Source organism: Methylophilus sp. (assembly GCF_008015755.1).
GTDB lineage: Bacteria > Pseudomonadota > Gammaproteobacteria > Burkholderiales > Methylophilaceae > Methylophilus.
In genome coordinates this window covers 1-49216 of sequence record NZ_SSGF01000035.1, presented here as the reverse complement: position 1 = coordinate 49216, position 49216 = coordinate 1, and the positions used below count along the sequence as shown (strand labels likewise).

The 49216-nt window shown below is 52.4% G+C and carries 44 protein-coding genes; 19 read left to right on the top strand and 25 right to left on the bottom strand.

What is annotated here, in order from left to right; genetic code table 11:
• Positions 1-324 precede the first annotated feature (324 nt).
• Together E6Q52_RS12475 and E6Q52_RS12470 are read right to left on the bottom strand one after the other, a co-directional pair.
• Complete coding sequence (locus E6Q52_RS12475) at positions 325-1335, bottom strand: FAD-binding oxidoreductase (protein WP_292822518.1); 1011 nt, start codon at positions 1333-1335, stop codon at positions 325-327.
• 76 nt (positions 1336-1411) lie between these two features.
• Positions 1412-3388, bottom strand: a complete 1977-nt coding sequence (locus E6Q52_RS12470) for a cation:proton antiporter (RefSeq protein ID WP_292822516.1) — start codon at positions 3386-3388, stop codon at positions 1412-1414.
• Between the two features lie 231 nt (positions 3389-3619).
• Between E6Q52_RS12470 and E6Q52_RS12465 the strand changes: the two genes are divergently transcribed.
• From E6Q52_RS12465 to E6Q52_RS12445, 5 genes are read left to right on the top strand one after another with little or no spacing between them, the layout of a single operon-like run.
• Positions 3620-4621: a KpsF/GutQ family sugar-phosphate isomerase gene (locus E6Q52_RS12465; RefSeq protein ID WP_292822514.1), complete on the top strand. Its 1002-nt coding sequence runs from the start codon at positions 3620-3622 to the stop codon at positions 4619-4621.
• A 24-nt stretch (positions 4622-4645) separates the two neighbouring features.
• Entirely contained in the window at positions 4646-5278 is a 633-nt protein-coding gene (gene lptC, locus E6Q52_RS12460; protein WP_292822512.1) for an LPS export ABC transporter periplasmic protein LptC, read from the top strand.
• 15 nt (positions 5279-5293) lie between these two features.
• A complete protein-coding gene (gene lptA, locus E6Q52_RS12455; RefSeq protein WP_292822510.1) occupies positions 5294-5950 on the top strand; it encodes a lipopolysaccharide transport periplasmic protein LptA in 657 nt (218 codons plus the stop codon).
• Between the two features lie 11 nt (positions 5951-5961).
• Positions 5962-6708 (top strand): LPS export ABC transporter ATP-binding protein, encoded by a 747-nt coding sequence (gene lptB / locus E6Q52_RS12450; protein ID WP_292822508.1) that lies wholly within the window; start codon positions 5962-5964, stop codon positions 6706-6708.
• A 6-nt stretch (positions 6709-6714) separates the two neighbouring features.
• A complete protein-coding gene (locus E6Q52_RS12445) occupies positions 6715-8262 on the top strand; it encodes an RNA polymerase factor sigma-54 (protein ID WP_292822506.1) in 1548 nt (515 codons plus the stop codon).
• 44 nt (positions 8263-8306) lie between these two features.
• On the opposite strand, the gene tyrS is transcribed toward E6Q52_RS12445, so the two are convergent.
• Positions 8307-9539: a tyrosine--tRNA ligase gene (gene tyrS / locus E6Q52_RS12440; RefSeq protein WP_292822504.1), complete on the bottom strand. Its 1233-nt coding sequence runs from the start codon at positions 9537-9539 to the stop codon at positions 8307-8309.
• Between the two features lie 119 nt (positions 9540-9658).
• Here tyrS and E6Q52_RS12435 point away from each other — a divergent pair, with 119 nt between their 5' ends.
• Entirely contained in the window at positions 9659-10786 is a 1128-nt protein-coding gene (locus E6Q52_RS12435) for an anhydro-N-acetylmuramic acid kinase (protein WP_292822524.1), read from the top strand.
• 164 nt (positions 10787-10950) lie between these two features.
• Entirely contained in the window at positions 10951-12240 is a 1290-nt protein-coding gene (gene gltA / locus E6Q52_RS12430; RefSeq protein WP_292822502.1) for a citrate synthase, read from the top strand.
• 68 nt (positions 12241-12308) lie between these two features.
• On the opposite strand, the gene erpA is transcribed toward gltA, so the two are convergent.
• From erpA to rplM, 6 genes are all read right to left on the bottom strand, one after another.
• On the bottom strand, positions 12309-12665 hold the full coding sequence (gene erpA / locus E6Q52_RS12425) for an iron-sulfur cluster insertion protein ErpA (protein ID WP_292822500.1): 357 nt from the start codon (positions 12663-12665) through the stop codon (positions 12309-12311).
• 52 nt (positions 12666-12717) lie between these two features.
• Positions 12718-13110 carry a polymer-forming cytoskeletal protein gene (locus E6Q52_RS12420; protein WP_292822498.1) on the bottom strand — a complete coding sequence of 131 codons (393 nt, stop codon included), beginning with the start codon at positions 13108-13110 and terminating at the stop codon, positions 12718-12720.
• A 68-nt stretch (positions 13111-13178) separates the two neighbouring features.
• Positions 13179-13541: a hypothetical protein gene (locus E6Q52_RS12415; RefSeq protein WP_292822496.1), complete on the bottom strand. Its 363-nt coding sequence runs from the start codon at positions 13539-13541 to the stop codon at positions 13179-13181.
• Complete coding sequence (gene argC / locus E6Q52_RS12410) at positions 13541-14587, bottom strand: N-acetyl-gamma-glutamyl-phosphate reductase (protein ID WP_292822494.1); 1047 nt, start codon at positions 14585-14587, stop codon at positions 13541-13543. The genes E6Q52_RS12415 and argC overlap by 1 nt, the downstream gene beginning before the upstream one ends.
• Before the next feature lie 118 nt (positions 14588-14705).
• The gene (gene rpsI, locus E6Q52_RS12405) at positions 14706-15098 is read right to left on the bottom strand and encodes a 30S ribosomal protein S9 (protein ID WP_194741207.1); all 393 of its coding nucleotides are present in this window, start codon (positions 15096-15098) and stop codon (positions 14706-14708) included.
• Positions 15099-15120: 22 nt separating this feature from the next.
• The gene (rplM, locus tag E6Q52_RS12400) at positions 15121-15549 is read right to left on the bottom strand and encodes a 50S ribosomal protein L13 (protein WP_091471473.1); all 429 of its coding nucleotides are present in this window, start codon (positions 15547-15549) and stop codon (positions 15121-15123) included.
• Positions 15550-15897: 348 nt separating this feature from the next.
• Between rplM and E6Q52_RS12395 the strand changes: the two genes are divergently transcribed.
• Positions 15898-17541, top strand: a complete 1644-nt coding sequence (locus tag E6Q52_RS12395) for a hypothetical protein (RefSeq protein ID WP_292822489.1) — start codon at positions 15898-15900, stop codon at positions 17539-17541.
• On the opposite strand, the gene ubiA is transcribed toward E6Q52_RS12395, so the two are convergent.
• From ubiA to thiS, 6 genes are all read right to left on the bottom strand, one after another.
• Positions 17524-18396, bottom strand: a complete 873-nt coding sequence (gene ubiA, locus E6Q52_RS12390; RefSeq protein WP_292822487.1) for a 4-hydroxybenzoate octaprenyltransferase — start codon at positions 18394-18396, stop codon at positions 17524-17526. The genes E6Q52_RS12395 and ubiA overlap by 18 nt on opposite strands.
• A 22-nt stretch (positions 18397-18418) precedes the next feature.
• Positions 18419-18973 (bottom strand): chorismate lyase, encoded by a 555-nt coding sequence (locus E6Q52_RS12385; RefSeq protein WP_292822485.1) that lies wholly within the window; start codon positions 18971-18973, stop codon positions 18419-18421.
• A 5-nt stretch (positions 18974-18978) separates the two neighbouring features.
• Complete coding sequence (locus E6Q52_RS12380) at positions 18979-20178, bottom strand: MltA domain-containing protein (RefSeq protein WP_292822522.1); 1200 nt, start codon at positions 20176-20178, stop codon at positions 18979-18981.
• A 109-nt stretch (positions 20179-20287) separates the two neighbouring features.
• Positions 20288-20671 carry a Co2+/Mg2+ efflux protein ApaG gene (gene apaG, locus E6Q52_RS12375; RefSeq protein WP_292822483.1) on the bottom strand — a complete coding sequence of 128 codons (384 nt, stop codon included), beginning with the start codon at positions 20669-20671 and terminating at the stop codon, positions 20288-20290.
• Positions 20672-20673: 2 nt separating this feature from the next.
• Complete coding sequence (locus E6Q52_RS12370) at positions 20674-21456, bottom strand: thiazole synthase (protein ID WP_292822481.1); 783 nt, start codon at positions 21454-21456, stop codon at positions 20674-20676.
• Between the two features lie 47 nt (positions 21457-21503).
• Entirely contained in the window at positions 21504-21707 is a 204-nt protein-coding gene (gene thiS / locus E6Q52_RS12365; RefSeq protein ID WP_019883728.1) for a sulfur carrier protein ThiS, read from the bottom strand.
• Between the two features lie 335 nt (positions 21708-22042).
• Between thiS and E6Q52_RS12360 the strand changes: the two genes are divergently transcribed.
• Positions 22043-22231: a hypothetical protein gene (locus tag E6Q52_RS12360; protein ID WP_292822479.1), complete on the top strand. Its 189-nt coding sequence runs from the start codon at positions 22043-22045 to the stop codon at positions 22229-22231.
• A gap of 227 nt (positions 22232-22458) precedes the next feature.
• Here E6Q52_RS12360 and gndA read toward each other — a convergent pair whose 3' ends face one another.
• On the bottom strand, positions 22459-23973 hold the full coding sequence (gndA, locus tag E6Q52_RS12355) for an NADP-dependent phosphogluconate dehydrogenase (RefSeq protein ID WP_292822477.1): 1515 nt from the start codon (positions 23971-23973) through the stop codon (positions 22459-22461).
• A 170-nt stretch (positions 23974-24143) separates the two neighbouring features.
• The gene (locus E6Q52_RS12350; protein ID WP_292822475.1) at positions 24144-24884 is read right to left on the bottom strand and encodes a dienelactone hydrolase family protein; all 741 of its coding nucleotides are present in this window, start codon (positions 24882-24884) and stop codon (positions 24144-24146) included.
• A 149-nt stretch (positions 24885-25033) separates the two neighbouring features.
• Here E6Q52_RS12350 and E6Q52_RS12345 point away from each other — a divergent pair, with 149 nt between their 5' ends.
• The 5 genes from E6Q52_RS12345 to hemE all read left to right on the top strand — a co-directional run bounded on the left by E6Q52_RS12345 (position 25034) and on the right by hemE (position 35191).
• Positions 25034-26050: a serine protease gene (locus tag E6Q52_RS12345; protein ID WP_292822473.1), complete on the top strand. Its 1017-nt coding sequence runs from the start codon at positions 25034-25036 to the stop codon at positions 26048-26050.
• A 63-nt stretch (positions 26051-26113) separates the two neighbouring features.
• Positions 26114-27394 carry a glutamate-1-semialdehyde 2,1-aminomutase gene (gene hemL, locus E6Q52_RS12340; protein WP_292822471.1) on the top strand — a complete coding sequence of 427 codons (1281 nt, stop codon included), beginning with the start codon at positions 26114-26116 and terminating at the stop codon, positions 27392-27394.
• A gap of 367 nt (positions 27395-27761) precedes the next feature.
• Entirely contained in the window at positions 27762-32432 is a 4671-nt protein-coding gene (gene gltB, locus E6Q52_RS12335) for a glutamate synthase large subunit (protein WP_292822520.1), read from the top strand.
• A gap of 87 nt (positions 32433-32519) precedes the next feature.
• A complete protein-coding gene (locus E6Q52_RS12330) occupies positions 32520-33947 on the top strand; it encodes a glutamate synthase subunit beta (protein ID WP_292822469.1) in 1428 nt (475 codons plus the stop codon).
• 179 nt (positions 33948-34126) lie between these two features.
• The gene (gene hemE / locus E6Q52_RS12325; protein WP_292822467.1) at positions 34127-35191 is read left to right on the top strand and encodes a uroporphyrinogen decarboxylase; all 1065 of its coding nucleotides are present in this window, start codon (positions 34127-34129) and stop codon (positions 35189-35191) included.
• Positions 35192-35225: 34 nt separating this feature from the next.
• Here the strand turns inward: hemE and E6Q52_RS12320 are convergent, their stop codons facing one another.
• Positions 35226-36779, bottom strand: a complete 1554-nt coding sequence (locus tag E6Q52_RS12320) for a glycosyltransferase family 39 protein (protein WP_292822465.1) — start codon at positions 36777-36779, stop codon at positions 35226-35228.
• A 304-nt stretch (positions 36780-37083) separates the two neighbouring features.
• Positions 37084-37680, bottom strand: a complete 597-nt coding sequence (locus tag E6Q52_RS12315; protein WP_292822463.1) for a cytochrome b — start codon at positions 37678-37680, stop codon at positions 37084-37086.
• A 91-nt stretch (positions 37681-37771) separates the two neighbouring features.
• Here E6Q52_RS12315 and E6Q52_RS12310 point away from each other — a divergent pair, with 91 nt between their 5' ends.
• On the top strand, positions 37772-38701 hold the full coding sequence (locus tag E6Q52_RS12310) for a quinoprotein relay system zinc metallohydrolase 2 (RefSeq protein WP_292822461.1): 930 nt from the start codon (positions 37772-37774) through the stop codon (positions 38699-38701).
• 8 nt (positions 38702-38709) lie between these two features.
• Here the strand turns inward: E6Q52_RS12310 and E6Q52_RS12305 are convergent, their stop codons facing one another.
• The 4 genes from E6Q52_RS12305 to E6Q52_RS12290 are packed head-to-tail and all read right to left on the bottom strand — an operon-like array spanning position 38710 to position 42297.
• On the bottom strand, positions 38710-39501 hold the full coding sequence (locus E6Q52_RS12305) for an SDR family oxidoreductase (protein ID WP_292822459.1): 792 nt from the start codon (positions 39499-39501) through the stop codon (positions 38710-38712).
• Positions 39502-39510: 9 nt separating this feature from the next.
• Positions 39511-40209 carry an iron-containing redox enzyme family protein gene (locus E6Q52_RS12300; protein WP_292822457.1) on the bottom strand — a complete coding sequence of 233 codons (699 nt, stop codon included), beginning with the start codon at positions 40207-40209 and terminating at the stop codon, positions 39511-39513.
• Positions 40210-41700 (bottom strand): AMP-binding protein, encoded by a 1491-nt coding sequence (locus tag E6Q52_RS12295; RefSeq protein ID WP_292822455.1) that lies wholly within the window; start codon positions 41698-41700, stop codon positions 40210-40212. It abuts the gene before it with no gap.
• 42 nt (positions 41701-41742) lie between these two features.
• Positions 41743-42297: a thermostable hemolysin gene (locus tag E6Q52_RS12290; RefSeq protein WP_292822453.1), complete on the bottom strand. Its 555-nt coding sequence runs from the start codon at positions 42295-42297 to the stop codon at positions 41743-41745.
• Positions 42298-42775: 478 nt separating this feature from the next.
• Between E6Q52_RS12290 and E6Q52_RS12285 the strand changes: the two genes are divergently transcribed.
• Positions 42776-43474: a phosphatase PAP2 family protein gene (locus tag E6Q52_RS12285; RefSeq protein ID WP_292822451.1), complete on the top strand. Its 699-nt coding sequence runs from the start codon at positions 42776-42778 to the stop codon at positions 43472-43474.
• A 14-nt stretch (positions 43475-43488) separates the two neighbouring features.
• Positions 43489-45171, top strand: a complete 1683-nt coding sequence (locus E6Q52_RS12280) for a phosphoethanolamine transferase (RefSeq protein ID WP_292822449.1) — start codon at positions 43489-43491, stop codon at positions 45169-45171.
• Here E6Q52_RS12280 and E6Q52_RS12275 read toward each other — a convergent pair.
• Both E6Q52_RS12275 and E6Q52_RS12270 read right to left on the bottom strand, forming a co-directional pair.
• The gene (locus E6Q52_RS12275) at positions 45164-45664 is read right to left on the bottom strand and encodes a hypothetical protein (RefSeq protein ID WP_292822447.1); all 501 of its coding nucleotides are present in this window, start codon (positions 45662-45664) and stop codon (positions 45164-45166) included. The two genes, E6Q52_RS12280 and E6Q52_RS12275, sit on opposite strands and share 8 nt — an antisense overlap.
• An 11-nt stretch (positions 45665-45675) precedes the next feature.
• The gene (locus tag E6Q52_RS12270) at positions 45676-46707 is read right to left on the bottom strand and encodes a hypothetical protein (protein WP_292822445.1); all 1032 of its coding nucleotides are present in this window, start codon (positions 46705-46707) and stop codon (positions 45676-45678) included.
• A 9-nt stretch (positions 46708-46716) separates the two neighbouring features.
• Here E6Q52_RS12270 and E6Q52_RS12265 point away from each other — a divergent pair, with 9 nt between their 5' ends.
• On the top strand, positions 46717-48441 hold the full coding sequence (locus E6Q52_RS12265) for a HAMP domain-containing sensor histidine kinase (RefSeq protein WP_292822443.1): 1725 nt from the start codon (positions 46717-46719) through the stop codon (positions 48439-48441).
• A gap of 2 nt (positions 48442-48443) precedes the next feature.
• Positions 48444-49216: sigma-54 dependent transcriptional regulator (locus tag E6Q52_RS12260; protein WP_292822441.1), on the top strand; the 773-nt coding region annotated here is incomplete at its 3' end.

Sequence of the window (49216 nt, the reverse complement as noted above, 5' to 3'; positions counted from 1 at the left end):
GTGGCTTGCGCAGTGTGCAAGCCACTAGGGCGAGTTTCGATGACCGCCCGGCAAGCCGAGTAGCGCAGGAAACAAGCGGAAGCTGGGGTGCACTTTCTTTTGGTTACTTATTCTTTGTGCAAGCAAAGAAAAGTAACTCGCTGTAAAAGCGAAAAGCAACCTCACAAACAACCACAACCGCGTGGGCAAAAATGCCCTCCCTACAAAGAACAATCTAAAGAACAACCTTTTACTGCTATCTCACCTTGCCTGGATTCCGGCCTACGCCGGAATGACGCAGAGGCAGTGATATAGCCGAGAAGTAAAAAGAATAACCTTCCCAACTTAATCCAGCAACGCCGCAATCCGCCGCGCGCACTCAGGCGCCATGGTCACGCCATACCTAAAATGCCCGGTATTCAGGTACAAATTCTCTATCTGCGCATGCCGCCCGATGGTGGGGATATTATGCGGCGTGCCTGGGCGCAAACCACTCCAGTGTTTGATAATCGGCTGCCCGCGCAAAGCGGGTAATATCGCCTCGGCTTTTTGCAGCATTTCCTGCCGCATGCTATCAGTCACGCCGGTATCAAAACCTACATCTTCCAAGCTACTACCAGCCAGCAGATGGCCATCGCGACGCTGCAGCATATAAAAGCCATCCCGATACACAATGTGCGGCAACAGGCCAGGCGCCATGTGGTACAGCAGCATTTGCCCGCGCATGGGTTTGATATCCAGGCTGGCGGTCGTTTGCTTGAGTAATTCAAAACTCCAGGCACCAGAGGTGACGACAAAGGCATCGGCAGATAATGTCTCGCCAGCCGTGGTTTGCCAGTGCTTAATCGGCGCGCTGCTTTCTTGCAGCGGCATGAGTTGGGTCTGCTCACGCAACGTGACGCCGTGCTTAATCAACCAGGCTTTGAGCGATTGCAGCAACCGCGGGTTACGAATCTGCACGACTTCGGGAATCAACAAATTGTCACCTTGCAACACGTATTCAAGGCCGAAACGTGCGCACCAAGCGATGGCTTGTTGCAGGTCAAACGGTGGTTGAATCAGCATGCCATGGCGGGTGCATTCCGGGTCTATGCCGGTTTCAGAAAACAGCTCGGCACTCACAGCTGGATAAGCACGCGCACCGGCGAGCGCCAGTTCATTGACCACATCCTGGTAAAACCAGGGCAATAGGGGAAACGCTATGCCAGCCCCCGCCCATGAGGATTCGCCTGAGGTTTGTGCCGCAATGATATTACGTTCAACCAGCGAGACCGTATGGCCTTGCTTTCGCAACTGCATGGCGGTAAGGCACCCGACAATACCGCCACCCACCACCACGACTGAACTGTTAGCCATAAGATTTTTTCTGAAATAGCATGAAAAGCCTGACAGGACGATGTGTAAGCTGCCAGGACACGAGGCGTGTATTGTCTTACGGTTTGCGTCCGGAAATCAAATAGACTTCCATTGCAATCAAGGCGGCATTACTGCCCAGCAATACCAGGATATCGCCTTCATTTAGCATAATGTCGTCCCTGGGCGCGATTGGCTCGGGCATATTCGGGCGACGTAACTGCTTGACCTCAACAGCAAAATCACCGAACGGAATATGGTCCAGTCGCAGGCCGTGTGCATAGAAATTCTTATACACTTCCACCGAGTGCAACTGCGGCAGTGAGGCAGTAGCCGTATCGGCATCACTGACGCCGCGGAAGTAGCCTTTGAACATTTTATAGCGCTCTTCACGGAACAAGCGGATGCGTTTCACCACCCGGTTGAGCGGAATGCCCAAAGTCACCAGCGCATGCGAGGCCAGCATCAGGCTACCTTCGAGGATTTCTGGCACCACTTCGGCGGCACCCGCGTCTCTCAGTGCATCCATTTCACTGTCATCGTGCGTACGCACAATCACCGGCAGGCTAGGGTTACGCTCCTGAATCACATGTAGCACCTTCATGGTGCCGCGTGTTTCCGCATAACTGATGATGACGGCCTTGGCTCTGGCCAGGCCAGCGGCTTCCAGCACCGAGCGCCGTCCGGCATCGCCGTAAATCACATTTTCACCGGCAGAAGCGGCCTCTTGCACGCGGCTGGCATCCATATCCAGCGCGACATACGGGATATTTTCTTCACGCAAAAAACGCCCCAGGTATTGGCCGCTACGGCCATAGCCGCAAATAATCACATGGTCGCGTAAATCCTGGCTATGTTCCTGAATGGTATCCACCACTTTGATGCTATTGCGGCTATAACTTTTGACCAGTGCACGCGCAATCCGCCCGTTTTTTTGAATAATAAACGGCGCGACCAGCATAGACAGTACGGCCACCGACAACACCAGTTGCAAGGAGTCGCCATCAATCAGGTTGGTTTGCAGGCCCAGCGCCAGCACCACAAAGCTAAACTCGCCTGCCTGACCCAGAATAATCCCGGTGCGGACGCCGACGCCCATTTCAAAGCCGTAGAACTTGGTTAACAGTGCAATGAGGCCGATCTTGAACACCAGGAACAAAATCAGCAGCAAAATGATCAGGCCGATATGCTCAACCAGCACAGAGACGTTCAGCAACATACCGACACTGATAAAGAACAGTCCCAGCAATATATCGCGGAACGGCGCAATGTCTGACTCCACCTGGTAGCGGTATTTGGTTTCTGAAATCAGCATACCGGCGACAAACGCACCCAAGGCATACGATAAACCAACAAAGTTAGTCGCCGCGGCCATCAGCAAGGTCACCATCAGCACATTAAGCACAAACAGCTCACGTGAGCGCTGTTTGGCCACCAGCTCAAACCAGAAGTTGAGGATGTTTTTGCCAAATTTGAACAGCAAAAACAGCAGGATGGAGGACTTGAACAAGGTCAACCCCAGCACATCCAGCCAGTTATCGCTGTGCGAGCCCAGTGTCTGGATCAGCACCAGAATCGGGATCACCGCCAGGTCTTGAAATAACAACACGCCGATACTCAAGCGGCCATGCCTTGAGTTTAAATCGACCCGCTCCATGAGGATTTTGGACACAATGGCGGTCGACGACATGGTGATCGCCGCACCAATAATAAAGGCCGAAGTCAGGCTGAGTCCGGCTAACTTACCGAGGACGAGGCTGGCCAACAAGGTCAGCACCACCTGGCCACCGCCCAGCCCAAACAGGGTTTTACGCATGGCATAGAGCTTAGGCAGGCTGAATTCCAGGCCGATGCTAAACATCAGGAATACGATGCCGAATTCGGCCACCTGACGACCACTCTCTTCATCTTCGAGCAAGCCCAGGGCGTGCGGGCCAAGTACGATGCCGATCATGAAGTATGCCAGCATGGCGGGCAACCCCAGGATACGGAATAACCCGACGGCAAACACCGAGCTGGTTAACAGTAGTAATAAATGGATCAGGGAATCAAACATGCAAAAATTCTAAAAGCATTAATGTCAGACCGGGCAGATGCGTGTCGGTCAGTAAACAATCTATTTATGACGAATAGTCAGTGATATATTCTAAAACACTTGTGTTTCAGGATGATGCATCCTGCCACAAAACACTGTTTTATGCAAAAAATGTGCCCGTTAATAAAAAATCCGCAAAAAAGCGGTGTTTTGCTTTCTTGCCGGGGGCGTCACTTGCTATACTAACTCGCCATGAACACAGCAAAATCAAGTGTCCACCTCGTGAAAAGTCCAGACATCGTGACACGTGCACGAGGCATTCTGCTGCACGAGGCAGATGAAATCCGTCAACTGGCAGACCGCATCGGCAGCCAGTTTGAGGCGGCTGTCAGCATGATTCTCAGTTGCCACGGCCGCGTCGTTGTCACCGGCATGGGCAAGTCTGGCCACATCGGTGGCAAAATTGCTGCCACGCTGGCCAGCACCGGCACCCCGGCGTTTTTCATGCATCCGGCAGAAGCCAGCCATGGCGACCTGGGCATGATTACGGCAGAGGATGTCGTCATTGCACTCTCCAACTCCGGCGAGAGTGATGAAATCATCAATATTTTGCCAGCCATCCGCCGTATCGGTGCCCGCATTTTAAGCATTACCGGTAGCGAAGACTCAACCTTGTCGCGCGAGTCAGACGTGCATTTGAGCGCGGCCGTGAGCCACGAAGCCTGCCCGCTGGGGCTGGCACCCACTGCCAGCACCACGGCTGCGCTAGCGTTAGGCGACGCCCTGGCCTTGTGCGTACTAGACTTACGTGAATTTACCGCCGAAGACTTTGCCCGCTCGCATCCAGGTGGTAGCCTGGGCAGACGATTACTGGTCAGAATTAAAGATGTCATGCGCACGGGCGATGCGATCCCGTCCATCAGCGAGCATGGCACCGTACAAGAAGCCATTGCACAGATTTCGAGCAAAGGCATGGGTTTTACCGCGATTGTAGACAGTGCGCAGCGACCGATCGGCGTGTTTACCGACGGTGACTTGCGTCGCCTGTTTATGCAAGGCGACACCAATACCCAACAATCGATTAAATCAGTCATGAATACGCAGCCTCGCTTATTAGGCACGCAACAAATGGCGGTGGAAGCAGTCAACCTGATGGAGCAGTATAAAATTAATGGATTTATGGCAGTGAATGAGCAACAGCAACTAGTGGGCGCATTTAATATGCATGATTTACTCAAGGCGAAAGTCGTTTAGACGTATTGCCCCCGGAACTCTCGCATGCTTAAACACCCGATTTTATTGCCGATTGCGTTAATGCTGTTTTTGGCGCTGCTGACATTCTGGATTAACCAGATCGTTCAAGAGCAGGGCATAAGCTTAAGTCGATTAAACCGTCACGACCCGGATTACATGCTATACAACTTTGTCAGCACACGTACCGATGCCACCGGCACTACCAAATACGTGCTGGCGGCCGCAGAAATGCGCCACTTTCCGGATAATGAATACACTGAATTGCAACGCCCGCGTTTCACTCAATTTGGGCAGGACAAGCCCTATACGCAAATTTATGGCCAGCATGGCAAAGTCTCCGCCAATGGTAAACTGGTTGAGTTTAACAAACAGGTCAAGGTGATCCGCCAGGGCACGCTGGCCAAGCCAGAAATGCAATTACAAACCGAGCATTTAACACTGGAGCCAGATACCGACCTGGCCTACACCGATTTGCCAGTGACGATCCGCCAGCAACCGGCAACGGTGATTACCGGTACCGGCATGCGCTTTGATAACAAGGCAGGCACCATGCAATTATTTAATCGGGTGCACGTGCATTATGTGCGCGCACCTGTCGCCGCAAAAGCGGCAAGCCCGGCAGCGCCTGCCAAAGCGGGCAGTCACAAGGGCCGTTGATTCTGGAGAAATGAGTTGAACACGCACAAGCCATTATTTTTTGCCACCTGCTTGGCCTTACTGGCACTTTTACAGTGGTCAAGCAGCGCGCTGGCTGAAGAGTCAGACCGCGACCAGCCGATAGAACTGGAAGCGGACACCGTGACAGTAAACGATGCCAAAAAAATCAGCATCTATACTGGCAATGTGATCCTCAACCAGGGCACGCTGCAAATCAAGGCAGACAAAATGATTGTGCGTGAAGATCAGGATGGCTTTCAGCACAGCACCTGCACCGGCAACCCAACCACTTTCAAGCAAAAACGCACCGGTAAAAACGAATGGATGCAAGGCAGCGGCCAGCGCATTGAGTACAACGCACGCATGGACAAAGTCCAACTCTATACCAATGCCTGGGTCAAACGCGGTGAAGATGTCGTCACCGGCGACTATATCAGCTATGACGCCAATGCAGAATATGCCGAAGTCATTGGTGGCACCAAAGCCAATCCTAACGGCACGGCGGGTAGCCGCGTCAAAGCGACGATTCAACCCAAGAACAAAACCACGCCGCCGGTGATTGATAACAAGCCAACCTCACAGCAAGGGCTGCGCATGAACCGCTCACTGCAAATCAAAGTCGAGCCCGCACCTAGCGATAGCAACAGCGAGCCCGCGAAAGCGCAACCTTAAAGACCGGCCTTATGCAGACAACTGTTTCAACAGATCATAATCACTTACGTGTCAGCCACCTGAAAAAAACCTATCAAGGCCGCACCGTCGTTAAAAACACCACCCTTGAGCTACGTAGTGGCGAAGTGATTGGCTTGCTTGGCCCCAATGGCGCAGGTAAAACCACCAGTTTTTATATGATTGTCGGGCTGGTTGCGCTCGATGACGGCAGCATCACCCTCAATGGAGCAGACGTGAGCCGCGCGCCCATGCACGAACGTGCACGCATGGGCCTGGCTTACCTGCCGCAAGAAGCGTCTATTTTTCGCAAAATGACGGTGACAGACAATATTCTGTCTATCCTGGAAACCCGTCCTTACACGGACGAAGAGCGTGAAGCAAGACTGGAATCATTGCTGGATCAATTGCATATCCAGCACATTCGCCACAGCCAGGCAGTGAGCTTGTCGGGCGGAGAGCGTCGCCGCGTAGAAATCGCACGCTGCCTGGCCACAGACCCTAAATTTATTTTGCTGGATGAACCGTTTGCCGGGATTGACCCGATTGCGGTGATTGAGATTCAAAAAATCATTCGCTACCTGAGTAGCCAGAATATTGGTATTTTAATTACAGACCACAACGTACGCGAAACGCTGGATATTTGTGACCGGGCTTATATCGTCAATGAAGGCGCCGTGTTTGCCGCTGGCACGCCCGACGAAATCATTCAGAACGAAGGCGTACGTGAAGTCTATCTGGGCAAGAATTTTAGGCTGTAACCCGCTATGAAGCAAAACCTGCAATTACGTATTTCGCAAAATCTGGCGCTCACCCCGCAGTTGCAGCAGTCTATCAGGCTGTTACAGTTGTCGACGCTGGAGCTGAGTCAGGAGCTGGAAACCATCCTGCAAGAAAATCCGCTGCTGGAAATGGCCGATGGTGAAGAAGGTGAGTTTGAAGATAACTCGCCTGTGGCCACTACTTCGACAGACACAGAGCCGGTAGATGCAAGTTCCTTCGATGTCGCCACCCAAAATGATCTCACCCCGCCTGCAGAAAGTCTGCGCGATGAACTGCGTGACGAAACAAGCGGCACGGAAGGCGAACAACCAAACCTGAATGAAGAGTTTTCACCGCCGGAATTTGAAGACGACTATGAAGAGTTTGGCAGCACCAGCAACTGGGATGAAGCAGGCCGCAACAACCTCGACGATGAAGATAGCGACTTCTCACGCCAGGACGCCAGCAACATCAGCTTGCGTGAACATCTCATCAACCAGATTCAATTAGCGCATTTATCCAAACGCGACATGGACCTGGTGAAGTTTTTGCTCGATGGCATTAATGACGATGGTTATCTTGAGCAGGATTTGCAGGAAATTGTCGACCTGTTGCCGCCAGAACTGGAAGTCGAGTTACTGGAACTGGAAACCGCGCTTAAACTGATTCAAAATCTGGATCCAATTGGTGTCGGTGCGCGCGATCTGCGCGAATGTATCGTGCTGCAATTGCAAGTGCTGCCTGCTGACACGCCTTATTTGCGCACGGCGATGGCGATTGCCAAAGAGCACCTGGCGTTGCTGGCCAATAAAGACTTTGTCAAACTGCGCAAACTGCTCAGTTGCGATGAAACCACGCTCAAAGGCGCGCAAACACTGATCCGCCAGCAAAATCCCAAGCCCGGCAGCGAGTTTGCGACCTTTAGTCACGACCACTTTATCCAGCACGATGTGGTGGTCAAGAAAATCAAAGGCATCTGGATGGCGTCGCTCAATGATGGTGTGATCCCCAAGCTGCGGATCAACCAGTTGTATGCCGACATCCTCAAGCGCAACCGCGAAAGCTCTGGCCAATACCTGCAAAGCCAGATGCAAGAAGCCAAGTGGATGATTAAAAACATCCAGCAGCGCTTTTCTACCATCTTGCGCGTGTCGCAAGCCATTGTAGATCGCCAGCGTAACTTTTTTGAACATGGCGAAATTGCCATGCGGCCATTAGTATTACGCGAGATTGCCGAAGAGCTGGATTTGCACGAAAGTACCGTTTCACGAGTGACTACGCATAAGTATATGCTCACGCCGCGCGGTGTGTTTGAGTTGAAATACTTCTTTGGCAGTTCAGTCGCCACCGATGCTGGTGGCTCCTGCTCGGCAACTGCAATTCGCGCCCTGATTAAACAAATGGTGGCCGAAGAAAATCCGAAAAAACCATTATCAGACAATCAAATCACTGACACGCTGGCGCAGCAAGGCATCGTGGTCGCGCGACGCACCATTGCCAAATACCGCGAATCACTGAGTATTCCACCAGCCAATTTACGCAAATCGCTTTAAAACAAAAAAGGCCGCAAATGCGGCCTTTTTACTTATCAACGCTTTTACTTAATGCTGACTTTGGCAAACTTGCGCTTACCCACCTGCGCGACAACCGTGACGCCTTTTGCCAGCGCCAGATTCTTATCTTCTACCTTGACGCTATCCAGCTTGACGCCGCCCTGCTGGACCGCGCGCATGGCTTCACTGCTGCTCTCCACCAGGCCTGCCTGTTTGAGCAACTGGCTGATGCCAATCGTGTCACCTTCTATGGTCACCTCCACCTCAGGCACCTCATCCGGAATGCCGCCTTTAGCGCGTGTCTGGAAGTCTTGCAGGGCTTTCTCAGCCGCAGGCTCACCATGAAAACGGGCAACGATTTCCTGTGCAAACCCAACCTTGATATTGCGCGGATTCTCGCCAGCAGCCACTTGCGCCTTCCACTGGGCAATGGTTTCCAGCGTGGCAAATGACAGCAAGTCGATATAACGCCACATCAAATCATCAGAAATCGACATGATTTTAGCAAAAATTGCCTCCGGCGCTTCGCTGATCCCGATGTAATTGCCCAAAGACTTGGACATTTTATTGACGCCGTCCAGGCCTTCAAGGAGCGGCATCATGAGCACACATTGTGGCGACTGCCCGGCCTGCTTTTGCAACTCACGCCCCATGAGCAGGTTAAACTTCTGGTCTGTGCCGCCTAACTCCAAATCAGCCTGCAACGCCACAGAGTCATAGCCTTGCAATAAAGGGTATAAAAACTCGTGAATCGCAATCGGCTGATTACCTTTAAAGCGCTTGGAGAAATCATCACGCTCCAGCATACGCGCCACCGTGTGGCTAGCCGCTAACTTGATCATGCCTGCCGCCCCGAGATCGGTTAACCAAGTTGAGTTAAACACAATTTGGGTTTTGGCCGGGTCCAGAATCTTGAACACTTGCTCAGCATAAGTATCGGCGTTGATTTTCACCTGCTCTACGGTCAAGGGCGGGCGCGTGGTACTTTTCCCTGTGGGGTCGCCAATCATGCCGGTAAAGTCGCCAATCAGAAATAAAATCTGGTGGCCCAGGTCCTGCAACTGGCGCAATTTATTAATCAGCACGGTATGGCCCAGATGCAAATCTGGTGCGGTCGGGTCAAAGCCCGCTTTCACGCGTAGCGGTTTGCCGGTTTTCAGCTTTGCAATCAGCTCTTGTTCGATCAACAGCTCATCAGCGCCACGCTTGATGATCGCCAGTGCATTCACGATGTCTGGACTAAGCGCTTCGGCTGAAGCTTGGTTTACGTCTGTCATAAAGAGTCTTTTTTGAGGTACGGTTTCAGCGCACTTCGCCATAAAAGTAAAACAGCTATTTTAACGTAATCCCGGGCATTTCTGTAAGCAAGGCATCAGCAGTGTTACACTTATACCTTATGAATTTTGCCGCTACCCCCACTCAACCCCGCCTATTTATTGGCTTGATGTCTGGTACCAGTCTGGATGGGGTGGATGCCGTAGTGGTCGCACAACAGGGTGAAGAGCTGGTGCAACAAGGCCAGTATTTTTTGCCCTACCCGGCAGAAATCAGGCAAGTCTTACTCGATTTGCATACACCCGCCGTTAACGAACTGCATACTGCGGCCGTGGTGTCTAACCGCCTGGCTGACTTGTATGCCACTGCCGTACAGGGATTGCTACAAACAGCGAATATCTCTGCAGCAGCGGTGACGGCCATTGGCTGCCATGGGCAAACCATACGCCACTGCCCCGACCTCGCCAACGGCGAGGCCTATACCCTGCAATTGGGCAACCACGCCCGCCTGGCTGAGCGCACTGGCATTAGCGTGGTAGGAGATTTCCGCAGCCGGGATATGGCAGCTGGCGGCCAGGGTGCACCCTTGGTGCCTGCGTTTCACCAGGCACTGTTTGCCGTGCCAGATCAACACCGCGTGATGATCAATATCGGTGGCATCGCCAACCTGAGCGATTTACCGCCTAACGGCCAGGTCATTGGATTTGATTCCGGCCCCGGCAACCTGCTGATGGACGCCTGGACGCTGCAACACACCGGCCAGACCTATGATGCAGGCGGCCAGTGGGCCGCTGGCGGCAGCGTGAATCAAGCCTTGCTCAACGCCATGCTGGCTGATGGCTATTTTGCGCTGCCTGCGCCCAAAAGTACCGGACGCGACCTGTTTAACCAAGCCTGGCTCGACGCCCACTCGCAAGCCCATGCTGACAGCCCACAAAATGTCGCTCGCACATTGCTGGAGCTCACCGCCGTGAGCATTGCCCAGGCATTACAGCAACACTGCCGCGGGGCGCAAGCAGTGTATGTGTGTGGCGGTGGTGCGCACAACCTGGCCTTGATCGACAGATTGCAAACCTTGTGTGGCTTGCCGGTGCAACGCACAGACGCCCTGGGCATCGGCGTGGACTGGGTAGAAGCCGTGGCTTTTGCCTGGCTGGCACAACGCTGCGTAGATCAGCGGCCGGGCAACCTGCCTGCCGTCACTGGGGCCGCAGGTCCGCGTGTGCTGGGTGCCATTTACCCGCGCTAACGTAAAAGACACTAAAGCGGTGCGAATGCACTAAGCCTTTGATTTAAACTGGTGCAGGATAACTAGCGATTTTTTAACTTTTCCTGGCTCATTTCGGCACAAGCCACCATATTCAAAAACGATTGCGTATAATTTATACAACCTAGACTTAAACAGAGTACGTTATGGCTACCAAAGCAACCATTACATTTGACAACGACAGCACGACGATAGAATTGCCCGTCTTAAAAGGCAGTTTGGGCACAGATGTCATCGACATCCGCAACCTGGGCAAACATGGTTACTTCACCTTTGACCCCGGCTTTATGTCCACCGCGGCCTGCACCTCGGGCATTACCTTTATTGATGGTGAGCAAGGTCTGCTTTATTACCGTGGCTACCCGATTGAACAACTGGCGGAAAACTGTGATTTCCTCGAAGTCTCACACCTGCTGCTCAATGGCGAGTTACCAACCCTGCAACAGCGTGAAGCGTTTGTCGGCACCATCCGCCAGCACACCATGCTGCATGACCAGATGAGCAACGTGTTTCGTGGTTTTCGTCGTGACGCCCACCCGATGGCCGTCATGATTGCGGTCGTCGGCGCCATGGCAGCCTTCTATCCAGACAACAATAACGTCGCCGACCCTGAATCACGCAAAGTAGCCGCCATGCGCCTGCTGGCCAAAGTGCCGACCATTGCCGCCTGGAGCTACAAATACAATATCGGCGAGCCATTCATGTACCCAAAAAACACGCTGGGCTACGCAGAAAACTTTATGCACATGATGTTCGCCACGCCGTGCGAAGAATATGTGCCCAATCCGATTCTGGCACGCGCCTTTGAGCGTATCTTGCTGCTGCACGCAGACCATGAACAAAATGCCTCCACCTCCACCGTGCGCCTGGTGGGCTCCAGTGGTGCCAACCCGTTTGCCTGTATCGCTGCGGGTATCGCCTCGCTTTGGGGCCCATCCCATGGCGGTGCCAACGAGGCCACACTGAACATGCTGGAAGAAATTGGTGATGTCAGCCGTATTGGCGAATTCATCAAGCGCGCGAAAGACAAAACTGACAGCTTCCGCCTGATGGGCTTCGGTCACCGTGTTTACCGCAACATGGACCCACGCGCCTCCATCATGCGTAAAACCTGCCATGAAGTGCTGAACGAGCTTGGCCTGCATGACGACCCCATGTTCAAACTGGCCATGGAACTGGAAAAAATCGCGCTCGAAGACGAGTACTTCGTCTCACGTAAACTGTATCCAAATGTCGACTTCTACAGCGGCATCGTCATGCGTGCGATGGGCATTCCTAACTCTATGTTTACCGCTATTTTTGCCCTGGCACGTACCGCTGGCTGGATTTCACAATGGTGTGAAATGAATGCCGACCCTGAGCAAAAAATCGGCCGCCCACGCCAGCTATATGTCGGCTCAGAAAGAAGAGAGTTTGTGCCGCTGCATCAGCGCTAAGCAGCTGTCATCAAAAATAAAAAACGCCGGGCTCACCCAGCGTTTTTTATTTGTCTGGTACGCAGTCGTTAAACTGAGAACGAGCTACCGCAACCGCAAGTGGTGGTGGCGTTCGGGTTACGAATCACAAACTGTGAACCTTGCAGGCTGTCGGTGTAATCAATCTCGGCACCGGCCAGATATTGTAAGCTCATCGGGTCAATCAGCAAGATCACGCCGTCTTTATCCACTTGCGTGTCATCGTCATTCACCTCTTCTTCAAAGGTGAACCCGTATTGAAAGCCTGAACAACCGCCACCGCTGACAAACACGCGTAGTTTCAGGTCAGGTGATCCTTCTTCATCGATCAATTCTTTTACTTTTTTGGCCGCGTTGTCGGTAAACACCAACGGCACTGGCATTTCAAGGGTGGCTTCTGTGGTCATCATAGACTCCTGTCAAATTCTCAATAACAATATGGCGACGAAAGTGTGAATTTCAAGTCGCTTCTGGCGGTGCAACTTCAGGCTGCTCGCCTAGGTAAATCAGTTTTCCTTCAATCACCGCGCCAGTATGCATTTCCAGCGATTTATAGTACAAATCACCGACAATGCGCGCTTTACTTTGCAGCTCAATAAACACTGAGGAGCGCACTGGCCCGCGTATCATGCCGTTTAATACGATTTTAGAGGCTTCTACTGCGCCTGTCACTGCCCCATTTTCACTAATAATCAGTGTGCTTGGATGCTCACGCTTTTCAATCACATTACCGGCAATCAAACCATCTATTCTTAAGCCCCCCGCAAATTGCATATTGCCCGTGATTTGAGTTTCATGGCCAATCAAGGTATCAATATGGCTGTCGATTTGAACGCTTTTTTTGAAAAACATGCTACTTCCTGTTCCGAATTAACTTAAATGGCGATGAGGATGCTTCATCAGCCATATCATGCATGCAGCTAACGCTTGGTCATATTCTTGTAAAACACCAATTCTTCTTTCAGCTTGATGTTTTCGTCCTGCTGCGCAGTCAGTGTTTTAGCCAGATTATTACTGGTGGCTAATTCAACCTGTAGCTCGCGCTGCGAGGCAATCAGTTTTTTCTGTAATTCAATGTTTTCGGTGGTGACTTGCCGCAAGCGCTGGCGGATATGTTCACCATCATCATCATGCACCACCCAGTAAGCCAGGCCAAACCCAACCACCACATAAGCTACCGCCAGCATGCCCTGAAAATACCAGGGTCTATGCGAACGCACAGCCACTTGTTTGGCGGTGAGGCCAAAATGGTTTCTCAGTCGTCTGCGGATGGGCCTGATCATTAGGGCAACAACGGCAACACTTGCAATCCGGCATCTGGCGCCAGATTAAACATCAGGTTCATATTCTGCACGGCCTGACCAGAAGCACCTTTGACCAGATTGTCCTGTACAACAATGATTGTGACATAATCGCCTGCTTGTGGGTATAGCGCCATCCGCAAAACGTTGGCACCACGCACCGAGCGGGTTTCGGGCAGCGACCCAGCAGGCATCACGTCCACAAACGTGGCCCCCTGATAGCGTTGCTCATACACTTGTTGCAACACTTGCTGTTTGCCTTGGGCGTTGAGCTTTACATGCAAGGTGGTCAGCATGCCACGAATCATAGGGATCAAATGCGGGACGAATATGAGGTTGACCGCATCGTTACCCGACAGTTTCTTTAACTGCGCCAGAATTTCAGGGTGGTGCCTGTGCCCGGCCACGCCGTAGGCTTTAAGGTTATCACTGGACTCTGAGAATAAAGTGCCCACCTCGGCTTTTCTACCGGCACCGGAGACCCCGGATTTGGCATCCGCTATAATAGGCACGGAGAAATCAATCCAGCCGTTTTCCAGTAGCGGTGCCAGGCCAAGCAATACCGTCGTCGGATAGCAACCAGGATTACCGATCACATCTGCCTGCTGTACATCCGCAGCATACAACTCCGGCAAACCATAGACGGCATCTTTCAATACGTCCGTACAGCTATGCGGCAACTTGTACCATTTTTCGAATTCAGCTGCATCTTGCAGGCGGAAATCCGCCGCCAGGTCGATGACCTTCACGCCAGCTGCCACCAGCGCAGGCGTTTGCGCCATGGCAACACCATGCGGTGTGGCAAAAAAGACCACATTACATTGGGTCAGATCGACCGTGGCCGGATCGCTGAACTTGAGATCAACCACACCACGCAAGCTGGGAAACATATCGGCGACAGGCAACCCAGCCTCACCCCTGGAGGTAATCACTTGTAATTGCACATCAGGATGTCTTGCCAGCAAACGCAGCAACTCTACTCCGGTATAACCCGTTCCACCGACAATGCCAACTTTGATTTTTTCCATATATTTAAACCAGATGCGCGTTCAACAACGGCTCATGCATAAAAGGTTAAACAATATAAATGAAAAAGGCCGCCAATGCGACCTTTTTGCACAACAGGTTTGTAACAAACGTTGGAAATTAACGTTTGGAGAACTGTTTCCGACGACGCGCTTTACGCAGGCCGACTTTCTTACGTTCAACTTCACGTGCATCACGTGTTACGAAACCAGCGTGAGACAATGCGCTCTTCAAAGCTGCATCGTAGTCAATCAACGCACGGGTAATGCCATGACGTACTGCACCCGCTTGACCGGATTCACCACCACCATGCACATTCACCAGAATATCAAAGCTCGCTGTGTTGTTAGTTAATTCCAGCGGTTGACGCAAAATCATGCGAGAAGTTTCGCGTGAGAAGTAAACGTCAACTGGCTTATCGTTGACCACGATGTTGCCACTGCCGGACTTCAAAAACACACGTGCCACTGAACTTTTGCGGCGGCCTGTGCCGTAGTTGTATTTACCGATCATGTTTTATCCTAATCGTCTTAAATTAGATGGTTAATGGTTGCGGTTGCTGCGCAATGTGCTCGTGCTTGTCGCCCGCATACACTTTCATTTTTTTGATCATGGCATAGCCCAAAGGACCTTTTGGCAACATGCCTTTCACAGCTTTCTCCAACGCACGACCTGGGAAACGGTCTTGCATTTTTGAGAATGAAGTCGTTGTGATACCGCCTGGGTAACCGGAGTGGCGGTGATACAGCTTGTCACCCGCTTTGTTACCAGTTACTTTAATCTTGTCTGCATTGATCACAACGATGTAATCACCGGTGTCTACGTGTGGTGTGTAAATAGCTTTGTGCTTACCACGCAGGCGATGAGCGATTGCGCTGGCCAAACGACCCAATACCAAGTCTGTGGCGTCAATCACGAACCAGTCACGTTGTACTTCATGCGATTTTGCTGAAAAAGTTTTCATTTTATAACTACCGAGTTATAGCGTATAAATTAAGAGGGCGGATTATATGCCAGCATAAGAAAGCTTGTCAACGAATTATTCTAAAATAATCGTAACCAGCTGTATGGAGAACGCCACTGGCGCGGGCATGCAGTTTTGTGGCTTTTTTGCCATCATTTTTGCAAATTACGCCGCATAAAACGTGCTTTTATCGCAAATGACCCTTGTTTTTTCAAGGATAATTGCAATCGGATGCTATATTAGCTCAAGTTTAGACTTTTGGCACCTGTTTACTTTTGACCCGTTAGGCTTAACTAGACAACAGGGCTTAACCAAACACCAGCAACGCGACTAACAATAACTCTTTTGATGCTCACAGGCGTATATCAGGTTAAACAGCAACGCTTTCACGCCGCCACCGGCTGGCGATGGCTATGCGCATTGCTGCTGTTTACGTTTATCTCAGTGTTAAAAGCCGCCGAATTCAGTGCACTGAGCATTGAATCGGCACCAGGCCAGCCACTCATGGCGCAACTGCCGCTGCAGCAGGTACAGCCAGACACGGACATTAGTTGCTTCAGCCTGAGCCAATCCTCTCCACAAGCCTCACCAGACACCCCGCCTGTGCACCTCGAGTACACGACGCTGTCGAGTCAGCAAGGTGTCTTAATGCTGTGGTCTGACGCTGCCATTGTCAGCCCATTGACGCTGACCTTAACCGATCGCTGCCAGCACACGCGGCAAACCATGACGATTCGGCCTGACAATACAGTGACTATTGCTGTCACACCCCCAGTCAGCAGCGCAATCCCTGCGCCAGTTGCTGCTGTTCAAGCAGAAATAGTTGCACCCCCCCCAGCACCGCCCGCGATCCCTGTAGAAGCCTATACAGCGCTGCAAGCACAGATCAACGATCTGCAACAAAACTTCAAGCAATTACAAACAAAATCGGATGTGCTGTATGCCAGCAATCTGGCGCAAGCCACGATATTAAGCACCCTGAAAACACAGCTGACGCAACTACAAAACGAAAACCACTTATTGCGCACGCTGGTCATCGCGCTCGGACTCGCACTGATTGCCAGTGGCTTCTTCTTTGCCGATTGGTTGCGTCGTCATGCTGCAGTGCCAAAAGTCATGAAGCCACGCCGCACCGCTAAGCACACTGAAACATCAGCCACACCCAGCGATGGCGCATCAGGCCCAGCGACACGGCCACTGAGCAGCAACGCTTTTTCAGCCACAGGTTTTCCGGCGAGCCAGGGTGGCACACATAGCATGAATACGCCAACACAGCCACCTGCAGCCAGCAAACCAAGCAGCCGCTTAAAGTCGGTGCCTATGCATGCCAACGACGATACAGTGATGCCACACAGCGTGCCGCAAAAGGTGAGCTCTCAGCAAAGCACACAGGCCGTGATGCAAGACGCTTCACGGCTGTTTACGCATGGCCGCGTCAACCAGGCCATTGATCATTTACAGCAACACCTGACCAAACACCCGAAATCGTCACCTTGGATGTGGCTGTATTTGCTGGATCTGCTATCAAAAGAAGGCAAAAAGCAAGAGTTTGACATTGTGGCCGGCGAGTGTCGCAAGCACTTCAACCTCAACGTAGAACATGCGCCGGACTTGAAACAACAAGGCATTGAATCGTTCCCGCGCGTGATGAAAGCCTTACAGCAAGCCTGGGGCACACCGCAGGTGATCGCCTTGATTGATGACCTGGTGTATAACACACGACTGGTGCCACGCATGGGGTTTGAGCGCAGCGTGTTTGAAGATTTGATGCTGCTTAAAGAAATTGCCTGCCAGACGCAAAACTTGCCTGCAGTGCCACCTGCGCCAAAAACAGCTGACCATGAAGAGCCAATGAGTGGCAACTTGCGCGAACTGCAGCAACTGTCAGAAGACCTTTATATTCTGGCGCCGGTAGAACACACGCCGTTTCAGTATTGGACAGACTTCAGCTTTGAGCTGGACGAACCTGCCACATTACGCAAGTCCGCCTAGGCAATCACTTGCCGCCAGCCCGGCAGTCAATGCCGCACCAATCCAGAAATTCTCTAAAAAAGCCTTGAAACAATCACGGGCCTGCCGCTGACGAATCAGCGTATATTGCCGCCATAGCTGCGCCGCCGCGACAGCCCAGCCCAGCCAGAATGGCCAGCCTAGCGCCAGCAGATGCGCCACGTAGGCCAATATCAGCAGCATGGCAGCAAAGCACGCCATAATCGCCAGCACATCAAAACGACCGAAGGTGATAGCCGAAGAGCGGATGCCTATTTTGAGGTCATCTTCGCGGTCGACCATGGCATAAGCCGTGTCGTAGGCCACCGACCAGCAGACATTCGCCAGCAATAGCCACCAGGCAACCGCAGGCACCTGCCCTTGCAAAGCGACAAAAGTCATCGGGATGCCAAAGCCAAACGCAATACCCAGATACGCTTGTGGAATCGCAAAAAAGCGCTTGGTGTAAGGATAACTGACCGCCAGAAACAGCGCGGGCACAGACCACAACACCACCTGCCATCCCAGCGTACACACCAGCGCAAACGCCAGCAACGACAATCCGGCGGCAACCAGGTAGGCTTCTTTGACAGAGATTTCGCCTGTCGCCAGCGGCCGCTGGTTGGTGCGCGCGACGGCGCCATCCCAATGGCGGTCAGCGATATCATTGAGGGCGCAGCCTGCTGAGCGCATCAAAATAGTCCCTAACACAAACACTAGCACCACCCATGGCCGCGGCTGGCCGTGTCCGGCAATCAGCAGCCCCCACAAGGTCGGCCATAACAACAACCAGATACCAATCGGTTTATCCAGCCGCGTCAGCCGGTAATAGGCATGCCATGGAGCGAGTGATCGCATAAAAAAGGATTCCTGATAAGGATTAACGAACAGATGGCCGGGCGCAAGACGGCAAAAACACCTCTGTGACCAGCAAGCGATAATGGCGCAGACAAAATAATGAGCGCCTGGCCCACAAGACTTGCCGCGACGGCAGAGGAACATGACGGCAAAAAGCCTGGTGCAGCGGGTGCCCGGATGACAACTTGCGGTAGTGCAAACGACCGCGCCGCACACTCGCGTTGGCAAACAGTGCCGCGCCCAACGGCACGCGGCCGATGGTGCGCAACTGACACCATGCCCCTCGGAGATCCTGACGGGCAATGACACTGTGCGCAAACACCTGCGGCTGCCCCTCGCCCATCAGCATCACTTCACGCACCCAGGCATGGGTGGCAGCGGGCAACTGTAGCAATCCCCGTTCGTCGATATTCGGCTTGCGCCAGCCTTGCGACAATACCTGTACAGCAAAATCGGGATATTGTTTTTTTAAACGCGCCGTTAATGACCCGCGCTCCTGCAACCACGGACGCAAAGGCGTGTGACCGACAATGCGAGCTTGCCAGCCAGAGTCTTGCCTGTCCTCAACGCGATGCATGACAGCTAGTGCGGCAACGGGAATGTTTTAGGCAACCACACCCACAACTGCCCTTGCTGGCGCATCGCGCCTGCCAACTTACCGGCAGAGTCGCCCTCGCCCCAATAGACATCGGCCCGCACGCCGCCTTTAATCGCGCCGCCAGTATCTTGCGCCTGCATCAATTGCTGCAAGGGTGTCTCTGAATTTGGATACGTCGTCGCCAGGTATACTGGCGCACCCAGTGGTATGTAAAACGGATCCACCGCAATGCTGCGGGCTGCGGTTAATGGCACACCTAACGCACCAAGTGGCCCTGACAAGCCTGCAGGCAACAGTTTAAAAAACACATAGCTAGGGTTTGCATCCAGCAAGGCGCGCAGTTGATCAGGGTGCTGCAGACCCCAGTTCTTGATGCCCTGCATAGAGGCTTCACTCGCCACCATCTCGCCGCGCTCGACCAATAGCTTGCCTATTGACTGATAAGGATGCCCATTTTGGTCCGCATAGCCCACAGGGACTCGCTCACCATTCTCCAGCTCGACAATGCCTGAGCCTTGCACCTGCAAAAAGAACGCCTCTACCGCATCATCAACCCACAACAACTCATTTCCAGCCAGGGGCGATTGCATTTGCTCAATCTCGGCACGACTGTAATAAGGGATTAATGACTGCCCTTGCACACGGCCACGCACGCGCTTATATTTAAGCTCAGGAAATAGCGCGGACAAATTCACCGTAATCAGGTCGGTGGGCGTTTTATAGAGTGGCACTGGGTAGCGGGCGCTGGCGGCGCGCGCCCCTTTTAATACCGGCTGATAGTAGCCCGTGATCAAGCCTTGCGGCGCCCCTTCTGGCTGTTGCGTTTGGTACACATTAAAGGATTGTTGCCAGTAGGCCTGAATGGCCACAACGTCATCGACCTTCACCAGCAAAGCTGCAGCACAAACAGCTTGCCAGTCAGGCTTGTTTTTCAGCCCCTGGCAGCCCTGCAACCACGCGCGCCAGCTCGCAACCCAGTCCTCTTTTGCCAGCCCAGGCAATTCTGCCCAACTGGCAGGCTTTAACAAGGCATATGACTGCGTTGGCACATTGCTCGCCGCTGGCTTTTCAGATGTAGGCGCCACAGGCGGCTTAGCTGGTGTGGTTGGCTTGGTGACTGGTGGCTTGGTAGCGGGCGGCACGCTTTGGCAACCCGCCAGCAAGCACATGGAGGCCAGCACGATCGCCTGGCAGAATTTGAGTATATGGTTGGTGGCTATCACTGTGTTGTTTTTTGCAATGTCGATATTTGGCGTATGCATACGCCGGATTAAGTCAGCCGAATTAATACACTTAGTGCAAACCGGCAGCCTGATGCAACCAAAAGGTCGGGATATCCACCTCAAACCAATGGCCATCCACCGCCACCATTTGATAGGCGCCATACATTTCGCCACTGGGCGTGCTGAACATCACGCTGCTGGTATAGCTATACTCGGCACCGGGCGCCAGCAAGGGCTGCTCACCCACCACACCCAAGCCTTTGACCTCGCGCACCTGCTGCATGGCATCAGTAATGACCCAATGACGGCTGATGAGTTGCACTGGCGTCTGGCCAGTATTGCGGATGGTAATGGTGTAAGCGTACACATACTGTCCGGCCTCTGGTGACGATTGCGCTTGCAAATACTCGGTGACGACCGAGACCTCACACGCATATAAGCTTTTATCGGTCACGTTTAACCTATCATTCCGGTGGTTGGTGAACTGGGGCTGGCAGAATACAGTTTTTTCGCCATACGCCCAGCCAAAAATGACTCGCGTCCAGCCTCAACGGCTTTTTTCATGGCACCGGCCATCAGCACCGGGTCACGCGCCGCAGCAATGGCGGTGTTCATCAGCACGCCGGCACAGCCCAGCTCCATGGCGATGGCCGCATCTGAAGCACAGCCCACACCCGCATCGACCAAGACCGGAATATTGGCGCTCTCAATGATAATCTGCAGGTTCCACGGGTTTAAGATGCCCATGCCGGAGCCAATCAATGACGCCAACGGCATCACGGCCACACAGCCAATGTCTTCCAGCTGCTTGGCGATAATCGGGTCATCCGAGGTATACACCATGACCTCAAACCCTTCTTTCACCAAGGTTTTGGCCGCCGCAATGGTTTCCATCACATTCGGATACAAGGTGTTAGGGTCGCCCAACACCTCCAGCTTGACCAGTCGATGGTCATCCAGTAACTCGCGCGCCAGGCGCAATGTGCGCACCGCGTCTTCTGCACTGTAACAACCCGCCGTATTCGGCAGATAGGTAAACTCGCTCGGCGGCAAATAATCCAGCAAAGAGGGCTCGTTGGCATTTTGGCCGATATTGGTGCGGCGAATCGCAACAGTGATAATCTCGGCGCCACTGGCGTCAATCGCAGCACGTGTCTGCGTGAAATCGGCATATTTACCGGTGCCCACCAACAACCGGGACTGATAAGACTTACCGGCAATGACCAAAGCGTCGCTCATATTCAAAACTCTCTATTCCATTCTTTTCAATACCAGCCGATCAACGACTAGCCGCCACCAACGGCGCCTACAATTTCCAATTTATCATCCGCCTGCAACTGCACCTCGGCAAACTGGCTACGCGGCACAATATCGCCATTGCGCTCAATGGCGATGCGCTTGCCGGTAAGCTGCATATGCTCCACCAGCGCCAGCACACTCATAGCCTCAGCGGGCAATGGCGTGGCCTTACCATTGACAAAAATTTGCATGCTGCTCTTCATTTTTGATTAATCAAGCCGATATTTTACGAAAAATCAGCGCATTTGGCTTTCAGTTTTTCATGCGCAGTCTTTTTTCATGCGCCATTCAAGCCCTGTCATCCTAACAGGATAGGCATGCGTTAAGGTGATTAAACATGGCACCATGTTTGCTTGTATGTTGTAGCAATACAAATATGTCGTAAGAAATTGACAAGTTTGGTCATCACGGCAGAGATCACATTGCTGTACAAGGAACTTTTTGTTAATTTTGGCGCCACATGCACGACGAACACAATTCGCCGTTTTGTGCCCCGAATATTGGAAATCCCAAAAGGAATATTGAAATGCAAATCGCACAGTCACACCAAGCCACACCGTCCAAACTTTTTTTAGTGGACGAAATTTATGCGCCTAGCTTGAATCCTTCTGCCGCAAACCTGGCAGATGCAAAAGCCGCCATTGAAGCACAGCAACACACCAAAGCCATTAACGAGTTACATCGTTTTCTGGAATCCAGCTGCGACTGCGTTTAATCACGCATTACTCGCTGGCGCAAGACCCGGTAGCGGGTCACGTTTTTTTACTCAATGCAGATGCATGCATTGAGCCTCAATACACTGATTTGAATTCAGCCTGTAGCTAGCGTTGCCTCCCCTAAAATACGGCTTTCTGATCATTTCACAAAAAAAAGATGGCGACTAGCGCCATCTTTTTTATTTATACATCGCACGGACACCATTGCGGGTGCCCTGCATAGCCCTTACTCAATCGCCAGTTGCGGACGACCGGCTTCTGGCCAATCCAAGTGAAAGAACTGGCCACGTGGTTGGTCTTTACGCTCATAAGTATGCGCGCCGAAGTAGTCGCGCTGACCTTGCAACAGGTTTGCTGGCAAATCTGCGCTTCTGTAACCATCGTAATACGCCAGCGCAGCGGCAAAGCCTTGCGCCGGAATACCATTGGTTACCGCCAGTGCAATCACCTTACGCCAGCCAGCCTGGCCTTCGTTCATCGCATTGGTGAAGTATGGATCCAGCATCAGGTTTTTCAGACGTGAGTTCAAGGCATAAGCATCGGTGATTTTTTGCAGGAAACGCGCGCGGATGATGCAACCACCACGCCAGATCTGGGCGATTTCACCGAAGTTGAGTTTCCAGTTGTAAGCCACTTGTGCTTTGTCGATCAGCTGGAAGCCTTGTGCGTAAGCGCAGATTTTGGAGCAATACAAGGCATTCTTGATTGCTTCAATAATGGCAGCTTTGTCTTTCTCTTGCACAATCGCCGGGCCTTTAAGAATTTTGCTCGCTTCTACGCGCTCTTCTTTCAGGCTGGACAACGCGCGGGCATACACCGCCGCCGCAATCGCGTTCGCAGGTGCGCCAAGTTCCAATGCGTTGGCAGCAGTCCATTGACCAGTGCCTTTCTGACCGGCGGTATCCAGAATTTGGTCAACCAGGAAGCCTTTACCGGCAGGGTCTTTTTGTTGCAGGATATCGGCGGTGATTTCGATCAGGAAGCTGGACAACTCGCCTTTGTTCCACTCGGCAAATACTTTACCAATTTCATCGGCTGGCATGCCCAGCAAGTTTTTCATTAACCAGTAAGCTTCGCAGATCAGCTGCATATCAATATATTCAATGCCGTTGTGCACCATTTTCACATAATGGCCAGCACCGTCTGGGCCGATATACTCAGCACAGGAGAAACCACCTTGCACCGGTTTGCCTGGTGTGCCACCTTCTAAAGGTGCGCCAGTCACTGGGTCCACTTTGGCGGCGATATCACGCCAGATTGGCTCCAGGCTAGACCAGGCCTTGCGTGTGCCAGATGGCATCAATGAAGGGCCAAAACGCGCACCGGTTTCACCACCAGATACGCCAGAGCCAATAAACTCGATACCTTTGGCAGCCAGCTCTTTTTCACGACGGATGGTGTCCGTCCACAAAGCATTACCGCCATCAATGATAATGTCGCCCTGCTCCAAAAATGGCAGCAACGCGTTAATCGTCACGTCAGTCGCACTCCCGGCTTTCACCAGCAGCACAATTTTACGTGGACGTTTGATGCTCAATACAAAAGAAGCCAAGTCGGCATGGCCCACCACGCGCTCGTGCGAAGGCTCATTCTTTTTGCATTCCTCGATGAAGTTCAGCATTTTTTTTGGGTCACGGTTATAGACCGCAATGGTATAGCCGTGATCCGCAATGTTAAGCGCCAGGTTTTGGCCCATCACTGCCAATCCCACCAATCCAATATCCGCATTTTTTGTAGTCATAGTTATCTCTAATAAATGGTTAATTTAGTTGTAAAAAAAGCACAGGCTTTTGGCCTGTGCTTGGACTAGGGTATGTATTGGATATTGCATGCGCGTTGTGTTGAAATTCGCAACTGGCATACTATATTCAGCACCGTAGTTTTCTTTCACTCAAGTTTGTTAGCAATCACTTACTTGAGTACGTTTCCGAACATTTGCAAGGTCAACTGATACCCCAAATTGACCAGTTGCGCATCGTAACGTTCCCCTTCATCGCGCATGAAGGCATGTTGCCCATTAAATTCGTGCCAGGTGTAATGCAACCCAGGCAAAGCGGCAAAGCGGTTATACAGCTCGGCGCGCTTGTCGCCCGGGATATGCGGGTCTTGCTTACCCCAGATCATGAGCAACTCGCCCTTGATCTCATTGACGCGCTCCATGCTGTGCTGGCCTGGTTTGTTTGGAATAATATTGGTATGCAAATCGGTCGCATAGAAGCAGGCAGTGGCTTTCACTTCTGGCTGTAACGCTGCGCGGAAAGCCAGATGGCCGCCGATACAGAAGCCCGCAGCCCCCAGATTACCGTCATACCATGCTTGTGTGTTCAGGTAATCGATCATGGCACGGTTGTCGGTGTCATAGACTTGCACGTCTTTGGCCATCTTGTCAGCATTACCTTTGTCGCGGCCAGCGTCGTCGTAACCTAATACGGTGCCAATCGGATTTAACTCATGAAATACTTCTGGCACCAACACGGCATAACCATGACCGGCTAAAAAGCGTGCCGCACGCTCAATCGGGCCAGTTTGCTGAAAAATTTCAGAGTAAAACAAAACCGCTGGCACCTTGCCATCGTGTTTTGGACGATGAACATAAGTACGCATCACCCCGGTCGGAGTGTTCAAATCGACGATTTCGCTTGTAATCAGCATGGTAAATCCTTAAGACAATCAAAAATATCGGCTATTCTAGCGCTGTTTGCATGCCTTTTCACGGCTTTGTGGGCAGGAATGCATTTTTTTTGCATTTTTGGGTCCAATCTGGATTGGAATCGCCCTTGCAACCTGTCATTGGAGTTCATATGCGCTTATTGCCTTACATCTTTACATTGATAGCTTACGGCCTGCTGACACAGTCGGCACTTGCACAGCCCGATCTTGACCTGGTTTACCACCTTAAAGCCTCGGTAGTTAAGGTGCACGCCTTGACCAACAACGGCGGCCACGGGGTCGGCAGCGGAGTCGTGGTTGATAAAGACACCGTCGCCACCAACTGCCATGTGGTCGCCAACAGCAACGGCATCAGCATCTCCAAGTTTGGCGACAGCATGAGCCCGGTTGAGATGATTGCCGATTGGCGACATGATATCTGCCTACTCAAATTCAAATACCTTGAACTACCCGCAGTCAAACTCGCCTCAGCCGCTTCACTGCATTATGGCGACGAGGTATTTTCGATTGGCTTTCCGGGCGGCCCACCCAAACCACAGACCATCGCCGGCAAAGTGCGCGCCTTATATCCTTACGATGGCAGCCTGATTGTGCGCACGGATGCCGCCTTTATCATGGGCTCCAGTGGCAGCCCGACATTCAACCAGGCCGGTGAACTGGTCTCACTGAGCACCTTTAAAAGTCCCGGCAAACAGGCTTACTTTTACAGCGTGCCCGTCGAGTGGATTCAATCCCTGATGCAACAGCCGCCTGCAACCAGCACCGTGCCGGATGCCACCGCTTTTTGGGATGCGCCTGTAGAGGCCCGCCCATACTGGATGCAAGTGGTACAACCTTATCAAACCGGCGACTGGCAGGCGCTAGAAAGCATTGCGCACGCATGGCTTAGGCAAGAGCCACAATCGGCAGAAGCCAATTTTTACTTAGGCAGTGCGCTACATGGCCAAGGGCAAGCTGCTCCGGCGCAGCAAGCCTACGAACGCGCAGTCAGCTTGCAACCAGCCCATATTGACGCCTGGAGCGGACTCGCCATCCTGGCGCAACAAACGCAACAGCCCACGCTATTAAGCAACGCCGAGCAACATCTCCGGCAACTCGATAGTCAGGCCTGGCCGGAGATTCAACAGCGCCTGTCTCCGCAGCCGTAGCATGATCAAGCCCGCGCGCTCTGATAGAATACGTTTTTTTGATGTTTACCAGATTGCCTATCCATGACCTCTCGCAACCAGCAATTATTTGAAAAATCCCAGCAACTGATTCCAGGCGGCGTCAACTCTCCTGTGCGCGCGTTTCGCAGCGTGGGTGGCACGCCTATCTTCTTTAAAAAAGGGCTTGGCTCCAAGCTGTGGGATGTCGATGGCAAAGAATATATCGATTACATCAACTCTTGGGGGCCAATGATTCTGGGGCATGCGCATCCCGAGGTGATTGCTGCCGTACAGCAAGCGGCTGCCAACAGCCTGAGCTTTGGCGCGCCGACCGGCCTCGAGCTGGAAATGGCTGAACTGATTAACACGCTGGTGCCCAGCATGGAGCAAGTACGCCTGGTCAGCAGTGGCACCGAAGCCACCATGAGTGCGATCCGGGTAGCGCGCGGATTCACCAAGCGCAGCAAAATCATCAAGTTTGAAGGCTGCTACCACGGCCATGCCGATGCTTTATTAGTGAAGGCAGGCTCCGGGCTGCTGACCTTTGGCGAGCCAAGCTCTGCCGGGGTGCCGCCAGAGGTGGCTGCCCACACCTTGACGCTGGACTACAACAACCCACAAATGCTGAAAGACACCTTTGCCAGCATTGGGGATGAAATCTCCTGCGTGATTCTGGAGCCTGTGGTCGGCAATATGAACCTGATTGTGCCGCAACAGGAATTTTTACAAACCCTGCGCGAACTGTGCACACAGCATGGCACCGTGTTGATTTTTGATGAAGTGATGACCGGCTTCCGCGTGGCACTTGGCGGTGCACAAGCGCTCTACGGCATCAAGCCGGATATGACTACGCTTGGTAAAGTCATCGGCGGCGGCTTGCCAGTGGGTGCCTTTGGTGGCCGTAAAGACATCATGAGCGTGTTGGCACCATTGGGCCCGGTCTATCAAGCAGGCACGTTGTCGGGTAACCCGGTCGCCGTGACGGCAGGCCTGACCACCTTAAAGCTGGTACAAGCACCGGGCTTTTATGAAAAACTCACCGCACAAACCGCCAAGCTGACAGACGGCCTGACGCAAGCAGCCAAAGCCGCAGGCGTGTCCTTTAGCGCACAAAACGTAGGCGGCATGTTCGGCCTTTATTTCAGCGCCAGCCTCCCAGGCAGCTATGCTGAAATGATGCAGGCAGACAAAAACGCCTTTAACAAATTCTTTCACAGCATGCTGGACAGCGGCATCTATCTGGGTCCATCCGCGTTTGAAGCAGGCTTTGTTTCAGCCGCACATAGCGACGCAGATATTGCCCAAACCGTGCAAGCAGCAGCGACCGCTTTTGCGAGCCTCTAAATCAACCTTGATACATCCTGCGCGCGCATGCGTGCAGGTTTTTTTTCAAACACCGCGAATTACGCCTTTCTAGCTTACTGAAGCCAAACTGCGTTCCAGACGCAACTTTATAGTGTAAAAACCTGTTTTTTCAAATAAAAACACCGCAATCCTCACAAGCTCCTCATGCAACCTCACTTGCGCAATCGTCATTTTTAACGTTGTTTGCGGCCATTTTTAATGATAAATAAAAACCATTCTCAATTGAAATAAAAAAATGGATTTATCCGTTATTTAACGCAGGCTAAACAATTGAAATTGCTAAACTTTAACGGTATCATTGAAGGTTCCTCCAAATGTTTTGTAAGTGAAGAATCTGGCAATGGACATGCAGTCTGACAACAACGTGATGAGTGTTTCTCAAGATCCCGCAACCGCTCTGGACGACCAGTTTGGTTTAGCTCCTCAATCCCAGGGTTTATACGACAGACGCCACGAAAAGGATAGCTGTGGCGTGGGCTTTGTGGCCCATATTAAAGGCCAAAAGAGCCACGATATCGTCGCCAAGGGCCTGCAACTGCTGGACAACCTAACGCACCGCGGTGCGACCGGTTACGACCCGAAACTGGGTGACGGTGCGGGCTTGCTGATGCAAATGCCTGATACCTTCATGCGCGAAGAAGCGGCCAAGCTGGGCATGACCTTGCCTGCCGCAGGTGAGTACGCCGTGGGCCAGGCGTTCCTGCCACAAAATGCAGACAACCGCGCCAAATGCGAAGCCATTTTTGCGCAAATCATCGCTGAAGAAAACCAGACCTTGCTAGGCTGGCGCGATGTACCTGTCGACAACAGCAACATCGCGGATGCTGCACGCGCCGTTGAGCCGGTGATGCGCCAGGTGTTTATTGCCAGCACAACCGCTGACAGCACCGCCTTTGAACGCAAATGCTTTGTGATTCGCAAACGGATTGAGCACGCGATTCGCGCACTCAACCTGCAAGACAAAGCGCAGTTTTACATGCCTTCATTCTCTTCCCGCACGATTGTCTATAAAGGCATGCTGCTGGCGAATGAGGTGGGGGTTTACTATAAAGATTTGAAAGACGCGCGCGTCATCTCTGCATTGGCACTGGTACACCAGCGTTTTTCGACCAACACATTCCCTGCCTGGGATCTGGCTCACCCATTCCGCATGATTGCGCACAACGGTGAAATCAACACCGTGCAAGGCAACGTCAACTGGATGGCCGCCCGTCACGAAACCATGAAATCCGCCGTACTCGGCGAAGACTTGGAAAAGCTGTGGCCATTAATCGCCGAAGGCCAGTCTGACTCCGCCTGTTTCGACAACTGCCTGGAACTGCTGGTGGCTGGCGGTTACAGCCTGCCGCATGCCATGATGATGCTGATCCCGGAAGCCTGGGCTGGTAATCCATTGATGGATGAAGACCGCCGCGCCTTCTACGAATACCACGCTGCATTGATGGAGCCATGGGATGGCCCGGCTGCGGTTGCGTTCACCGACGGCAAAATGATTGGTGCCACCCTGGACCGTAACGGTTTGCGCCCGGCGCGCTACCTGGTCACAGAAGACGACATCGTGATGATGGCGTCTGAAATGGGCGTGATCACCTTCCCACAAGAAAAAATCGTTAAAAAATGGCGCTTGCAGCCAGGCAAAATGCTGCTGATCGACATGGAGCAAGGCCGCATCATTGATGACGAAGAAGTCAAAACAGAGTTGGCACAAGCCAAGCCTTACCGTCAATGGATAGCACAAACCCGCTTCCACCTGACCGAGTTACCCAATGTTGGCAACGGTCAAGTGAGCCTGAATGCGGACTTGCTGGACACACAACAAGCATTTGGTTATTCACAAGAAGACCTGAAGTTTGTGCTGCAACCGATGCTGGATAACGGCGAAGAAGGCTCTGGCTCCATGGGTAACGACGCGGCCCTGCCAGTGTTGTCCAACAAAGCCAAAACCTTGTACAACTACTTTAAACAGTTGTTCGCACAGGTTACTAACCCGCCAATCGACCCGATTCGTGAAGAGTTGGTTATGTCCTTGGTGACGTTTATTGGCCCTAAGCCTAACCTGCTGGCGGTTGATGAAACCAACCCGCCATTGCGCCTGGAAAGCAGCCAACCAGTATTGAGCCTGGATGGCCTGGAAAAACTTAAACAGATTGAGTCACTGACCAAAGGCCAGTTCAAGTCCATCGTACTCGATCTCACTTACGATGCCGCCCAAGGTAAAGCAGGCATGAAACAGGCACTGGATATATTGCATGACCAGGCCGAGAAAGCCGTGCATGACGGTTACAACGTCTTGATTCTGTCTGACCGCAGCGTGTCTGCCAGCCGCATCGCGATTCCAGCATTGCTGGCCTGTTCTGCCACCCACGAGTTCCTGGTCAAATCAGGCTTGCGCACCAGCACTGGCCTGGTGATTGACACCGGCTCAGCCCGTGAAGTACACCACTTTGCGCTGTTGGCGGGTTACGGCGCCGAAGCAGTGTGCCCATGGTTGGTGTATGAAACCATGAAGACCATGACCAGCGATGTTGAAAAAGCGGGCAAAAACTTCGTCAAAGCGATTGGTAAAGGCTTGTACAAAGTCATGTCCAAAATGGGTATCTCGACTTACCAGTCTTACTGCGGCGCACAGATTTTCGAAGCGATTGGCCTCAACAGCCAGTTTGTGAATGATTACTTCACTGGCACCGTGAGCCAGATTGAAGGTATCGGCCTGGAACAAGTGGCTGAAGAAACCGTGCGTTTGCATAGCCAGGCATTTGGTAGCGATCCCGTGTTGTCTAACGCGCTGGAAGCAGGTGGTGATTATGCCTTCCGTGTGCGTGGTGAAGAGCACTTGTGGACGCCACAGTCTATCAGCAAGCTGCAAAATGCGACCCGTACTGGCCAGTATGACACTTATAAAGAATATGCTGCACTGATTAACGACCAGACCCGCCGTCACATGACCTTGCGCGGCCTGTTCGAAATCAAACCGGCAGGCAAAGCGATTCCGCTGGATCAAGTGGAGTCTGCCAAAGACATCGTCAAGCGCTTTGCGACTGGCGCCATGTCACTGGGCTCCATCTCTACCGAAGCGCACGCGACTTTAGCCATTGCGATGAACCGTATTGGCGGTAAGTCCAACACTGGTGAAGGTGGTGAAGACGTTAAACGCTTTATTCCAGTACAAGTGGATTCGAGCATTGCCAAAGTACTGGGCTCCGACCTGATTGAAGCCGACGTAGCCTTGAAGGCTGGCGACTCTATGCGCTCACGCATCAAGCAAGTGGCTTCTGGCCGCTTTGGAGTGACGGCTGAGTACCTGAGCAGCGCTGACCAGATTCAGATCAAGATGGCACAAGGCGCTAAACCAGGTGAAGGTGGCCAATTACCAGGCCATAAAGTCTCCCCATACATCGCGAAACTGCGTTTCTCCGTGCCTGGCGTGGGCTTGATCTCACCTCCACCTCATCACGATATTTATTCGATTGAAGATTTGGCGCAGTTGATTCACGACCTGAAAAATGCCAATCCAAAAGCGTCTATTTCAGTGAAGCTGGTGTCAGAAACCGGGATTGGTACGGTGGCTGCCGGCGTGGCAAAAGCCAAGTCCGACCACATTGTGGTGGCTGGCCATGACGGCGGCACAGGCGCTTCACCGATTTCATCGATTAAGCATGCCGGTACGCCATGGGAACTCGGCCTGGCTGAAACCCAACAGACCCTGGTATTGAACCAGCTGCGCGGCCGCGTGGTATTACAAGTCGATGGTCAGATGAAAACTGGCCGTGACGTATTGATTGGCGCCCTGCTGGGTGCTGATGAGTTCGGCTTTGCCACCGCACCATTGGTGGTTGAAGGCTGTATCATGATGCGTAAGTGTCACTTGAATACCTGTCCGGTTGGCGTGGCGACACAAGATCCCGAGTTGCGCAAGAAATTTACTGGCCAGCCAGAGCATGTCGTTAACTACTTCTTCTTTGTGGCTGAAGAAGTGCGTGAGTTGATGGCCAGCATCGGGATTGCCAAGTTTGACGACCTGATTGGTCGAGCAGACTTGCTGGACATGAAAGCCGGTATCGAGCACTGGAAAATCAATGGCCTGGACTTCAGCAAAGTATTCCACCTGCCAGAAATGCCAGCCAGCGTGTCACGCAAAAACAATGATGTACAAGACCACGGCCTGGTCAAAGCGCTGGACAATCAATTGATTGAGCTAGCCAAACCAGCATTGGAAAAAGGCGAAAAAGTCAGTATCAACCTGCCTATCGTTAACACCAACCGTACCGTGGGCACCATGTTGTCACACGAAGTCGCCAGCCGTTATGGTCATGCAGGCTTGCCGGATGACACCATCAGTGTCAAATTTACCGGCACCTCCGGCCAGAGCTTCGCCGCATTTCTGGCCAAAGGCATCACGTTTGAGCTCACGGGTGAAGGTAACGATTACGTCGGTAAGGGCTTGTGTGGTGGTCGCATCATTATCAAACCGCCAGCGACCTTCCGTGGTTTGTCTTACGAGAACATTATTGTCGGCAACACCGTGATGTATGGTGCAACCACTGGCGAGAGCTTCTTGAGTGGCGTGGCAGGTGAACGTTTCTGTGTACGTAACTCAGGCGCAACCGCGGTCGTTGAAGGCGTTGGTAACCACGGCTGTGAATACATGACTGGCGGTACGGTACTGGTGCTGGGGCAAACCGGCCAGAACTTTGCGGCAGGCATGAGCGGCGGCATTGCTTATGTCTACGACATTGACGGCAAGTTTGCACAGCGTTGCAATATGAGCATGGTGTCGCTGGACAAAGTAGAAGCCGCTGAAGCCGATGTTGGTAAAGTGCAGCATCTGGGTCAGCCTGACGAAGTGATTTTGAAAGGTCTGATCGAACAGCATCTGGCACTGACAGGCAGCCCACGCGCCAAAGAGTTGCTCGCGGACTGGCCAGCGTCACGTGCGAAATTCGTTAAAGTGTTCCCTAACGAATACAAACGCGCACTGACCGAAATGGCTGCCGCTTCTGCCAAACAAGCGGCTTAATCGTTTTTGTTAATTGAATGCCCCGCGTGAAGCGGGGACTTTTTAAAGTTGCGTCCTCACGAAGCAACAGGGAAGAGATGATTTCACATGGGTAAAGTCACAGGTTTCATGGAATTTGAACGTCTGGCAGAAGAAAATCTACCGGTTCAAGAACGTGTTAAAAACTACAAAGAGTTCGTCCTGCATTTAACAGACGACCAAGCCAAACAGCAAGGTGCGCGCTGCATGGATTGCGGCATTCCTTTCTGTACCACCGGCTGTCCAATCAACAACATCATTCCGGACTGGAATGATCTGGTCTATCACCAGGACTGGCGGACTGCGATTGATGTATTGCACTCCACCAACAACTTCCCTGACTTTACTGGCCGCATTTGCCCGGCGCCTTGTGAAGCGGCCTGTACCCTGAACATCAATAACGACGCCGTCGGTATTAAGTCCATCGAGCACGCGATTATTGATAAAGCCTGGGAAAACGGCTGGGTCACGCCGCAGATCAACCAGAACAAAACTGGCAAACAGATTGCCGTGGTCGGCTCTGGCCCAGCAGGCTTGGCAGCGGCACAGCAATTGGCGCGTGCCGGCCACAGCGTAACAGTCCTTGAGAAAAATGACCGTATCGGCGGCTTGCTGCGCTACGGCATCCCTGACTTTAAACTGGACAAATCTGGCATTGACCGCCGCATGGCACAAATGGAAGCCGAAGGCGTGACTTTCAAAGTCAACCAGCACGTGGGCGAAAACGTCAGCGCGGCAGACCTTGAGCGTGAGTTTGACGCGGTGATTCTGGCCGGTGGCGCTGAGTTACCACGTGACCTGCCCGTGCCAGGCCGTGAACTCGATGGCGTGCATTTTGCCATGGACTTCTTAACCCCAAACAACAAAATGGTCGCCGGTGACACGGTGCCTAACCAGATCAAAGCCACCGGCAAACACGTCGTCGTCATCGGCGGCGGTGATACTGGTTCTGACTGCGTGGGCACCTCTAACCGTCATGGCGCTGCCAGCGTCACTCAATTTGAGTTGATGCCGCAACCACCAGAAAAAGAAAACAAAGCGCTGGTGTGGCCAAACTGGCCACTCAAAATGCGCACGTCCAGCTCACATGAAGAAGGCGCAGACCGTGACTGGTCGATCACCACTAAAGAGCTGATCGGCGAAAACGGCAAACTGACCGCGCTCAAAGGCGCACGCGTTGAGTGGAAAGACGGCAAAATGGTCGAAGTGCCTGGCTCTGAATTCACCATCAAAGCCGACCTGGTATTTTTGGCCATGGGTTTTGTTTCACCCGTGCAAAAAGTGCTGGACGTGTTTGGTGTAGAAAAAGACAACCGTGGCAATGTTAAAGCCACCACCGATGGCGAAGGCTGCTACAAAACCAGTAAAGCCAAAGTGTTTGCGGCAGGCGATATCCGCCGCGGCCAATCTCTGGTGGTCTGGGCGATTCGCGAAGGCCGTCAATGCGCACGCGAGGTCGATGCATTCCTGATGGGCAGCTCAACCCTGCCGCGCTAATTTAGCCGTTAGCCCTCTTAAAAACGCCGATGACTTTCATCGGCGTTTTTATTTGTCATAACGCAAAAAAACTGCATTCTTTCAGGTGAAAAAGCAGTTCGGCCTTTATAATCATGCTTTTACATATTTGTGACCTGCGCAGCGCTAAGTTGCGCTGCGCATAGCCGGTAATCAACTCAATGACCCAACTTCAAAACGACACCTTTCTACGCGCCCTGATGCGCCAACCGACGGAATACACGCCTGTCTGGATGATGCGCCAGGCTGGCCGCTATTTGCCAGAGTACCGGGAGAGCCGCAAAACCGCAGGCAGCTTTATGCAGTTGTGCCAAAGTCCAGCGTTTGCCACAGAAGTGACCTTGCAACCATTGGATCGTTATCCACAACTGGATGCGGCCATTCTGTTCAGCGACATCCTGACCGTGCCGGATGCGATGGGATTAGGCTTGTATTTTGAAGAAGGTGAAGGCCCGAAATTCGAGCGTACCTTGCAGGCGGAAGCAGATATTCTGAAGCTGCAAGTACCAGACATGGCCAAGCTGCAATATGTGTTTGACGCCGTCAGCAGCATCCGCAAAGCGCTCAATGGCCGTGTGCCATTGATCGGCTTCTCTGGCAGTCCATGGACGCTGGCGACCTATATGGTGGAAGGCAAAGGTGGCACTGACTTTCTGAATACCAAAAAAATGGGCTATGCCAGACCAGAATTGTTACATCATATTCTGGAGACCACGGCACAAACCGTGATTCAGTACCTGAATGCGCAAATTGAAGCAGGTGCGCAAGCGGTGATGATTTTTGACTCCTGGGGCGGCGCGCTGTCGCATGACGCCTATATTGAGTTTTCACTCAACTATATGCAAAAAATCGTCGCAGGCCTGACCAAAACCGCAGAAGGCAAACCAGTGCCTAGTATCGTCTTTACCAAAGGCGGTGGTTTGTGGCTGGAACAACAAGCGGCGATTGGTGCAGACGCGTTAGGCCTGGACTGGACCGTAGACCTAGCGCAAGCGCGCCAACGTGTCGGCCATCAAGTGGCGTTACAAGGCAATATGGACCCAGCCATTTTACTCAGCTCACCTGCGGCGATTGAAAAAGAAGTCGCGCGCATCCTTGCCAGCTACGGCAATGGTCATGGCCACGTGTTCAACCTGGGTCATGGCATCACACAGTGGACACCGCCTGAGCATGCGGCCTGCATGCTGGAAACCTTGCGTAAGCTGAGTCCGCAATACCATCGCTAATACACCAAGGGCTGCGTGATGCAGCCCTTAGCATTTAATGCGGGGCGCAAGCACTCGCTATCTGCGCCGGGCTCATCCGCCATAAATAATGATCGCGCACTTTGGCTTGTGGCTGGATGTTAGCGAGCAGCGGTAGATGGCTAGGATCGCCAGCAAGCCAGAGTGATTGATGCGCTTGCAAACGGCATATCTGCTGTGCCAATTGCTGATCGTTGAGCAGATTTTGGGCCGCGACTTGCGGATTAAAACGTTTGGCCTCAAGCAATTCCTTCTCCCAGCTATCATCCAATACCTCTTGCGCGGCCGCCTGCCAATCGGCAACAATCCAGGCTGGTTTAGATAAATGCAAATAAAATGGCAGGTCGAACTGATATTTACCCAGCATGACTAACTGATCTCCTGGCTGTACAAGGAGCTGTACCTGCATGGCCAATTGATAAGAAGCGACTTTTTTGGCGTGCTGCGTCACCGTCATTATCGCAATGACACAGGCGACGATGGCCACAAGCAATGTTAGCCACAGGCTGCGGCGCTTGAATGCGACCTCCTGACAGGCCTGCATCATCAATAACGCAGTGAGGGTCGCCAGTGCTGGCAATACTGGCATGATGTAACCCAGCGGCTTGGAGACTGGAATAGAAAAGAACAACAGAATAAAACTCATCCAGCACACCATCAGCAAGCCAATATCTCGCTGCATCGGTGTCCATAACTGCAGGTCACGCCAGCGAAATCTGAGCAACCATAATGACGAAGGCAATGTCAGTAGCAGCAATGCTGGCAGATAAAACCAGAACGGCTCCTGGTTGTTAAAGTTTGACCCAGCAAACCGCTGAAAATGATGATGGATGAAAAAGTAATCCAAAAAGCCTTTGAATTGAGATTCCATCAACCAAAACCAGGGGCTCACCAACAATAAAAAGACCGCAACCGCTGGCCACCAGAAAAAATGCTTGAGGTAAGTTAATCGTCTGCTTGCCAGCAACCAGCAAAAAACAACAGCGGCAGGCAAAACAATCCCGATCAAGCCTTTTGCCAGTATCCCGCCTCCCGCAAACAGCATAGTCAATATTAAATGATGCTCAGCAGGCCGCGCTTGTTCGATACTCCAGACAAACTCCGCTGCAGATAGAATAGTGAGCGAAATCATACAAGCGACCAGCATATCCAGATTGGCAAATTGCGCACCGGCAAAAAAGAAGGGCTGCGTGAGCAACACCGCACAGGCGATGACCGCCGTTTTTTTATTGAGCGCGTGGGATAAAAACCTGAATAGGGCAATGGTTATGATGATCGCTGACAACAGCGGCGCTACCCGGCTACAGAGCAACTGCGGGCCACAGGCGTTGAGGCTGGCCGCGGTGAGCCAGTAAAACAGCGGCGGTTTGTGAAAGTAAGGCAAACCATCAAGATGCGGCACTAACCAGTCGCCGGAGGTCAGCATTTCCCAGGCAATGCCAACATAGCGCCCTTCATCAGGTAACGCTAGCGGCCTCCATACCGTAGCGACGCCCAACCAAAGAATGATGACTGTCAACCAGACCAGACGACTGGTACTGACCCATTGTTTAAACCGACCTTGCGACATGCCTACCCGCTTTTTTTAATTAATTGTTCCCTGTATTGCTGACAGATAAAGCACCTCCTATTGGCTGGAAGTTATCGCGCTCAAGTCATCAATACCATGCAATTAGCAATCGGCATGCCGACAAAAAAGTCATTCACAATCAATCAGTTAAATAAAAATCAGCGAGAGACTCTGCATTTTTTGCAGTGCAGTCGTTTTCATCATGCAAACGCAATGCATTTTTTGCAGTACAGACGGGGATTTAGCCCCTATCGCGGCAATAAAAAAGCCTGCATATGCAGGCTTTTTTAAATACAGGATCAGACTACTTTAATGTCATACGAGATAGGGTCTCGTCTTTATCTATCCACTTATGTTTGAGCGCACCCACCACATGCACGATAAACACGGCCAGCAAAATATTCGCGAAAAGTTCGTGAGACTCTTTGAATACATCGCGTAAATCAGCATTATCCAGGCCACCAAACACCTCCATGCCAAACCACTTCAGACCAAACTTGCTGTAGAGCGTCATCAGCACGCCGCTCAGAGGTAAGGCCACCATCAGCAAGTAAAGCAAATGGTGCGCGCCGGTCGCCAATTTGCGCTCAAATGCGGAATAACTGGCAAGCATGGCAGGTGGCGTGTGGCTAATCCGCCAGTAAACCCGGAACAGGATCAACCACAGCAAGGTAAATCCAAGGGATTTATGCAAATTGAAATATAAGGTTCTCGCGCTGGCAGGCTCGGCCATTTGCCAGGTGTAGATGCCAAGATCGAACAAATCAAAAGCGGTTTGCTTGGGGCCGTCTTTAGGCAACTCGCCCATGTACCAGCCGAGGGCGAACATGGCAATGATCGCCAACCCGATCAGCCAGTGCAAAATAACGGCAACTTTGGTATATCGTTGCGTGGAACGCATATTTTCTCCTTGAAATTACGTGTGACAGCAGTCACTTTGTCATCATGAATGATTTGATTATGATGTATGAAACATTCATGGGCATATCGTCATGTTATCAAAAATCAAGCTATTGTGTGCCGGTGTTACATTCGCTTTTGTAACGCTGTGTACGCAAGTGCAAGCAGGCAGTTTCGAGCTCACCAAAGTGGCCGAAGGCGTCTATGTGCATCACGGTCAACATCTTGATATCGACGATGGCTATCAAGGTGATATTTGCAATATTGGCGTGGTGATTGGCAGCGAAGCCATTGCTGTGATTGACACGGGCGGTAGCAAACACACCGGCGAACAATTATTACAGGCGATCAAAGCCATCAGCCCGCTGCCAATACGCTATGTCATCAACACCCATGTGCACCCCGACCACACCTATGGCAACGCTGCGTTTCAACACGATGGCACCCACTTTGTGGGCCACGACAAACTGGCCAACACCATGCTGCTGCGCAAAGAGCAATACGAAAAGCTCAATGCGCGTCTACTGGGAGAGGCTGGCAAAGCCAGTGCCACGGTTCCGCCGGATACTGCCGTTCATGATCAATTGACGCTAGACTTGGGCGACCGCACCTTGCAACTCCAGGCACAACGCGTTGCCCACACGCACACTGACTTAACCGTGCTGGATACTAAAACCAACACCTTGTTTACGGGCGACCTGCTGTTTGCCCAGCGCACACCTGTGTTGGAGGGTGATATCAAAGGCCTGATTGCCGCGCTTGAACACATCAACCAGTCACCCTATGCCCTGATCGTCCCGGGCCATGGCCTGGAGAGCAAAGATCAGCCCACCATCATTGGCAATGAACTGCGCTACCTCAATTTACTGCTGGCTGACGTCCGCAGCAGTATCAAAAAAGGCATCAGCATGGAGCAAACCATGGACACCGCAGCGGCCTCAGAACATGAGAAATGGCGATTGTTCGACATTGCCAACCGCCGCAATGTCAATGTAATCTACCCGCAGCTCGAGTGGGAATAGGCGCCGGATTACAAAAACTTCTTCGCCAACCTGGCCTGCTGTTTTAAGCCTAGATTGACCAGGCTGGGCGCCAAGCCATTGAGCCAGGCGAAGAAGCTTTGTGGCTGGCCGATAAACAGCTCTTGTTTGTCTTTTTGTAAGGCCTGTACGATCTTATCGGCTACTTTTTGTGGATGATCCACGGCCTGCCCGGAAGCCTGCCACATGGCGTTGGTGCGGTCATCGTTCATGGGCGTGGCAATCGCGCGCGGCGCGATATAGGTGATGCCAATACGGCTATCGACCAGCTCGCGGCGCAAGGCCTGGCTAAAGCCATGGATGGCAAATTTGCTTGCACAATAGGTCGCAAAATGGGGAAAGCCCAATGAGCCAAAAATAGAGCCGACAAATGCCAGATGACCATGCCCGCGTTGCAAGAAGTAGCTGACAAATTCACGGCTCAACACCAGTGTGGCGGTCACATTGGTATGCACGATGTTATCGATGCTGACCTCGGTTTGCGCGGCAAACTCGGTGAATTCGATCATCCCGGCATTGTTAATCAGTAAATCCACATGCCCCATCTCACGCAACGATTGTTTTAACACCTGGCTGGCCATATTGGGCTGGGCAAGGTCGGTGACAATAATATGCGACTTGCCGCCCTGTGCTGCGACGCGTTTTTGCAGCGCATGCAGTTTGACCGGATCACGCCCGACCAGGCCGACGATAGCGCCTTGCGTGGCGAGCGAAAGGGCTAACACGGAGCCCAGGCCACCAGTGGCGCCTGTTAACACGACATGCAGGTTACGTAAATCCATCATGCACTCCTAGGCAGCCGCGACCAGCGGTTGGCTGGCAGCGGCCTGTGTCGCCACATGTTTAAAAATATCGCCATACAGGCGGTAAAAACGCTTGGCAGCATGAATAATCATCTGCTGATCTTCTGGCTTGGTCACCTGGTTCATCAGGCCCTCGTAAAAAGTGACATGGCTGAGATCTAGCGAGCCATGTGAAAACAGGTAGCTAAAGGCTTTTTTTGGCAGCTTGAGCGCCTGCATGATCTTTTCACCGGCTTGGGTGGCGACCGCCGTGCTGGTGCCTTCAAGTACCAGCACCATGCCAAAAAACCCCAAGGGATTAACGCGGTTGATCATGTCGTAAGCATAGGCCACCATCACTTCGGTTTCATGACAGGCGGCATCGGCAGCGGTCGCGCTATTTCGCACAGACTCTTTATCGCCACCACTCGCGGCAATATCATTGAGCACCCATTCCTGATGACCCATTTCTTCTTCGATATATTCACCAATGGCGGTACGCAGCCACTCATACTCACCACTCAAACGGCCCCCACAAGCCATGAGCAAAGGCGTGGTATGCTTGACGTGATGATAGGCCTGGGTGAGAAATATGCGATAAGTCTCCAGCGTGATATTGCCTTGTGCGCCTTGCACAATCAGTGGCAAGGTCATCAAGGCATGACGCTCCTGCTCTGTCTCGCTCAGTAATTGCTGATAAAAAGTCATTTAAATTCCTTCATAGATAGTGTCGATGTCAGTCGCATAAGCGGCTGCAATCGCATCACGTTTTAAGCGGCCATTGGCCGTGAGTTGTCCGTTATGCGGGCTGAATGGCTGCCTGGCAAACACCACATCGCCCACTTGCGCGTAATCCGGCAATTGTTGATTCACCTGCGCAATGGCCTGCGCCACCTGCTCAGCGCTGCACTGCGGCTGTGGTACCACAATCGCCACATTAAACGGCCTCGCTTCTCCAAACACACACACCTGCAGCAATGCTGGCTGGTGTATCAATGTACTCTCCACCCACTCAGGCGACACATTGCGCCCAAACGAGGTAATAAACATATTTTTCTTTCTGCCTGAGAGATACCAGTAGCCCTCATCATCCTGATAAGCCAGGTCGCCGGTTGCCAGATAGCCTTCTTCGTCCAGCACCGGCGTGGCTATGCCGCCTGCGGGCTGGGTATACCCATCATACAGCGCGCCTTTTACCCAAAGTTCACCGGTAAGATCGACGCGTAACTGCACATGGGGCAAGGGTTTGCCGATGCTGCCCGGCTTGTGTGATTGCGGCGTATTCAGTGCCACCACAGACCCACATTCAGACAAGCCATATCCTTCAAAGACAGGCAAGCCTAGCGCATGCGCTTGCAGAATCAGCGCGGGCACTACCTTGGCACCGCCGACGGCCACAAAGCGCAACGGCGTCAGCGCGGCCTGTCCGGCTTGCATATAGGTCACCAGCGCACGCAGCAATTCCGGGATCAGAATCGCTGTCGTCGCACGGCTGCCTTGCAACCCTTGATATAAGTGGCTGATCTCAAACTGGCTACCGCTAAACCCTACGGCCTGGCATGAATACACCACGACGGTGGCTCCGGCAATCAGGCTGGCATAGACCCCTGCCACGTTTTCCAGCAAGGTGGCCAGCGGCAACACGCAAAAATGGCGATCAGCGGCACCTGGCTGTATCAAGGTGGTAATAGAGCTCGCGACCTGCCACATGGTCTGGGCTGACAAACATACACCTTTAGGCGCCCCAGTGGTGCCAGAGGTATAGGTAATTTTATCGGCTGCCGCCAGGCGATCATCGGCATGCACACGTAACACTGCCACGGTTTGACCCGCTACCTCCCACTCAGCAAGCAGCGTACTGCCTGGGTAAAGCGATTGCCAGGCCGCGGGCATATCGGTGAATACCAGGCTCACCCCAGCATCTGCAATCGCGTGCTGTTTTTGCGCCGCCGTAAAAAATGCGGGCACGGGGACGTTGCTGCAACCAGCGGCCAGTATCGCCAAATCCAGCGTAATCCAGGCCGGGCTATTATCCAGCGCCAACGCCACAGTAGCCTGGTTTGTCAGCGCCTTCAAAGCATCAGACAGCCGTGCAACTTCAGCCACCAGCGCACTGTAAGTCAGCTGCGCAGTTTGCCCTTCGAGGGCAACGCGTGTCGGTGCTTGTATGGCCTGCGTCTGAATCTGTTGTAATAGCATGATGGTGATGAGTGCTTATATTGGTGACTTGAGTATGGTCAGTTACAAAGGATCCGCCACACCACGAATGGCGACAATCTGCGGCGTATGTTTGTAATAACTGCCCCACTTGGCGCGCTCTTCTGCACTCAATCGCTCCGGATTGGCCATGGCCAGCGGAAACAGATCGACAACGCCTTTAATTAATCCATTTTGCAGACTGTGATGTGCGGTCGCTACGCCCCACGGCAGGTTCATGCTCAAACTATGCTGAATCACATGTGCAATCAGTACCCCGGCATTGCGCGGATTGGCTACCGCCAGGTTACCAATGTAGGTAATTTCGGCGCGGCTGATGACCCGGTCCAGTTCGCGCGACATCAACTGCTCAATCGGTTCATCCAGATACTGCTCAAGAAACAAGCTTTCTTGCGCCGCATTGCACAAGCCGAATGCGGCCATCAACACGCCGCTTGCATCGCGCAACGCCACCAGCTGCGGCATAAAGTGACTGACTTCTGCACCATACACCTGCTTAAACACAGCCGCGATAAAAGCCTCCACCTCTTGGCGGCACGGCGCCCCACGTTCAACCAAATGACCTGTAATCTCATTCACTTGATATCTTTTTGCCTGGGCAAAATTCCTCAACTCATAAGCAGATGACGCATGATAAAACGATGTATTTGACTCCGAATGCAGCATTTCATTTCTCTCGCTGAAAACAATCTTGTTCAGCTAACTGCAAATGCCATGCCAGAGATAATTACTCATAATAATCATACAGTTACATACTGGCAATGCAGCCATACTCTGCACTTTTTGCAGATAGATTGCCATGCATTTCATTCATAACCTGCATTTTTTGCAGTCCTCTGAAAAGAAAATCATGTTTATTAGCGATTAAAATGATAATTTTTCAAAACAAAATCAGTCACTTAAGCAAGCACACATCAACCTGATTATAAAGTGGCACATCACTTGCATTTATCGTCAAACTTGTTTGAAAAAGTGGTGTAACCTCACACTAGTCTGGCTATCAACTATTTTCAAAAAATAACAACCCGTTGCACTGAGCGAACCACACAAAATAGACATGATAAAAAGTCCTTGGTTACCCAAGCCAACCCTGGCCGCACTCTGGTGCATGTTGATCGCATTGGCGATTGCCATCATCTGGCTGGCGAATGCGACCGCTATCGACCTCATGCTGGCTGACCAGCAGTTTGACTTCGCCCAACACAGCTTTACGCAAAAGCATGTGTTTTTCTATGAAACGGTGATGCATGTCTATGCCAAACACCTGTTTACCGTGGTCTGGATCGTGCTGGCCTTGCTGGCCTGGCTGCCAGCGCGCCTGCTTGGTCATCGCCTTGCCGCGACTACCCGCTACAAACTGCGCTGGATCGTCTTGTTAGCCTTATTCAACGCCATCATCGTCTCTTGGCTCAAACATCAGATGCCACATGCCTGCCCATGGGACATTGTCCGCTACGGCGGCACCGCGCCCTGGGTGCCGACATTCACCAGCCATCCGCCACTCGAAGCCGGTCACTGCTTTCCGGCAGGACATACCACCAGCGGCATCTGGCTGGCTGCACTTAGCCTGCTGTGGTTACCACAAGCACCGCGCAAGGCCTTATTGGTGGCCATCGCCGGACTCGCCATCGGCCTGGCGCTGGGCTGGGCACAGCAAATCAGAGGTGCCCACTTTTTATCGCACACCCTGACCTCGCTGTGGCTGATGTGTAGTTGGTTATTACTGGTATTCACTTTTTCCAAAAGTCGTATTTAATAGAGTCGTATTTAATGAAGATGTTCACCATGCTCACCCGCGCGCTGCGCGCATTGTTTACCCCACAAATCTGCCTGATCTGGGGCGCGAGCCTTTGGCTGATGCTGACCAGCAACCATGCCTTATTTGAACATCTGCTCAACCTTTACCCTTGGAACGCCCATAACGCTGGCTTTATCGTCAGCATCGGCCTGTTTTTTACCTTTAGCATCACCTTATGGCTGATGCTGCTCGCACATGGCAAATCGGCGCGCTGGGTGTTAGCTATCATCCTGCTGTCGGCGGCCTGGGCTGCGTATTACATGGATGAGTTTGGCGTCATTATCGACCACGTGATGCTAGATAACGCTGCGAAAACAGACACCCAGGAAGTGATGGGGCTGCTGTCTTGGGGCTTTGTAATCAAAATGCTATTGCTGGGTGTGCTGCCTGCATGGGTGCTGATCAAAAAAGTGCCCGCACGCTTTTTTCAGCGCGACCCCATCATGGTGCGCATTAAACAGATCGCCTTACTTTTAGTGGGGATGATATTGGTGGTGATGCCATGCAGCGCCGACTACGCTACGTTTGTGCGTGAGCATAAAATGGTCCGCATGTATGCCAATCCGACGTTTTTTCACTACTCTCTGGTGAAATGGGCGTCAAAAAAGATATTTGCTCATAGCATCTCCGGCCTGCAAAAAACAGCGACGGATACGGTCAATGTTGAAGCCGACCAGCATCATGAGTTAATCATTATGGTGGTGGGTGAAACGGCCCGTTTTGACCGCTTTTCGCTCAACGGCTATCCACGCGACACCAACCCCAGACTGAGTAAAGAGGCGGTTGTGAGCTTTAAACAAGTCAGCTCTTGCGGCACCTCGACTGGCGTCTCTGTGCCTTGCATGTTTTCAATGCTGACCAGAAAGCAATATGACGAAGACAAAGCCTTACATATGGAGAATGCGCTGGATGTACTCCACCGCGAAGGCGTGAAAGTATTGTGGCGGGACAACAACTCTGACTCCAAAGGTGTCGCCTTGCGCGTCCCTTACGAAGACTTCCGCTCCCCAGCGCACAACCCGGTGTGTGACGACAACGAATGCCGTGACATTGGCATGCTGAGCGGGCTGGATAAGTTTGTTGAAAAAAACAAAGACCACGACATCCTGATCGTGCTGCATCAGATGGGCAATCACGGCCCGGAATACTATCGTCGCTATCCAGATGCGTTCAAGAAATTCACGCCGATTTGCAAAACCGGCCGCTTGTCAGAATGTTCGCAACAAGAAATTGACAACTCGTATGACAACGCGATTTTGTATACCGATTACTTTTTGTCAGAAGTGATTCAATTTTTGAAAAAATATGACAGCAAGCGCGAAACCGCCATGCTGTATGTCGCGGATCACGGCGAGTCACTCGGTGAGCACGGTATTTACTTGCACGCAGCGCCCTATATGATTGCACCCAAAGAACAAACCCACGTACCGGCGATTTTGTGGGTAGGCCAGCATTTTGACTACCAGCTGCCACAAATCACGCCCTACGCCGAGTATACCCTCAGCCATGATGATGTATTTTGCACCTTGCTGACCGCCTATGAACTGAAATCAGAGGTATGTCATGCGGAGTTTGGCTGGCTGGCACAAAACCGCGAGCTACAAGAGGAACAGCGCAAACACCTGCACCCCATCAAAGCAAGCGGCACTAATTAGCGCTATCGCAGCGCAACGCTGGCAGCTCTGAGGTCAGCTTGCTGGGCGTGAGCCAAAACAAGGGCTTGATGCGCTCATCAACATGACACGCATCAATATAGCCAATCGCGCCATCGGTTTCTGCCACATAGCGGATCATGGCCTCTTCGGATTGCACGGTGTAAGGCGGCTGCACGCCATGAAAATACAAACCGTTCCAGTAGTTCACCTGTGACCGTGGTGTGCTGTGCAACACGAGTTGCGAAAACTTTAAGCGCAACGGATGTTCACTGTGCAAATTCACTGGGTGCAAAGCCTGGCCGTGCGAGGCGTAGAGTTTCTTGCGCCAGAAGATCAGCCCCAGCTCATCAGCATGGATGTCCGGGGCCAGCACGGCCTGTGCAGGCACAATCACCGCAATCACGCGGTTATCCTCCACCGCCTCTGCTGCCAGCACGACGAACAGGCCGATTACGCAAGCAGCCTGCCGCCAGCGACGCAGATTGAATATCATACGGGGCTGCATTAAAACATCACCGCAAAAGAAGCCACAAAGCCGCGCGGCACATCTTCATACTCACCGCTACCGCCGACAAACTCAAACTTCAGCAATTGGTTAGGTTTGACCCGTTTGGTCATCCCCAGCACCCAGCGGTCGGCGTTTTTGCTATCTACCTCATGCAAGGTTTCCAGTCGCGTGATCCAGTACCACTCACTGCCGAGTGAATAAGCACTTTGCACATAAGCGCCACTGCCGCCATCATCGCCGCCCGAGGTTTTACGCTCATACACCTCACCGCTGAACTCCCAGCGATTAAACTCCAGCAAAAAGTCCAGGCCATACAAGTGATAAGTCGGCGAGCCAGATATATCCTTTTGATAGCTCATGACATTCAGACCCAAGGTATTGAGCCCTGCATTGTTGCCACTTAAGCCAAGAATATTATTAAATGCGAGGCGCGCGCCTTTCACCTCACGATGGATGATTTCATCACCGTCCTGACGCTGGTCTTTCAATGCTTCCGCATAGACCTGATACTCCATATCCATATGGCTGATCGGCAAACTGCCAAACAGCATGGCGCCGTTGATACTCGATGGAAAAAAGCGGGTTGTCACCAAAGGGCGGCTAGCAGTCCACACCAGAGGTGGCGCATGCAATTGATTCCAGCGTCCCACCGGCGTTAGAAAGCGGCCCAAGCGGACATTGGCTTTTTCATTCAGGTTGTAGTCAAAATAAAAACGCTCTAGGTCGAGATAACTCTGCTTGGTGTTGATCCCTTGATGGTGATCGTAAGCAAGCGGGTCTTCGAGCTCCAACTCACCAAAAAACTTGACGCGCGTGCCTTGGTCCCAGGTCAGGATCATGCTCACTTGATTGAGCTTGAGTTGTGAGGTTTCCGTGCGCGGCAGACGCGCATCCATGCTGGTGTATCCACCCAAGTGAAAGCCACGCCAGAAGTCGTCAGCCTCTTCGGCCACAACTGGCTTGCATAGCATACACAGGCTGATTACACTGAGCGTAAGCAGACTGCTTAACAGAGCTGATCTATTCATAGCGAACCTATGATACTGATCCATGATGACCGTTTCGGCAAAAAACATTTAACCTCTATTTTCTCACATCTCATGCGCTTTCAATCGCCCCTGACTATCCGCAAAATGCTTTTAATTGCATTTTTGCTGGCTGGCTTGCTGCCAGTGCTGATGGTGAGTTTGCTGAGCTTTTATCAGGCCAGGCAGGCGTTGCGCGTTGAAATTCAGCACGACCTGCAAACCACGGGGAATGCGGTGGCAGAGCACGTAGACCGCGTGATGAACGAGCGTGTCCAGAATGTACGCAGCTGGAGCCAGTTAGCCATCATGCAAGACTTGTTGATTGGCGACATTGATAAACGGCTATCGATCTTTTTGGCTGAGACCAGACGCAGCTATGCCGAGCAATATATCAGCCTGGATGTGGCAGATTTGCAAGCACACATTATCGCCTCCAGCCGCCCTGCCAACATTGGCCAGACCCTACACACGCCGCCAGTGTGGATGTCATTTCGTGACAATGGCCAAACCATCACCATCTATCATCTCAGCCATCACCAGTTGATGATCTCGGCGCCGATCTTTTCGCAAAACACGCTGCAACCGATGGGGCACTTGATGGCCACCTTTAACTGGCAAGTGATTGAAAATCTGCTGGACCACGCGGCGCAACATAGTACAGAACTGGCGCTGTTCGACAATACACAACACATGCTGGCGCAATCCCGCCTGTGGTCAGAGCAGAAACACAGCCTGCATGCCAAAGCCGCGTTAACCAGCCGCTTGCCGCTCAATGGCTGGCAGATACACCTCAACAAAGACCATGATGTGGCGGTCGCGCCCGTACACCGTTTAGGCATGATTTTTATCGCCTTGCTTGGCGCGATTCTGGTGTTTTCGGTCTTACTGGTGCGGCCCCTGGCACAAAATATCAGCCGTCCGCTAGAAACACTCACGCGTTATGTACAACGCTTTCGCCAGCCCGGTAGCCAACCACCCGCCGCCAGCGGTCCGGCAGAGGTGCAATCCTTGCATCAGGCATTCACGCAAATGGCCAGCGACCTGGCCGAGTCAGAGCAGCAACTCACCCGCGCGGCCAAATTAGCCGTGGTTGGCGAAATGGCCGCTGCCATGAGCCACGAGGTCCGGACACCGCTAGGCATCATGCGCTCGTCAGCCGATGTGCTATTAAGAGAGCCGCAACTCAGTGCCGATGGCCGCGAAGTACTTGGATTTATTATTTCGGAAACCGAACGCCTGAATAAGCTGGTGAGTGCCCTGATTGACGCGGCCCGCCCACGACTACCGAATAAAATCCCCGTAGACCTGCAAGCCCATTTACAACATGTGGTTGCCATGTTGCAAAAACCAGCGCAGGACAAACAGATCAGCCTCACCCTGCAAGCCACACAGCCCATCACCATCGCCGCCGACCAGGACCAGATGACACAAGTACTGGTCAACTTGCTGATGAATGCGATTCAAATTTTGCCGGCAGGCGGACACATCAACCTGCAACTCTCAGCAGACAGTCAAAGCGCTTATATTGCCGTTGCCGATGACGGCCCTGGTGTGCCGCCCACGCAACAAGAGCATTTATTTGAAGCCTTTTTTACCCAGCGCGCTGGCGGCGTCGGCTTGGGGCTGGCCGTGGTCAAGCAAATCATAGAAGCGCACAATGGTACAATCAGCTATAGCACCAGCGCCTGGCAAGGCGCCCAATTTAACTTATCACTTCCGTTAGCGACCGCATAACCATGTCCACCCCGCAACATACTATTTTGGCTGTAGACGACGAACCGCATATGCGCAGGCTACTGGAAATCAGCTTGCGCCAGGCCGGTTACCGCGCCCTGTCTGCGGGCAATGGCCGCGAAGCGCTTGAGCTCATACAACAACAGCAAATTGACCTGGTCGTGAGTGACTTGCACATGCCGGGCATGAGTGGTTTGCAATTACTGGAAGCGATACGCAAACAATACGAGCGGCTGCCTTTTATCATGGTGACCGCGCAAGGGGAAATTAAAACCGCAGTCGAAGCGATGAAACTGGGCGCCAGTGATTATATTTTGCGGCCGTTTGAACTCGAAACCCTCGAAATCGCCATCCAGAAAGCGTTGGCAGTCAATCGTATCCAGCTCGAAAACGCTTTTCTTAAGGAAAGCAGCCAGTCAGCGGTGACCGGCCTGATTGGCAACAGTGTGCCCATGCAGTCACTGAAACAAATGATCCAGCAAGTGGCGCCTGAGCGGGCGACGGTGTTTATTGTCGGCGAAACCGGTACGGGTAAAGAGCTGGTAGCGAAAGCGCTGCACGATGCGTCACCGCGAAAGTCAGAACTTTTCGTGGCGGTAAACTGTGCGGCGATTCCGGTCGACATTCTGGAATCTGAATTGTTTGGCCATGAAAAAGGCGCGTTTACTGGTGCCGTCAAAGAGCGCGTCGGCAAGTTTGAACTGGCCAATGGCGGCACGCTGTTTCTGGACGAAATCACAGAAATGCCTATTCAATTACAGTCTAAGTTATTGCG

What these genes read in the sequence shown, in the direction of transcription:
- E6Q52_RS12475 (WP_292822518.1), bottom strand. Translation starts at nt 1,335, where the DNA reads ATGGCTAACAGTTCAGTCGTGGTGGTGGGTGGCGGTATTGTCGGGTGC.
- E6Q52_RS12470 (WP_292822516.1), bottom strand. Translation starts at nt 3,388, where the DNA reads ATGTTTGATTCCCTGATCCATTTATTACTACTGTTAACCAGCTCGGTG.
- E6Q52_RS12465 (WP_292822514.1), top strand. Translation starts at nt 3,620, where the DNA reads ATGAACACAGCAAAATCAAGTGTCCACCTCGTGAAAAGTCCAGACATC.
- lptC (WP_292822512.1), top strand. Translation starts at nt 4,646, where the DNA reads ATGCTTAAACACCCGATTTTATTGCCGATTGCGTTAATGCTGTTTTTG.
- lptB (WP_292822508.1), top strand. Translation starts at nt 5,962, where the DNA reads ATGCAGACAACTGTTTCAACAGATCATAATCACTTACGTGTCAGCCAC.
- E6Q52_RS12445 (WP_292822506.1), top strand. Translation starts at nt 6,715, where the DNA reads ATGAAGCAAAACCTGCAATTACGTATTTCGCAAAATCTGGCGCTCACC.
- tyrS (WP_292822504.1), bottom strand. Translation starts at nt 9,539, where the DNA reads ATGACAGACGTAAACCAAGCTTCAGCCGAAGCGCTTAGTCCAGACATC.
- E6Q52_RS12435 (WP_292822524.1), top strand. Translation starts at nt 9,659, where the DNA reads ATGAATTTTGCCGCTACCCCCACTCAACCCCGCCTATTTATTGGCTTG.
- gltA (WP_292822502.1), top strand. Translation starts at nt 10,951, where the DNA reads ATGGCTACCAAAGCAACCATTACATTTGACAACGACAGCACGACGATA.
- erpA (WP_292822500.1), bottom strand. Translation starts at nt 12,665, where the DNA reads ATGACCACAGAAGCCACCCTTGAAATGCCAGTGCCGTTGGTGTTTACC.
- E6Q52_RS12420 (WP_292822498.1), bottom strand. Translation starts at nt 13,110, where the DNA reads ATGTTTTTCAAAAAAAGCGTTCAAATCGACAGCCATATTGATACCTTG.
- E6Q52_RS12415 (WP_292822496.1), bottom strand. Translation starts at nt 13,541, where the DNA reads ATGATCAGGCCCATCCGCAGACGACTGAGAAACCATTTTGGCCTCACC.
- argC (WP_292822494.1), bottom strand. Translation starts at nt 14,587, where the DNA reads ATGGAAAAAATCAAAGTTGGCATTGTCGGTGGAACGGGTTATACCGGA.
- rpsI (WP_194741207.1), bottom strand. Translation starts at nt 15,098, where the DNA reads ATGATCGGTAAATACAACTACGGCACAGGCCGCCGCAAAAGTTCAGTG.
- rplM (WP_091471473.1), bottom strand. Translation starts at nt 15,549, where the DNA reads ATGAAAACTTTTTCAGCAAAATCGCATGAAGTACAACGTGACTGGTTC.
- E6Q52_RS12395 (WP_292822489.1), top strand. Translation starts at nt 15,898, where the DNA reads ATGCTCACAGGCGTATATCAGGTTAAACAGCAACGCTTTCACGCCGCC.
- ubiA (WP_292822487.1), bottom strand. Translation starts at nt 18,396, where the DNA reads ATGCGATCACTCGCTCCATGGCATGCCTATTACCGGCTGACGCGGCTG.
- E6Q52_RS12385 (WP_292822485.1), bottom strand. Translation starts at nt 18,973, where the DNA reads ATGCATCGCGTTGAGGACAGGCAAGACTCTGGCTGGCAAGCTCGCATT.
- E6Q52_RS12370 (WP_292822481.1), bottom strand. Translation starts at nt 21,456, where the DNA reads ATGAGCGACGCTTTGGTCATTGCCGGTAAGTCTTATCAGTCCCGGTTG.
- thiS (WP_019883728.1), bottom strand. Translation starts at nt 21,707, where the DNA reads ATGCAAATTTTTGTCAATGGTAAGGCCACGCCATTGCCCGCTGAGGCT.
- E6Q52_RS12360 (WP_292822479.1), top strand. Translation starts at nt 22,043, where the DNA reads ATGCAAATCGCACAGTCACACCAAGCCACACCGTCCAAACTTTTTTTA.
- gndA (WP_292822477.1), bottom strand. Translation starts at nt 23,973, where the DNA reads ATGACTACAAAAAATGCGGATATTGGATTGGTGGGATTGGCAGTGATG.
- E6Q52_RS12350 (WP_292822475.1), bottom strand. Translation starts at nt 24,884, where the DNA reads ATGCTGATTACAAGCGAAATCGTCGATTTGAACACTCCGACCGGGGTG.
- E6Q52_RS12345 (WP_292822473.1), top strand. Translation starts at nt 25,034, where the DNA reads ATGCGCTTATTGCCTTACATCTTTACATTGATAGCTTACGGCCTGCTG.
- hemL (WP_292822471.1), top strand. Translation starts at nt 26,114, where the DNA reads ATGACCTCTCGCAACCAGCAATTATTTGAAAAATCCCAGCAACTGATT.
- gltB (WP_292822520.1), top strand. Translation starts at nt 27,762, where the DNA reads ATGCAGTCTGACAACAACGTGATGAGTGTTTCTCAAGATCCCGCAACC.
- E6Q52_RS12330 (WP_292822469.1), top strand. Translation starts at nt 32,520, where the DNA reads ATGGGTAAAGTCACAGGTTTCATGGAATTTGAACGTCTGGCAGAAGAA.
- hemE (WP_292822467.1), top strand. Translation starts at nt 34,127, where the DNA reads ATGACCCAACTTCAAAACGACACCTTTCTACGCGCCCTGATGCGCCAA.
- E6Q52_RS12320 (WP_292822465.1), bottom strand. Translation starts at nt 36,779, where the DNA reads ATGTCGCAAGGTCGGTTTAAACAATGGGTCAGTACCAGTCGTCTGGTC.
- E6Q52_RS12315 (WP_292822463.1), bottom strand. Translation starts at nt 37,680, where the DNA reads ATGCGTTCCACGCAACGATATACCAAAGTTGCCGTTATTTTGCACTGG.
- E6Q52_RS12310 (WP_292822461.1), top strand. Translation starts at nt 37,772, where the DNA reads ATGTTATCAAAAATCAAGCTATTGTGTGCCGGTGTTACATTCGCTTTT.
- E6Q52_RS12305 (WP_292822459.1), bottom strand. Translation starts at nt 39,501, where the DNA reads ATGGATTTACGTAACCTGCATGTCGTGTTAACAGGCGCCACTGGTGGC.
- E6Q52_RS12300 (WP_292822457.1), bottom strand. Translation starts at nt 40,209, where the DNA reads ATGACTTTTTATCAGCAATTACTGAGCGAGACAGAGCAGGAGCGTCAT.
- E6Q52_RS12295 (WP_292822455.1), bottom strand. Translation starts at nt 41,700, where the DNA reads ATGCTATTACAACAGATTCAGACGCAGGCCATACAAGCACCGACACGC.
- E6Q52_RS12285 (WP_292822451.1), top strand. Translation starts at nt 42,776, where the DNA reads ATGATAAAAAGTCCTTGGTTACCCAAGCCAACCCTGGCCGCACTCTGG.
- E6Q52_RS12280 (WP_292822449.1), top strand. Translation starts at nt 43,489, where the DNA reads ATGAAGATGTTCACCATGCTCACCCGCGCGCTGCGCGCATTGTTTACC.
- E6Q52_RS12275 (WP_292822447.1), bottom strand. Translation starts at nt 45,664, where the DNA reads ATGATATTCAATCTGCGTCGCTGGCGGCAGGCTGCTTGCGTAATCGGC.
- E6Q52_RS12270 (WP_292822445.1), bottom strand. Translation starts at nt 46,707, where the DNA reads ATGAATAGATCAGCTCTGTTAAGCAGTCTGCTTACGCTCAGTGTAATC.
- E6Q52_RS12265 (WP_292822443.1), top strand. Translation starts at nt 46,717, where the DNA reads ATGATACTGATCCATGATGACCGTTTCGGCAAAAAACATTTAACCTCT.